This is a genomic window from Lacrimispora brassicae (genome assembly GCF_054772055.1).
Window position 1 is genome coordinate 1 of record NZ_BRYH01000013.1, and the last position, 45634, is coordinate 45634.

39 protein-coding genes and 1 other annotated feature are annotated in these 45634 nt (G+C 47.1%); of the genes, 36 read left to right on the forward strand and 3 right to left on the reverse strand.

The features are described from left to right. Positions 1–282 precede the first annotated feature (282 nt). Together ACYVD3_RS08235 and ACYVD3_RS08240 are read left to right on the forward strand one after the other, a co-directional pair. Positions 283–777 carry a low molecular weight protein-tyrosine-phosphatase gene (locus ACYVD3_RS08235; RefSeq protein WP_460642032.1) on the forward strand — a complete coding sequence of 165 codons (495 nt, stop codon included), beginning with the start codon at positions 283–285 and terminating at the stop codon, positions 775–777. 13 nt (positions 778–790) lie between these two features. Further along, positions 791–1861, forward strand: a complete 1071-nt coding sequence (locus ACYVD3_RS08240; RefSeq protein WP_460642033.1) for a Gfo/Idh/MocA family protein — start codon at positions 791–793, stop codon at positions 1859–1861. 67 nt (positions 1862–1928) lie between these two features. Here the strand turns inward: ACYVD3_RS08240 and ACYVD3_RS08245 are convergent, their stop codons facing one another. Next, positions 1929–2966 carry an HD-GYP domain-containing protein gene (locus ACYVD3_RS08245; protein ID WP_460642034.1) on the reverse strand — a complete coding sequence of 346 codons (1038 nt, stop codon included), beginning with the start codon at positions 2964–2966 and terminating at the stop codon, positions 1929–1931. A gap of 345 nt (positions 2967–3311) precedes the next feature. On the opposite strand from ACYVD3_RS08245, the gene ACYVD3_RS08250 reads away from it, so the two are divergent. From ACYVD3_RS08250 to ACYVD3_RS08310, 13 genes are all read left to right on the forward strand, one after another. Next, on the forward strand, positions 3312–4193 hold the full coding sequence (locus tag ACYVD3_RS08250; protein WP_460642035.1) for a helix-turn-helix domain-containing protein: 882 nt from the start codon (positions 3312–3314) through the stop codon (positions 4191–4193). Between the two features lie 256 nt (positions 4194–4449). Next, positions 4450–6609 (forward strand): glycoside hydrolase family 3 C-terminal domain-containing protein, encoded by a 2160-nt coding sequence (locus ACYVD3_RS08255; RefSeq protein WP_460642036.1) that lies wholly within the window; start codon positions 4450–4452, stop codon positions 6607–6609. 184 nt (positions 6610–6793) lie between these two features. Then, complete coding sequence (gene spoIIID, locus ACYVD3_RS08260) at positions 6794–7066, forward strand: sporulation transcriptional regulator SpoIIID (RefSeq protein WP_013271108.1); 273 nt, start codon at positions 6794–6796, stop codon at positions 7064–7066. A gap of 537 nt (positions 7067–7603) precedes the next feature. Beyond that, positions 7604–9076 carry an aminotransferase class I/II-fold pyridoxal phosphate-dependent enzyme gene (locus ACYVD3_RS08265; RefSeq protein ID WP_460642037.1) on the forward strand — a complete coding sequence of 491 codons (1473 nt, stop codon included), beginning with the start codon at positions 7604–7606 and terminating at the stop codon, positions 9074–9076. 6 nt (positions 9077–9082) lie between these two features. Then, positions 9083–9940 (forward strand): polyamine aminopropyltransferase, encoded by an 858-nt coding sequence (gene speE / locus ACYVD3_RS08270; protein ID WP_460642038.1) that lies wholly within the window; start codon positions 9083–9085, stop codon positions 9938–9940. Then, positions 9937–11205, forward strand: a complete 1269-nt coding sequence (locus ACYVD3_RS08275; protein ID WP_460642039.1) for a saccharopine dehydrogenase family protein — start codon at positions 9937–9939, stop codon at positions 11203–11205. The genes speE and ACYVD3_RS08275 overlap by 4 nt, the downstream gene beginning before the upstream one ends. 7 nt (positions 11206–11212) lie before the next feature. Continuing rightward, the gene (gene nspC, locus ACYVD3_RS08280; protein ID WP_460642040.1) at positions 11213–12337 is read left to right on the forward strand and encodes a carboxynorspermidine decarboxylase; all 1125 of its coding nucleotides are present in this window, start codon (positions 11213–11215) and stop codon (positions 12335–12337) included. Positions 12338–12369: 32 nt separating this feature from the next. Then, positions 12370–13464 carry an agmatine deiminase gene (aguA, locus tag ACYVD3_RS08285; RefSeq protein WP_460642041.1) on the forward strand — a complete coding sequence of 365 codons (1095 nt, stop codon included), beginning with the start codon at positions 12370–12372 and terminating at the stop codon, positions 13462–13464. Between the two features lie 119 nt (positions 13465–13583). After that, positions 13584–14465 carry an N-carbamoylputrescine amidase gene (aguB, locus tag ACYVD3_RS08290; RefSeq protein ID WP_460642042.1) on the forward strand — a complete coding sequence of 294 codons (882 nt, stop codon included), beginning with the start codon at positions 13584–13586 and terminating at the stop codon, positions 14463–14465. Between the two features lie 177 nt (positions 14466–14642). Further along, complete coding sequence (locus ACYVD3_RS08295) at positions 14643–15047, forward strand: protease complex subunit PrcB family protein (RefSeq protein WP_460642068.1); 405 nt, start codon at positions 14643–14645, stop codon at positions 15045–15047. 172 nt (positions 15048–15219) lie between these two features. Next, entirely contained in the window at positions 15220–15933 is a 714-nt protein-coding gene (gene cysE, locus ACYVD3_RS08300; RefSeq protein WP_460642043.1) for a serine O-acetyltransferase, read from the forward strand. A gap of 120 nt (positions 15934–16053) precedes the next feature. Continuing rightward, positions 16054–17625 (forward strand): DUF3794 and LysM peptidoglycan-binding domain-containing protein, encoded by a 1572-nt coding sequence (locus tag ACYVD3_RS08305; RefSeq protein WP_460642044.1) that lies wholly within the window; start codon positions 16054–16056, stop codon positions 17623–17625. Positions 17626–17955: 330 nt separating this feature from the next. Beyond that, the gene (locus ACYVD3_RS08310; RefSeq protein WP_460642045.1) at positions 17956–18201 is read left to right on the forward strand and encodes a GIY-YIG nuclease family protein; all 246 of its coding nucleotides are present in this window, start codon (positions 17956–17958) and stop codon (positions 18199–18201) included. A 47-nt stretch (positions 18202–18248) separates the two neighbouring features. Here ACYVD3_RS08310 and trhA read toward each other — a convergent pair whose 3' ends face one another. Next, positions 18249–18896, reverse strand: coding sequence for a PAQR family membrane homeostasis protein TrhA (gene trhA, locus ACYVD3_RS08315; protein ID WP_460642046.1), 648 nt, complete (start codon positions 18894–18896; stop codon positions 18249–18251). Positions 18897–19098: 202 nt separating this feature from the next. On the opposite strand from trhA, the gene ACYVD3_RS08320 reads away from it, so the two are divergent. From ACYVD3_RS08320 to ACYVD3_RS08350, 7 genes are all read left to right on the forward strand, one after another. Beyond that, positions 19099–19836, forward strand: coding sequence for a nitroreductase family protein (locus tag ACYVD3_RS08320; RefSeq protein WP_460642047.1), 738 nt, complete (start codon positions 19099–19101; stop codon positions 19834–19836). A gap of 9 nt (positions 19837–19845) precedes the next feature. Continuing rightward, on the forward strand, positions 19846–20547 hold the full coding sequence (locus tag ACYVD3_RS08325; protein WP_460642048.1) for an RluA family pseudouridine synthase: 702 nt from the start codon (positions 19846–19848) through the stop codon (positions 20545–20547). 100 nt (positions 20548–20647) lie between these two features. Continuing rightward, positions 20648–21751, forward strand: coding sequence for an AI-2E family transporter (locus ACYVD3_RS08330; protein ID WP_460642049.1), 1104 nt, complete (start codon positions 20648–20650; stop codon positions 21749–21751). Between the two features lie 127 nt (positions 21752–21878). Continuing rightward, positions 21879–22088, forward strand: a binding site (T-box leader). Between the two features lie 137 nt (positions 22089–22225). Continuing rightward, positions 22226–23659 (forward strand): proline--tRNA ligase, encoded by a 1434-nt coding sequence (gene proS / locus ACYVD3_RS08335; RefSeq protein WP_460642050.1) that lies wholly within the window; start codon positions 22226–22228, stop codon positions 23657–23659. Positions 23660–23695: 36 nt separating this feature from the next. Further along, positions 23696–24913, forward strand: a complete 1218-nt coding sequence (locus tag ACYVD3_RS08340; RefSeq protein WP_460642069.1) for a CCA tRNA nucleotidyltransferase — start codon at positions 23696–23698, stop codon at positions 24911–24913. Positions 24914–25006: 93 nt separating this feature from the next. After that, positions 25007–25984, forward strand: a complete 978-nt coding sequence (locus ACYVD3_RS08345; RefSeq protein WP_460642051.1) for a spore coat protein CotS — start codon at positions 25007–25009, stop codon at positions 25982–25984. A 78-nt stretch (positions 25985–26062) separates the two neighbouring features. Then, entirely contained in the window at positions 26063–27799 is a 1737-nt protein-coding gene (locus ACYVD3_RS08350; protein ID WP_460642052.1) for a phospho-sugar mutase, read from the forward strand. 61 nt (positions 27800–27860) lie between these two features. Here ACYVD3_RS08350 and ACYVD3_RS08355 read toward each other — a convergent pair whose 3' ends face one another. Next, positions 27861–28748, reverse strand: coding sequence for a putative ABC transporter permease (locus ACYVD3_RS08355; RefSeq protein ID WP_460642053.1), 888 nt, complete (start codon positions 28746–28748; stop codon positions 27861–27863). A 205-nt stretch (positions 28749–28953) separates the two neighbouring features. Here ACYVD3_RS08355 and ACYVD3_RS08360 point away from each other — a divergent pair, with 205 nt between their 5' ends. The 14 genes from ACYVD3_RS08360 to ACYVD3_RS08425 all read left to right on the forward strand — a co-directional run bounded on the left by ACYVD3_RS08360 (position 28954) and on the right by ACYVD3_RS08425 (position 45562). After that, complete coding sequence (locus ACYVD3_RS08360; protein ID WP_460642054.1) at positions 28954–30510, forward strand: ABC-F family ATP-binding cassette domain-containing protein; 1557 nt, start codon at positions 28954–28956, stop codon at positions 30508–30510. 426 nt (positions 30511–30936) lie between these two features. Continuing rightward, on the forward strand, positions 30937–31941 hold the full coding sequence (gene mreB, locus ACYVD3_RS08365) for a rod shape-determining protein MreB (protein WP_460642055.1): 1005 nt from the start codon (positions 30937–30939) through the stop codon (positions 31939–31941). 231 nt (positions 31942–32172) lie between these two features. Then, positions 32173–34398 carry an SF1B family DNA helicase RecD2 gene (gene recD2 / locus ACYVD3_RS08370; protein ID WP_460642056.1) on the forward strand — a complete coding sequence of 742 codons (2226 nt, stop codon included), beginning with the start codon at positions 32173–32175 and terminating at the stop codon, positions 34396–34398. 179 nt (positions 34399–34577) lie between these two features. Next, positions 34578–35288, forward strand: coding sequence for a ComF family protein (locus ACYVD3_RS08375; protein WP_460642057.1), 711 nt, complete (start codon positions 34578–34580; stop codon positions 35286–35288). A gap of 52 nt (positions 35289–35340) precedes the next feature. Beyond that, positions 35341–35832 (forward strand): GNAT family N-acetyltransferase, encoded by a 492-nt coding sequence (locus ACYVD3_RS08380; RefSeq protein ID WP_460642058.1) that lies wholly within the window; start codon positions 35341–35343, stop codon positions 35830–35832. Positions 35833–35860: 28 nt separating this feature from the next. Next, positions 35861–37048: a MerR family transcriptional regulator gene (locus ACYVD3_RS08385; RefSeq protein ID WP_460642059.1), complete on the forward strand. Its 1188-nt coding sequence runs from the start codon at positions 35861–35863 to the stop codon at positions 37046–37048. A gap of 84 nt (positions 37049–37132) precedes the next feature. Then, positions 37133–38023: a glucose-1-phosphate thymidylyltransferase RfbA gene (gene rfbA / locus ACYVD3_RS08390; protein WP_460642060.1), complete on the forward strand. Its 891-nt coding sequence runs from the start codon at positions 37133–37135 to the stop codon at positions 38021–38023. A 53-nt stretch (positions 38024–38076) separates the two neighbouring features. Further along, a complete protein-coding gene (rfbB, locus tag ACYVD3_RS08395; protein WP_460642061.1) occupies positions 38077–39099 on the forward strand; it encodes a dTDP-glucose 4,6-dehydratase in 1023 nt (340 codons plus the stop codon). 38 nt (positions 39100–39137) lie between these two features. Beyond that, positions 39138–39986, forward strand: a complete 849-nt coding sequence (gene rfbD, locus ACYVD3_RS08400) for a dTDP-4-dehydrorhamnose reductase (RefSeq protein WP_460642062.1) — start codon at positions 39138–39140, stop codon at positions 39984–39986. Between the two features lie 18 nt (positions 39987–40004). Further along, positions 40005–40910 carry a helix-turn-helix transcriptional regulator gene (locus tag ACYVD3_RS08405; protein WP_460642063.1) on the forward strand — a complete coding sequence of 302 codons (906 nt, stop codon included), beginning with the start codon at positions 40005–40007 and terminating at the stop codon, positions 40908–40910. A 252-nt stretch (positions 40911–41162) separates the two neighbouring features. Continuing rightward, entirely contained in the window at positions 41163–42527 is a 1365-nt protein-coding gene (locus tag ACYVD3_RS08410; RefSeq protein WP_460642064.1) for an ABC transporter substrate-binding protein, read from the forward strand. A 54-nt stretch (positions 42528–42581) separates the two neighbouring features. After that, entirely contained in the window at positions 42582–43481 is a 900-nt protein-coding gene (locus ACYVD3_RS08415; protein WP_460642065.1) for a carbohydrate ABC transporter permease, read from the forward strand. Then, positions 43474–44313 carry a carbohydrate ABC transporter permease gene (locus ACYVD3_RS08420; RefSeq protein ID WP_460642066.1) on the forward strand — a complete coding sequence of 280 codons (840 nt, stop codon included), beginning with the start codon at positions 43474–43476 and terminating at the stop codon, positions 44311–44313. Before ACYVD3_RS08415 ends, ACYVD3_RS08420 begins: the two co-directional genes overlap by 8 nt. A 34-nt stretch (positions 44314–44347) precedes the next feature. Next, positions 44348–45562, forward strand: a complete 1215-nt coding sequence (locus tag ACYVD3_RS08425; RefSeq protein ID WP_460642067.1) for an enolase C-terminal domain-like protein — start codon at positions 44348–44350, stop codon at positions 45560–45562. The last annotated feature ends 72 nt before the right edge of the window (positions 45563–45634 follow it).

The following is a 45634-nucleotide window of genomic DNA, read 5'->3' on the forward strand; positions in this document are numbered from 1 at the left end:
AGAACGGATGAAGATAGATATATAGCAATGTGTGGTTTTGAGGGTATATGCAGTAAGTTATAGTGCATAATACGGAATTTTAATGCGTAAATCCAGGTGTGGGTTTGCGCTTTTTTTAATTTATATTTAAGAAATTCCTTGTTCTTTTTGAAATTTGTTTTCTTTGAAATATAGAAGATGTATTGCATTGAAAAGGATTTCAGGGTAAATTAAGAGAGATGAGTTATGCTTTATAAACGTTTTAAAGAATAAGCCTTTTTTAGAATTAAGGAGATGTATGAGATGAAGAGAGAACAGGATGTCACCCGGATATTAATGGTTTGCCTTGGAAATATATGCAGGTCTCCCATGGCAGAGTTTGTCATGAAGGATATGATAGAAAAGGAGCAGTTAGGCAATCATTTCTATGTTGCATCAGCGGCTACAAGCACGGAAGAGATCGGGAATCCGGTGCACCATGGGACAAGAGAAAAGCTTAAAAAACATGGAATTTCCACAGACGGAAAATATGCGGTACAGTTATCCAGGAAGGATTATGATAAATACGATTACCTCATTGCCATGGAACAGAGAAATATGACAAACATGCTTAAGATCCTGGGCGGGGACCCGGAAGGAAAGGTAAGACGGCTTTTGGACTTTTCTGCGGCTCCAAGGGATATTGCGGACCCATGGTATACCGGGGACTTTGACCGTACCTATGATGATGTCTATAAAGGATGCCAGGCGCTTCTGGCGTATATGCTGGATCAGGAATCAGCAAAGAATTACAGATAGCAGGGGGATTTTTATGAAAAGACTTAATTTTGTTGTAGTGGGCTCCGGATGGAGATCCCTGTTCTATGCCAGGATCGCCAAAGCTTATCCGGATTGTTTTAATCTGGCAGCATTTCTTTGCCGGACAAAAGAAAAGGCGGCATGGATAGAGGAGGAAACCGGAATCAGGGGGGTAACAAGCCCAGAGGAATGTCTCTTAGAAAAACCGGATTTCATTGTTGTAGCTGTAAATAAGGATTCTATTTTTCAGGTGACAAGGGAATGGGCGCTGAAAGGATATCCTGTGCTCTGCGAGACTCCTGCAGCCATGGAATCAGGAGATCTGGAGGAGCTTTGGCGCATTCATACTCAGGAAGGCGCAAGGATTCAGGTGGCAGAGCAGTATTTTAAATATCCGATTTTTGATGCGGCCATTGAGATTGTAAAGCGGGGATATCTTGGAGATCCGTATATGGTCAATCTATCGGCAGTCCATGACTACCATGGAGCCAGTCTGATCAGGCGGTTTTTAGGGACCGGCTTTGAGAATATGAAGCTCTACGGAAAGAAATTCCTGTATCCGGTGGTGGAAACGGATTCCAGATACGGGGTAATTGAAGACGGCAGGATGAGTGAGAGGGAACGGGTCAGGCTGACATTTGAATTTGAAGGGGGAAAAACAGCTTTTTATGATTTTAACGGCATACAATACCATTCCAGAATCAGGAGCCGCCATTTAAATGTTCAGGGAGCCAGAGGAGAACTGGATGACTGGACGCTGCGTTATGTAGGAGAAGATAACTGCTCCAGGGAGTATCAGATCATAAGAGAACCCTTTGAAACAGGGAGGGGAGTTAAGGGAATCTGCATGGGGCAGGAACAGCTTTACCGGAATCCGTTTTTTGAGCTGGGGAAAGCCAATGGGCTTCCTCAGGATGAAACGGCCATAGGAACCCTTATGCTTGGGATGAGACGGTTTATTGAGGAAGGCGTGGAGGTTTATCCTCTTGCAGAGGGATTGCAGGATGCTTATGTAAGGATCCTTATGGAGCAGGCTCTTAAAAGTGGTCAGACTGTGGAATCAAAAACACAGGTCTGGGGCTGATGGAAAAGAGGCAGGCTTTTTCCGTAAGGTTAAAAGGCCCGCCCCATTCTGTTGTCATAAAGGACTGTCATATATTATCATCGTCAATGATGGTGAGATTAAAGGATTCACAGGACAAATCCACATCCCTGCCTGCCTTTTTAGGAGGATTAATGAAACGGATGATGGGACGCAGAGAAAATCCCGGTGTGTTATCTTTGACAACCGCTGAGCTTCCGTCACTGAGATGAACGATGGTACCGATGGGGTATGCGGAAACACAATGAAGGAAGGCAGTCAGCAGCTCCGGATCAAAATGGGAATTGGAACAGCTTGTGAGATAGTCAAAAATTTGTCTGGGAGACCATGCTTTCCGGTAGGGTCTGGTGGAATTGAGAGCGTCATATACATCTGCAATGGCCAGGATCCGGGCATAAAGGGGAATATCCTTACCTGAAAGACCAAAGGGATATCCGGTTCCGTCAAATTTTTCATGATGGGTCTGGACTCCCTGCAATACCGCCTGGGATATCACCATGTGTTCACTCAGCTTTTTATAGGATAAGCTGGGGTGCTGCTTCATGATTTCAAATTCACCGCTGGTTAAGGGCCCTGTCTTGTTGGTAATATCAATTGGAATATCCGTTTTTCCAATGTCATGAAGAAGACCGCAAAGAGCCAGGTCATTTAAATTGGAAATGGAAAGTCCGATGTATTTTCCTAATAAAACGCTTAAAATGCCTACATAAAGGCTATGAGAATAGGTATAACCGTCATAATCCCTGATATCAATCATCTGAAAGAGATACTTGTCTTTATTCAGGACGTTCATAACAACGGATTCGGCCACTTTGGTAATCTCCGCATATACCTGTCTGCTGGATTGAAAGGTAAATTTTTTCAAACTTTGGTCAAAGACATCACGGATGCTTGTCAGTATTTTTGCTTTTAATTCCGGCTCGACGAAGTCTTCAGGCTCAATGCCTTCCGTAAGCGCCGTGCGGATATAAGCTCCTTGAATTCCGATTATTTTCATGCGGTTGATCATACGTTCACTTAATTTGCAGCCAGTTACTGCAAAAGGAAGCATTGGGTTTATTCCCGGGATGTTTCGGGCTAATTCCATACCTTCAGTCACTTTCTCAATAGGAAGATAAATCAATTCTTTCACCTCAACAGACCAAAACGCAGTCTCTTCTTTCTGTTCCTTAAATTCCTTTTTTATGCTGTCAGTAAATTCCTTTTTTTGTTAAAGTTGGAAATATATGCACAATGACACATTAAATTATAGTTGGAATTGACAAATGCGTCAATGGAAATTTGCATTTTAGACACTAGTATGGCAGAGAAAAATCAAGGAATATTTCGTGCAAAATATTTATTTAATCTTTAAAATCTATCAATAATTGGATTGACTCAGAGAGGGTCATAGAGTAGTCTTTTAAGTAGAAAATCAAAGAAGGGGGATCTTATGATTGAAATCTTAAACGGTATCCATGAGACCATCCATTATGAGTGTTCATTGGGGCTTCGCCTGTACCATAACGTGAATTATGAGGATTATCCGGACCACTGGCATGGGGGAATTGAAGTGATTATGCCAGTTATAGGCGGATATGAGGTCATAGTAGGTGAGGAAAATTATGCCCTTGAAAAGGAAGACATTATCCTGATCCATTCCGGCGTGATCCATTCTTTAAAGGCACCTCCTGTGGGAGAGCGTTACATCCTGCAGTTTGATACAGCCCTTCTTTACCATTTAAAAGAGATGGAGACCTTGCTTCACATGATTCCTCCGGTAATATTTATGAGGAAGAAGGACAAGGGATCCCTTCATGGGTTTGTAAAGGAAAAGCTTGATAAAATCATTGAAGAATACCAGGGAACCAGCGGTTTTAAGGAAGCCTCCATCTATGCGGCCCTCATTGAGATCTACGTGGAACTGGGGAGAAATAAGGTCTGGCTGGATGGGGGCGGCAGGCAGATCCACGGCGTGAAGCAGCAGGAATATTTTGAAGCGGTCATGAGCGCCTGCACCTATATCAATCATCACTTCACGGAGAATCTGACCCTGGGGGAAGTGGCCCGGATAGGCGGATTTTCCAAGTATCACTTTACCAGGATCTTTAAACAGTATATGAATATGACTTTTTATGAATATTTAAACTCCATGCGGATAAAAAAGGCTGAGGAGCTTTTATATAACCAAAGGGAAATGAGCATCACTGAGGTTGCCATGGGTTCCGGCTTTTCATCCATGAGCGCATTTAACCGTACCTTTAAGACGTTAAAGCACTGTTCTCCAAGGGACTACAGAAAGATCAGACGGCAGACATATAAGACAGAAGGATAAAAACCAATAAAAGCATTTACAGCTCCTCTTACAGGAAGGCCGGATTTCCGGCGTATTTCTGTATGAGGAGTTTTTGTTTTATGGTAAATTGCGGGATCGTCTGCTTTGCAGGTCCGTTGTTCCGGAAAAAGCAATATCTGCACGGTTGGAAGCAAGAATTGAGATGCCTGATCCGCCATGGAATGCTATGATGAAATCACGAGGAAAAGAACAGCCGGATGGCAACGTATAAGATGAAAAGGAGAGGGTGAATTTCATGAATCAGGATAAGCAGAAGGAATACAGGAAAAGGGCAAAAGAACTGGTGGCGGAAATGACACTGGAGGAAAAGGTTTCACAGACCGTGCACAGTGCAGCGGCGATTCCCAGACTGGGAATCAAAGGCTATAACTGGTGGAACGAGGGGCTTCACGGCGTGGCCAGGGCAGGGGTGGCGACGGTGTTTCCTCAGGCCATTGGCCTGGCGGCAAGTTTTGATGAGGAGCTGCTTCTGGAGGTGGCTGATGCGGTTTCCACAGAGGCCAGGGCAAAGTTTCATATGCAGCAGAAATTCGGAGACAGGGACATTTACAAAGGCCTTACGTTCTGGGCGCCTAATGTGAATATTTTCAGGGATCCGCGATGGGGGAGGGGACATGAGACTTTTGGAGAGGATCCTTATTTGACCTCACGAATGGGGGTCAGCTTTATTAAAGGGCTTCAGGGAGATGATGAGGATTATATGAAAGCTGCGGCCTGTGCCAAACATTTTGCAGTCCACTCAGGCCCGGAGGATGAGCGCCATTCCTTTGATGCGGTGGTGTCAAAGCAGGATATGTTTGAAACCTATTTACCTGCTTTTGAGGCCTGTGTAAAAGAGGGGAAGGTGGAGGCGGTCATGGGTGCCTATAACAGGACCAATGGGGAACCCTGCTGTGGAAGCAAAACCTTGCTTAAGGACATTTTAAGGACTGCCTGGGGATTTGAAGGGCATGTAACTTCCGACTGCTGGGCTGTCAAGGATTTTCATGAACACCATGGGGTCACAGGCTCTGCCCTGGAGTCTGCCGCCCTGGCAATGGAAAACGGCTGTGATTTAAACTGCGGAAGCCTGTTTTTATATCTTACGGAAGGGGTGAACCGGGGGCTGGTGTCTGAGGAACGGCTAAATGAGGCAGTTGAACATCTGATGATGACCAGGCTGAAGCTTGGGATGCTTGAGGAGCCGGAACGTACCGGGTACAGTAAAATCACTTATGAGGACAATGATACAAGGACCCATAAGGAGCTGAATTTCAAAGCTTCCAGAAAGTCTTTTGTGCTGCTGAAAAATGAGGGGCATATGCTTCCTCTTGATAAAACCAGAATAAAGACCATTGGTATCATCGGACCAAACAGCAACAACCGAAAGGCACTCATAGGAAATTATGAAGGCACTGCTTCCAGGTATTATACCATTTCCGAGGGAATTCAGGATTATGTGGGAGAGGATGTCCGCGTTATGGTTTCAGAGGGCTGTCATTTATGTAAACCAAGAGTCAGCGGCCTGGGACAGGAAAATGACCGCTTATCAGAGGTCCGGGGAGTATGTGAGGCCAGCGATGTGATCATTGCCTGCATGGGCCTGGATTCCAGCCTGGAAGGGGAAGAGGGGGATGAGGGAAATGAGTTTGCCAGCGGGGACAAACCCAATCTATTCCTTCCGGGATTGCAGCAGCAGGTACTGGAAGAGATCCATAAGAGCGGCAAGCCTGTGGTTCTGGTTCTGCTGTCCGGAAGCGCCCTGGCGGTACCCTGGGCCGATGAACACATTCCCGCCATCATGGAATGCTGGTATCCTGGGGCTCAGGGAGGCCGTGCCCTGGCCGCCGTACTGTTTGGGGATTATGCACCGGAGGGGAAGCTTCCCGTCACCTTTTACCGGAGCACAGAGGAGCTTCCCGCCTTTACGGATTATTCCATGAAGGGCAGGACCTACCGTTACATGGAGCAGGAGGCCCTTTACCCCTTTGGTTACGGGCTTTCCTACACGGATTTTTCCGTAAGGGATGGGGCTTTAAGCCTGGACCGGATAGGGAAAGGGGATACTCTGACCGTAAAAGCGGTGCTAAAGAATGAAGGCCTCAGGAAGGGAGCGGAAACCTTGCAGGTATATGTTAAATCCTGTAGATCCCAAACGCCCAATGCCCAGCTTAAGGCATTTATAAAGGCAGAGCTGGAGCCGGGGGAGGAACGAGAATTACAGGTGACCATTTCGGACAAAGCCTTTGCCCTGAGGGATGAACATGGAGACCTGGTGATGGAGGCCGGCACGTACAAGGTATATGCAGGGACGCAGCAGCCGGATAAACGAAGCCAGGCACTTACTGGGAAGACGCCGGAATGGCTGACAATATCCGTGGATCAGCGTACCGTCCTGGAAAAATGCTGCATTTGAAAACCATAGGCTTGTCCTCCCGTTTCCTGTGCCTTCCCCACCCCCATGGATGAGTGCCCCTGGAGGAAGAGGAAGCCCTGTTGTTTCGGAAAAGTGATTCATCAAAAAAACAGTGAGGATAACCATTCATACTTGCCACACCTCCTGCATAAGTATGTAAAAACGTCCTAGCAGGGGGATTTTCTTGAAGGAATATATTGAAGAACGCGCGGTTGCGATCGCCAACTACATCATAGACTATCATGCGACCGTGAGGCAGACCGCGAAGAAGTTTGGGATATCCAAATCTACGGTACATAAAGATGTGACGGACCGACTGGAACACATCAATCCGTCCCTGGCTGCCCGGGCCAGGGTGATCCTGGATATTAACAAATCCGAGCGCCATATACGGGGCGGTCTGGCTACCAAAGAGAAATACCAGCACCGTCTTCAGATGTGCAGCAAAAAGAATTAATATGACAAATGAGTGAAAAACAGCTTCTGATGGGTATGAAACAGCTTCCCATCAGAGGCTGTTTTTTAATTCAGAAAAAATTTTTGTTGACATGAGGCGGTAAAATATGTTATTCTTTACCCCGGTATGAAGAGACATTATCGTTTTCATGCAAATATTGACCACTTCGTAAGAAGTTAAGCCCAGACGGACAGGCGGGTCAGCTGCCGAGCGTGGGAAACCACATTATTGATTGAGTTAAAAGCTCAAATTTTATAAGTTGATTACTTTATAATCCGTGCAATAGCACATCACTTGTGAAACGATCAATAATAGCAGGGACAACATATTTGCTATGTAGACTCGAAACGATAATTATCATGAATAAAAGAAGGGCAAAATACCCTTATTGGAAATACGGTTCATGAAATTGCAGGCAGGTGATGATTTATCACCTGCCTTTTTGCTGTGAAAAAGCCTGCGCCCATGAGGCGCCACTTACGTTTCAGTGACAAAAGAGGGTGTAATATTCCCGTGACAAGGAAAGGTAAAATCCATATGAACAAAAAAGATCAGATGAGGGCACCGATTTATGAAGCTCTTGAAACATTCCAAAAAAAGAGGGTGGTTCCCTTTGATGTGCCGGGCCATAAAAGGGGAAGAGGAAATCCGGAGCTTGCCCGGCTGTTGGGGGAGCGGTGTGTGGGACTTGATGTGAATTCCATGAAGCCACTTGATAATTTGTGTCATCCCGTGTCCGTGATCCGGGATGCGGAACGGCTGGCAGCAGATGCTTTTGGGGCAGCAGATGCTTTTTTGATGGTAGGAGGGACCACATCGGCGGTACAGAGCATGATTCTGTCCGTATGCAAGGCAGGGGATAAGATCATCCTGCCAAGAAATGTTCACAGAAGCGCCCTCAATGCCCTGGTATTGTGCGGGGCGATCCCGATTTATGTGAATCCGGAAGTGAACAGCATGCTTGGGATCTCCCTTGGCATGGAAATCGGCCAGGTGGAAAAGGCGATTGAGGAAAATCCTGACGCAGCGGCAGTATTTGTTAACAATCCAACCTATTACGGCATCTGCTCTGACATCCGATCCATTGTCAGGCTGGCCCATGCCAATGGAATGAAGGTCCTTACCGATGAAGCTCATGGGACCCATCTCTATTTTGGAAAGGACCTTCCGGTTTCCGCCATGGAAGCAGGGGCGGATATGGCGGCGGTGTCCATGCACAAGTCAGGAGGAAGCTTAACACAAAGCTCCCTGCTCCTTTTAAACAAGGGAGTCAACGGGGATTATGTGCGCCAGATTATAAACTTAACCCAGACCACCAGCGCCTCCTATCTGCTTTTGTCAAGCCTTGACATATCCAGAAGGAACCTGGCCCTGCGGGGGGAAGAGTCCTTTGCCAAGGTAGTGGAGATGGCGGAATATGCCAGGGGAGAGATCAATTCCATCGGCGGGTACTATGCCTATGGAAGAGATTTAATCAATGGAACCAGTATTTTTGATTACGATGTGACAAAGCTTTCTGTCTATACCCTGGGGAATGGGCTGGCAGGAATTGAGGTGTATGACCTCCTTCGGGATGAATATGATATCCAGATCGAATTCGGGGATATCTGCAACCTCCTTGCTTATATCTCCATCGGCGACAGGATCCAGGACATTGAACGTCTGGTGGGAGCCCTGGCGGATATTGAACGCCTTTATAAGAAGGACGGGACAGGAATGCTGTCAGGAGAATACATACCCCCCAAGGTGGTGGTATCCCCCCAGAAGGCCTTTTATTCCCAAAAGGTATCCCTTCCCGTCAGGGAAGCCGCAGGAAGGATCAGCGGGGAGTTTGTCATGTGCTATCCTCCCGGGATCCCTATTCTGGCGCCGGGAGAGATGATTAGGTCAGAGATCGTGGAATATATCATTTATGCCAGGGAAATTGGCTGCTCCTTGCAGGGAACCGAGGACCCGGCAGTGGAACGGCTGATGGTATTAAAGGAGCAGGTCCGGGAAGGGGAAAGGTAGGAACAGATGGAGATATGGTTTTCGAAATTTCACACTTCCAATGTAAAGCTTTCGGTGCGGATTGACAAACAGCTTTTTTCCGGCGAAAGTGAATACCAGAGGATCGACGTGTTCGAATCTCAGGAATTTGGAAAGTTTGTGTCCTTGGATGGAGACATTGTTTTTTCTGAAAAGGATGAATTTATTTACGATGAAATGGTGACCCATGTTCCCATGGCGGTCCATCCCAATGTAAAGAATGTACTGATCATTGGAGGAGGCGACGGTGGGGTGGCAAAGGAGCTTTTGCAGTATCCACTGATCAGGTCCATTGATGTGGTTGAGACGGATAAGCTGTTTGTGGATGTATGCCGGGATATTTTTCCAGAGGTATCCTGTGGCCTTTCCGATCCCCGGGTCAGGGTCTATTACGATGACGGGCTCCGTTTCTTAAGAAACAAAAAAGAGGAGTATGACCTGATCATCAATGATTCCACGGACCCCTTCGGGCATACAGAGGGGCTGTTTACCAAAGAGTTTTACGGAAGCTGCTATAAGGCGCTTCGAAGCGACGGCATTATGGTCTACCAGCATGGAAGTCCGTTTTATGATGAGGATGAGGCGGCCTGCAGGAGCATGCACCGGAAGGTATACCGGTCCTTCCCCATAAGCCGGGTTTATCAGGCCCATATTCCCACCTGCCCGTCGGGCTACTGGCTGTTTGGATTTGCTTCAAAAAAATATCATCCCATCAATGATTTTAAGCGGGAGGCCTGGAATCAGTTAAAAATTGAAACCTGGTACTATACAACCAATCTTCATATGGGCGCTTTCATGCTGCCTAAATACGTGGAAGATTTACTGGAAGAGGAGGAAAAAGAATGAGCAGATTATTAGTTATCGGATGCGGAGGAGTTGCCGCTGTGGCAATCCGCAAATGCTGTCAGAACAGTGAGGTGTTTACAGACATCTGTATTGCAAGCAGGACAAAGGAAAAATGTGATGCCTTAAAGGATAAGCTTGCAGCTACAACGGAAACCAGGATCGAGACTGCGAAAGTGGATGCAGACCAGACGGAAGAGGTTATTGCCCTTATAAAGGATTATAAGCCGGATGCTGTGTTAAATGTGGCTCTTCCCTATCAGGATTTGACCATCATGGATGCATGTCTGGCAACAGGGGTGGATTACATTGATACCGCCAATTTTGAGCCTGAGAATACCGATGATCCGGAATGGAAGGCAATCTATGAGAAGCGCTGTAAGGAGCTTGGGTTTGCCGCCCTTTTTGATTATTCCTGGCAGTGGAATTACAGGGAGCGCTTTGAAAAGGCTAATATTACCGCCCTCCTTGGAACCGGGTTCGACCCGGGGGTTACCAGCGTATTTTCTGCCTATGCCTTAAAGCATTATTTTGATGAGATCCATACCATTGACATCCTGGACTGCAACGGAGGGGATCATGGATATCCCTTTGCAACCAACTTTAACCCGGAAATCAACTTAAGGGAAGTGTCCTCTAATGGTTCCTATTGGGAGGAAGGCCGCTGGCTGGAGACAGAACCTATGGAAATTAAATCCAGATACAATTTCCCTGAAGTAGGGGAAAAGGACATGTACCTGCTTCACCATGAGGAGATCGAATCCCTGGCTAAGAACATTCCGGGGGTAAAGAGGATCCGCTTCTTTATGACCTTTGGACAGAGCTATTTAACCCACATGAAGTGCCTGGAAAACGTAGGCATGCTTTCCACCTCGCCAATGGAGTTTAACGGGCAGGAGATCGTGCCCATCCAGTTTTTAAAGGCCCTGCTTCCTGATCCGGCTTCTCTTGGCCCAAGGACCAAAGGAAAGACCAACATCGGCTGTATCTTTACGGGAGTAAAGGATGGAAAGGAAAAAACCATTTACATTTACAACGTATGCGACCATGAGGAATGCTATAAAGAGGTGGAATCTCAGGCTATTTCTTATACCACCGGGGTTCCGGCTATGATCGGGACCATGATGGTAGTGACCGGCCAGTGGAAGAAGCCGGGGGTATTCAATGTGGAAGAGTTTGACCCGGATCCCTATATGGAGGCTTTAAACAAATGGGGACTTCCATGGGTGGTATGTGAGGACCCGGAAACAGTTACGGTATGGAGATAGAAAAGGGATGAGAATCGAGGATTTAAAGACTCCCTGCTATGTGATCGATGAGGGCAGGCTTGAAAAAAACTTAGAAATCTTAAAGCAGGTGAAGGAAAATACCGGATGCCGGATCCTTCTGGCCCAGAAGGCCTTTTCCTGCTTTGCGGAGTATCCCCTCATCGGCAGATACCTTGACGGGACAACGGCCAGCGGGCTTTACGAAGCCAAACTTGGAAGGGAGGAGATGGGGCTTGAAAACCACGTCTTCGCCCCTGCGTATAAGGAAGAAGATTTTAAAGAACTGGTGAAGATCTGTGATCACATAGTGTTCAACTCCTTTTCCCAGCTTGAGAAGTATAAGGATTCCCTGGGCGGGGTGAAGGCCGGAATCAGGATCAACCCCCAGTGCTCCACCCAGGAGGAGGGTCATGAGATTTATGATCCCTGCGCTCAAGGCTCAAGGCTTGGGGTTCCTGGGGACCATTTTAAGGAGGAGTGGCTGCCCTTGCTTTCCGGGTTCCATTTTCATACCTTATGTGAACAGAATTCTGATGATTTAAAAAAGACCCTGGATGCGGTTGAGGAGAAATTCGGAAAGTATTTATCCGGGCTTTCCTGGCTGAACATGGGCGGAGGGCATCACATCACCAGGGAGGATTACGACCTGGGGCTGCTGGAGGCCTGCATTATGAGGATGAAGGAGAAATACGGCCTTCAGGTTTATTTAGAACCAGGGGAGGCGGTGGCTCTTAATGCAGGATATCTGGTGACAGAGGTCATGGATGTGGTGGAAAACGGAATAAGGACTCTGATCCTTGACGCTTCTGCGGCCTGCCATATGCCTGATGTGTTGGAAATGCCTTACAGGCCCCCCTTAAAGGACAGCGGGAAACCGGGAGAAAAAGCCTTTACCTACCGGCTGTCCTCCTGCACCTGCCTGGCAGGGGATGTGATCGGGGACTATTCCTTTGACAGGGAAATAAAGCCAGGGGATAAGCTGTATTTTATGGATATGGCCATTTATTCCATGGTAAAGAACAACACCTTTAACGGGATGCCCCTTCCTGCCATTGCCATTATGGATAAAGAAGGAGACTGCCGTGTTATAAAAAGGTTCGGCTATGAGGATTTTAAGAACCGGCTGGCCTAGGAGATCTGCTTCATTCATTTAGGAGACAATTTATGGAGAAATTAAAAACCCTCCCGGCGGAAGACGGGTTTTACATGCCGGGAGAATTTGAGCCTCATTGGGGCTGTATCATGATCTGGCCTAAACGGCCCGGATCCTGGCCCTTTGGAGCCAGGAAGGCCAGGGAGGCCTTTGTCAGGATCGCGGAGGCCATTGCGGACAGCGAGCAGGTGATCATGCTGGCAGAGGAGGATGTGAAGGAAAGCGCCAGAGAGATGCTTTCAGACCGGATCCAGGTGGTTGTCATGGAATCCGATGATGCATGGGCAAGGGATGTGGGGCCTACCTTTGTGGTGAATAAGGACCGCAGAGTCAGGGGAATCGACTGGCGGTTTAATGCCTGGGGCGGGACCTTTGACGGGCTGTATCCTGACTGGAAGAAGGATGACCTTCTTGCAGGACGTTTCTGTGAGGGTTTTGGATATCCGGTTTATGATGCAGGGCATTTTGTCCTGGAGGGAGGTTCCATTCATTCCGACGGGGAAGGCACGCTTTTGGTGACGGAAAGCTGCCTGTTAAGTGCCGGACGGAATCCGTCTCTGTCTAAGCTTCAGATCGAGGAACAATTGAAACGCTATCTGGGAGCAATCAAGGTCATCTGGCTGAAAGCGGGCATCTATGAAGATGAAACCAACGAGCACGTGGATAATGTCTGTGCCTTTGTCCGGCCGGGAGAAGTGGTTTTAGCCTGGACGGATGAGAGACAAGATCCTCAGTATGAAATGTCCCTGGCTGATTTAAAGATTCTTGAGAAGGAAACGGATGCAGCAGGAAGGCATTTTAAGATCCACAAGCTTCCCATACCCCAAAAGCCGGTCTGTATTACTAAGGAGGAGCTTTCCGGTTTTTCCTTTGAGCCTGGAGAGGATGAAAGGGATGCAGGAGAGCGCCTGGCCGCCAGTTATGTGAATTTTTACATATCAAACGGCGGGGTGATCGTCCCCCAGTTTGGAGATATCCAGGATACAGAGGCGGTGCGGATATTGGGGGGATGCTTCCCGGAGAGAAGGATTTATCCGGTGTATGCAAGAGATATCATTGTTGGAGGCGGTAATATTCACTGCATTACACAACAAATTCCGTTGTAGTTCAGCCATGGCATTCATAATCCGGCGGTGTTTTGTCCGCCGGATTATGAATGTGTGGGTCGCCCCATAAATGTTTCTGCATGGCTGAACTGGAACGCAGATACCGGAAGGAGGATTTCATGAGAGAGGTAAAAGCGGCAGCAGTTCAGATGAGGTGCTGCGATGACGTTAAGAAGAATATTGAGCATGGGGAAAGACTGGTAAGGCACGCAGCAAAGGAAGGGGCCAATGTGATCCTTCTTCCGGAGCTGTTTGAACGGCCGTATTTTTGCCAGGAACGGCGGTATGAATTCTATGAATATGCAAAACCCGTGGAGGAGAACCAGGCGGTGAAGCATTTTGCCGGGATTGCGGCTGAGCTTAAAGTGGTCCTTCCCATCAGCTTTTACGAGCAGTCAGGAAATACTATGTATAACTCGGTGGCGGTCCTGGACGGGGATGGGACAAATCTTGGGGTATACAGGAAAACCCATATTCCAGATGACCATTATTACCAGGAAAAATTTTATTTCACTCCCGGGGATACGGGCTTTCGGGTGTTTGATACCAGGTACGGGAAAATAGGTATAGGGATCTGCTGGGACCAGTGGTTTCCGGAGACTGCAAGGTGTTTGGCCTTACAGGGGGCGGAGCTGATCTTATATCCCACGGCCATCGGAAGCGAGCCGATTCTGGAATGTGACAGCATGGAGCACTGGAGGCGCTGCATGCAGGGACATTCTGCTTCCAATATCATCCCAGTGGTTGCGGCAAACCGGGTGGGAGTGGAAGCTGTGGCTCCATGTACAGAAAACGGGAATCAAAGCTCTTCTCTTAAATTTTATGGCTCCTCCTTTATAACGGATAATACCGGGGCTGTCATAGCATCTATGGGCAGAGAGGAGGAAGGCGTCATATTGGCTTCCTTTGATCTTGACCAGATGTGGGCTGACCGGAGGAACTGGGGGCTTTTCCGGGACCGCAGGCCAAGGATGTACGGGGAAATCACAGGAAACCTTTAAACTCACTTTTTTGTGCAGGGAAAGTTTCGATCATTAGAGCAATACCAGGGCGAAATCTTGATCCTGATCCGCAAAAAAGCGTAAATCTGTTCATAAAATCAGCACAATCCCCATATATATAGTAATAATCAATAAGTTGGGGAGTGTGCTATGAAGAGACTGTTTAGCAGAAAATGGATGATTTTTTTCGGCCTGGCCATGTGGGTATTGGTAGTACGTACCTTAAGCGGGTGCACTTTTAACAAGGATAATGGGGATAAAGTACGGGATCTGGAATTTACCGTGGTAGCTGATGCGGATATCCCTCAGGAACTTAGACAGATCATTGCGGAGAAGCAGCAGTCGCCCTTTAAGCTGACCTACAGCGATGATAATAATCTTTACATAGTAGTTGGTTATGGAAAACAGGCCAGCGGGGGTTATAGCATCGCAGTAAATGAACTGTATTTGACGGATAATTCCATTGTCCTGGACACGGAGCTGATCGGACCGGAAAAGGGGGATAATACGGGGGCGGAACCCTCCTATCCTTTCATCGTCATTAAAACAGAGATGTCGGAGCTTCCGGTGGTGTTCCAGTAGGGAAGATGGATGAAACAGCCGTTTCGCAGATGGTAAAAGCGGGACGGCTGTTTTTGTGGGGATATTATGGTTTTGATTCTGTGGAAAACTGTAAATTCCCCTTTTTTCTTAAGCTGTCATATGATATACTACTTCAAATAGGAGTAGGCAGTAAGGAAAAGAGGAAGATAATATGATATTAAAGGATATATGGCTTGATGTGTCGGCAGTAAAAGAGCGGGATCCGGCAGCCAGAAGCAAGCTGGAAGTGCTTTTGCTGTATCAGGGAGTCCATGCATTGATCTGGCATCGCTTTGCTCATTGGTTTTACCAGCGCAAGATGTTTTTTATTGCCAGGCTTATTTCCCAGTTGGCAAGATTTTTTACACAGATCGAGATCCATCCCGGGGCACAGATGGGGCACGGAATTTTAATTGACCACGGCAGCGGAGTGGTGATCGGAGAAACTACGGTGGTAGGTGATAACTGTACCATTTACCAGGGGGTAACTCTGGGAGGCGTGGGACTGAATAAGGGAAAACGCCATCCAACCCTTGGCAACAATGTGACCGTAGGAACAGGGGCCAAGATCTTAGGGTCCTTTGAGGTGGGGGATAATTGTACCATAGCGGCAAATGCCGTGCTTTTAAAGACTTTGGAGAGCAATGTAACAGCGGTAGGGATTCCCGCCCGCCCGGTTAAGATCGACGGCGTATCCCTTCCAAAGAAAGAAGATAATCTGGTGACAATGGAGCACTACTGTAAGATGGAAGAGCGGGTCAGGGAAATGGAAGAAACGCTTTTGAAGCTGCAGGAAGAGCTTTCGTCATACAGGGAAAAGGAAATACCGGCACAGACCGAGGCTTCTCCCGAAGAAAGACTTAAAGAAGAAAAAACCGAAGAATAGAAGCGTCTGAACCCCCTGTTTTTCCGGAAGTAAGGGAATGAGAACAAAAAAAGTATAATGAAACATGCACCTGCATAAACTTTCTTAAAGGAATAAAGAAGGTAAGGCAGGTGCTTTTTTATGTTGGAGCTGGTGAAGAAAAACATACATATGAATCGCTGGAAAGGATATGCTACGTCTCAAATTACTCTTGACGATGACTTCATCGTCCCGGACAGTATGGATGACGTGGATCAGATCATTTTAAGTTCCGGCGAAATTACCATTGATTCCGTAAAAAACCAGGCAGAGCGTGTGGCGGTCCGGGGCAAGCTGGACTTTATGATCCTCTACCGGGGGGCGGAAGGAGGGCTTCAGACCCTTTCAGGAAGCATTAACTTTGAGGAACCCATCAATGTGCCTGGACTGGAGGAAAAGGATTACGTCCAGTTGGCATGGGAGCTTGAGGATTTAAACGCGGGAATTATTAATTCCAGGAAGCTGAGTGTAAAGGCTATCGTAACACTTACGGTGAAGGTAGAGACCTCCTGCGATATAAATGCTGCCGTGGATGTGGACACGGGAAGCGCATCCTCTGATGTGCCCATGGTGGAAACCCTTCGCCGCAATCTTGATGTGGTTTCCATTGCGCTCCGCCACAAGGATACGTTCCGGATCAAGGATACCATTACCCTGTCTGGAAACAAGCCAAACATCGACCATATTCTGTGGACTGAAATGAAACTGAGAAGCGTATCCACTAGGCCCATGGATGGAAAAATGATGCTTGACGGGGAGCTGCTGGTCTTTGTTATTTACCAGGGAGAAGGGGAAGGCGCGCCGATCCAGTGGATCGAGGAAAGCATTCCATTTTCAGGGGAGCTGGATGTTCCCGATATGACTGAGGATATGGTCCCTGTGGTCGTGGTCCATCTGATCCATAAGGATATAGAAGCAAAGCCGGATTCTGACGGCGAAATGCGGGAAATGGATGCGGATGCGGTTCTTGAACTGGATATGAAGCTTTACAGGGAAGAGAATATGGAACTGCTCAATGATTTATATTCCACTAACCGGGAACTGACCCTGCAGACAGGAGAAGCCTGTTTTGATAAGATTCTGACGAAGAATATGAGCAAGTGCAAGATCGTGGAAAAGATCAGTCTGGACCAGGCGGACCGGATCCTTCAGATATGTCACAGTGAAGGAATTGTCAAAGTTGATGACACGGAGGTCAAGGAGGACGGACTTCATGTGGAAGGTGTTTTGGAGGTACGGATCCTTTATATGACCTCTGACGATACCCAGCCCATCCAGTCAACTGTGGAGGATATCCCCTTCCATTTCCTGATTGAGGCCCCGGGGATCAATGCAGACACCATCTGCCAGTTAAATCCCGGTTTAGAGCAGCTAAGCGCCGTTATGATGGGCGGAGGAACCATTGAAGTGAAATCGACCATTTCCCTTGACTTACTGGCGCTGCAGCCGGTTTGCCAGCAGATCATCACAAGTGCGTCGGAAGCTCCCATGGATTTAAACAATTTACAGAAGCTTCCGGGAATCGTAGGATACATCGTACAGCCTGGAGATTCCCTTTGGAAAATTGCCAAAAAATTCCATACCACCATTGATACCATCATAGCGACCAATGGTATGACGGATAAATCCGTAAAATCGGGAGACCGTCTGATACTTGTTAAAGAATTGTCTTAAATTAGTATGCCAGGCAGAAGGATTCCTTTTGCCTGGCATAATTTGTGCGGACAATGAACTGGGAAAAATCCCCAAAGCATGTTTTTCTTAGTTTTTAAATTGTATGATTTTTTAAAAAACGGGTAAGATAAAGATTGCTATTCACATATCAGCTTGCCCTGTTATATAATATACTATAGCTGAGCTATAGCTTCAACCATCGATGGCGCCAAAACGCATCCAGCTGGTGCTTAAGATAGATGACAGGTTATCCTGGACGGTAGTGACGTGATTGCAAGGCGTTATTACCGTTTACATATCCTTAATTTCCTATACCGGAGAATGAAGAACATGAATTATACTTATATTTTAAAATGCGCGGATGATACTCTGTACTGCGGATGGACAAACCATTTGGAAAAGCGCTTAACAGCCCACAACCAGGGAAAAGGAGCAAAATACACAAAGGCCCGCAGACCGGTGGCATTAGCCTACTGGGAAGAGTTTTCCACAAAGGAAGAGGCCATGCGCCGTGAAGCTGCCATTAAAAAGCTTTCCAGGAAAGATAAGCTAAAGCTCATGGGAGAGGTTGTATGAGAAAAACCGTCAGTCCGCGAGTGTGCGGACTGACGGTTTTTACCGTTCTATGCAACAAAATGGTACATCAAAATATAATGGCACAGGCTTCCTCCCATGACGAAAAGATGGAAAATCTCATGGGAGCCGAAATTTTTGTGTTTGGAGTTAAAGAGAGGAAGCTTCAGGGCGTAGATGATGCCTCCCAGGGTGTAGATGATTCCTCCGGCCAGCAGCCAGAGAAAGCCGGCAAAAGAGAGGGCATTCATGATCTTTGTAAATGCCAGGATACATACCCAGCCCATGGCAATGTAAAGACTGGACGAAAACCATTTGGGGCACATGATAAAGCAGGCCTTTATGAGAATCCCTGAGACGGCGATTCCCCACACAAGAGCCATCAGGCCCCAGCCGGTCTTATCTCCCAGAACGATCAGGCAAACCGGCGTGTAGGTTCCTGCGATCAGGATAAAGATCATCATATGATCTATTTTTTTTAACAGACGGTTGATTTTCGGCGAGATATCAAGAGTATGGTAAATTGTGCTGGCCGCGTAAAGAAAGACCATGCTGCTGATGAAGATTGTTAAGGCGGCCAGGTGAAGCTTTCCGTCGGAAGACGCCTTAATAAGCAGCGGGATTGCGGCAATGAGCGCCAGTAACATGGCGATGAAATGAGTGATGGCGCTGCCCGGATCTTTGATTTTAATTTCCATGAAAACCCTCCTTGTAGAAAATGAAAACTTATAACGTAGTAATAAATACTATGTATCATATTTTTATATACTATACACTTTAAATGGGGAAAATGCAACTGTTTTTTCAAATATAAAGTGAAAAGAGGTTTGCTATAATGGGAACAATAAAATATAATGAATAGATAATGTAAAATGAAAAAAAGAAAGGTATGACCACCCGATGAATCAGACGATAAAAGAACTTATGGAAAGAAAATCCGTCCGGGTATATGAAGACCGGGCCATTGAACCGGAGAAAAAGGCGGCTATTATAGAAGCAGCCTTACAGGCTCCCACTGCCGGGAACATGACCCTGTATTCCATTATTGACGTGACGGACCAGAAGCAGAAGGAGACCTTGTCAGTGACCTGCGACAACCAGCCATTTATTGCAAAAGCACCCTTAGTACTGGTTTTTGTGGCGGATTATCAAAGGTGGTACGAACTGTTCTGCCATTATGAGGAAGAAGTCCGAAAGCCCGGCCTTGGAGATCTTATGCTGGCCTGTGATGATGCTCTGATAGCCGCTCAGAATGCGGTTGTGGCGGCAGAATCCCTGGGCATAGGATCTTGTTACATTGGGGACATTATAGAGCAGTATGAGACACACAGGGATTTGTTCGGCCTTCCTAAGTATGCGGTCCCGGCAGCAATGGTGGTTTTTGGATATCCCACAAAGCAGCAGGCGGAGAGGAAAAAGCCGGAACGGCTCAGATCCGGAGCTGTGGTGTTTGAAAATGCCTACCGCCGTTTAAATCCTGAGGAGTTTTCTCAGGAGCTTAAAAATGTTCAGGGAAGGGAAGAGGATTTTGAACGCTGGGTAAAGGCATTTTGCAAGCGCAAATGGAATTCTGATTTTAGCGCTGAAATGAGCCGGTCCGTGGAGGCTATGATAGAGGCATGGAAGAAAGAGGAGTAAAGGGCAGGAATGGAGCTTAACATATTATACGAAGATGAAGAGATACTGGTGGTGGAAAAGCCGGTGGGAATGGAATCCCAATCGGCAAGATCCTTTGAGCCGGATATGGTCAGCGAGGTAAAGAAACATATCAACAGTTTATCCCCAAAGCCAGGGGAACCATATGTGGGAGTTATCCACAGGCTGGATAAGCCGGTGGGAGGCATCATGGTGTACGCAAAAACGAAAAGCGCCGCAGATTCTTTAAGCAGGCAGGTTTCCCAGCATCAAATGGAGAAAATCTATTACGCGGTGGTTTGTGGAAAACCTGTGGAGAACTTTGGACCCTACGTGGATTATTTGTGGAAAGACGGAAAAAACAATTGTTCTATAATTGTGGATAAGGGGATAAAAGGTGCAAAACTGGCAGAGCTTTCTTACCAGGTTGTGGATGAACGGAGCATAGAGAATGAAAAATACAGCCTGGCTAAGATCACTCTGGAAACCGGCCGTCATCATCAGATCCGAGTGCAGATGGCGGGCCACGGAACACCTCTTTGGGGAGACAGGAAGTATAATCCTCGTTTTCAGAAGGGAGCTGACAGCGGAAATGTGGCCTTGTTTGCTTACAGCCTGTCATTTTCCCATCCGGTCACTAAGAAACGGATGTCTTTTTCCGTAAAACCAAAGGGAGAGATCTTTGAGATGTTCTCATTGCCGGAAATGGCATAAAGAAGGAATTTTTTGCTAAACGAATTACGCATATTTTTATTCCAGGCGGCTCATAATAGAGATTGTACAAAAGAAGTACAAATCAGAAACAGGTGAGTCCATGGTGAAACCGAGCAGGAAACTGAAGAAAACATTATTAATATTGGGAGTTACAGGGGCAGTGTATTTAAGTTTTCGTTATCTGCTGCCTCTTGTGATTCCCTTTTTGATTGCGTATGTATTTGCTCTCTCCCTTCGGCCAAGTGCCCTTTGGATCGAGAGAAAGACCCGCTTCATGGTAAAAGGGAGGGTGATTTCCGTTCCCCTGGCAGTCATCGGAGGAATCGAAATCATTCTTTTTATGATTGTCTTTGGAATTATCTTTTATGTGGGGGGAAGAAAGTTATTCATGGAAGCCAGGCTTCTGCTTCAGAACCTGCCGTCTATTCTGGAAGGCATGGACCGGTGGATTATGGATAACTGTTCCTTTGCGGAGGGGTTTTTAAAGCTGCCTGACGGGTATATGGTAGAGGTGGTAAGAGATATTATTTCAGGGGGCCAGGCTGCCATAAAAAGCAGGATCATGCCGTTTCTCATGGTGAATTCCATGACCATCATGAAATGGATCGTCCAGGCAACTGTGATCATCATCATATTGCTTATTGCCACGGTTCTGTCCCTTCAGGAGATGGATGACATTCGGGAAAGGCGGGACAATTCCATTTTCTGCTTTGAATATGCCATGCTGGGGAGACGGCTTACGACAGTGGGAAGCGCCTGGTTAAAAACCCAGGGGGCTATCATGCTGTTTACCATGGTGGTGTGTTGGGCAGGGCTGTTCATCCTGGGAAATCCATATTTTATCTTATTCGGGATCGGGATCGGACTTCTGGATGCACTTCCGATCTTTGGCACCGGTACGGTATTCATTCCCTGGGCCCTTTTCTCCATGATCGATAAAAACTGGAAGTACGGGTTCGGACTGATCATCATTTACATTATCTGTTATTTTTTAAGAGAGATCATGGAAGCCAAGATTATGGGAGGACAGGTGGGACTTACCCCTTTGGAAACCCTTGCTTCCATGTACGTGGGCCTTCAGCTCTTCGGGCTTTTAGGATTTATTCTTGGTCCCATCGGCTTATTGATCGTAGAGGATATTGTAGAGGTGTATGAGGTCTCGTGCTGTCACGATGAAAAGAATGTAGCGGATCCGGAGGAATGATCAGATATTTGTTACAGTTTTGCATGGTCAAACCGTAACAAATACTTTCCCGGACAAGGCGGAACCCACTTGACAAACATTTGCAAATAACGTAAAATCAACCATACAATCTTTTTTATAGTGAAGAATCAAGACGTTGAAGAGGATCAGTAAGTGATGATGTATTCCAGAGAGAAGGCCGTACGCTGGAAGGCCTTTATACCCCTCATGACCCAACCTCCCTCGGAGTCCCGCAGCAAACTGCGGCGCAGTTCCTGCGTTATAGGATAGGAAAAGTGAGTCATGGAATTTCCCATGGCTAAATTGGGTGGCACCGCCGAGCTGTTCGGTCCCTTTTAAGGGAACGAATGGCTCTTTTTTGTTTTATGAAAGTGCCGCTCTGCAAGGATCCCCTGTGTCTTAAAACATGGGAGAGAAAAAGAATGCCATTATGTCCCAAAAGCTTGGGCGGAAAATAGGAGAGGTGAATTTGTTATGGCAAAGGACAAGAAATTAGTAGAGGCGATCACATCCATGGATGTGGATTTTGCCCAGTGGTACACCGATGTTGTAAAAAAGGCGGAATTAATTGATTATTCCAGCGTGAAAGGCTGCATGGCCATTAAGCCGACAGGGTATGCCATCTGGGAAAATATCCAGAGTGAGCTTGACAGAAGGTTTAAGGAAGTAGGGGTGGAAAATGTTTATATGCCCATGTTTATTCCAGAGAGTCTCCTTCAAAAGGAGAAGGACCATGTAGAGGGATTTGCTCCTGAGGTGGCCTGGGTGACCCATGGAGGTTTGGAGCCGCTGCAGGAAAGGCTCTGCGTCAGACCTACCTCTGAAACCCTGTTCTGTGATTTTTATTCCAGAGATATCCAGTCCTACCGGGACTTACCTAAGCTTTACAACCAGTGGTGTTCCGTGGTGCGCTGGGAAAAGACTACCAGACCGTTTTTACGTTCCAGAGAGTTTTTATGGCAGGAAGGCCACACAGCCCATGCCACGGCGGAAGGCGCGGAAGAACGGACAGAGCAGATGCTTCATTTATATGCAGACTTTTGTGAAGAGGTCCTTGCAATGCCTGTTGTCCGCGGCCAGAAGACCGATAAGGAGAAATTTGCAGGAGCAGAGGCAACCTATACCATCGAGGCTTTGATGCATGACGGCAAGGCACTTCAGTCGGGAACCAGCCATAACTTTGGAAGCGGATTTGCAAAGGCTTTTGATATTCAGTATTCCGATAAGGAAAATAAACTTCAGTATGTTCACCAGACTTCCTGGGGAATGACCACCAGGCTCATTGGTGCCATTATCATGGTCCATGGCGATGACAGCGGCCTTGTGCTTCCTCCAAGAATCGCTCCCACCCAGGTGGTCATCGTTCCGGTCCAGCAGCAGAAGGAGGGCGTTCTTAATAAGGCCTATGAATTAAAGCAGGTTCTTTCTAATTATAAGGTAAAGGTTGACGATTCCGATAAGAGCCCTGGCTGGAAGTTCAGTGAATCAGAGATGCGCGGCATTCCGGTCCGTGTAGAGATCGGGCCCAGAGATATTTCAGAAAACCAGGCGGTTTTGGTACGCCGTGACACCCATGAGAAGATCACCGTGTCCTTAGATGAGTTAAACGCCAAGGTAGGCGAGCTTTTGGAAGTCATTCAGAAAGATATGCTGGAACGGGCCAGAGCACACCGGGATGCCCACACCTATGAGGCGACGGACATGGATGCCTTTGTTAAGACCGTAGAGGAAAAGCCGGGTTTTGTAAAGGCTATGTGGTGCGGTTCCCAGGAATGCGAGGATAAGATCAAGGAGATTACAGGGGCAACATCCCGCTGTATGCCCTTTAAGCAGGAAAACCTGGCCGATACCTGCGTATGCTGTGGAAAGCCTGCAGTAAAAATGGTTTACTGGGGCAGGGCATATTAATACCGGCACATAGGAAAACCAGGAGGTAAAAAAGTGATAAAGATTCAGGTTCCGGAAGCGGCGAGGGGGATCATCGAACAACTGAATACCAACGGCTTTGAAGCTTACGTTGTGGGAGGCTGTGTGAGAGACAGCCTCCTGGGCCGGATGCCGGAAGACTGGGATATCACCACCTCAGCAAAGCCGGAACAAGTTAAGGAAATCTTTAAAAGAACGGTGGATACGGGGATCCAGCACGGCACAGTTACCGTACTGATTGAACATGAAGGATATGAGGTGACCACCTACCGCATAGACGGAGAGTATGAGGATGGACGTCATCCCAAATCCGTGGAATTTACGGGAAGCCTGCTTGAGGATTTAAAGCGCCGGGATTTTACTATCAATGCCATGGCTTACAGCGACCGGGAAGGGCTGGTAGATGCCTTTGACGGGGTGAAGGATTTAGAGAGCCGGACCATCCGCTGCGTGGGAAATGCTGTGGACCGGTTTACGGAGGATGCCTTAAGGATCTTAAGGGCAATCCGTTTTTCCGCCCAACTGGACTTTGCCCTGGAAGGGGAGACAAGGGCGGCGATTTCCGTTATCGCCCCCAATATGGCAAAGGTCAGTAAGGAACGGATACAGGTGGAGCTTACAAAACTCCTCCTTTCCAGTCACCCGGGGAGGGTAAAGGGTGTGTATGAAAATGGGATCGCCCCTTATATTTCCCGGTATTTTGAAGCTGCGGGAAGGCGGCTTCTGGAAGCAGAAAAAATTGGAGACCTTCCCCCTAAAAAACACATGCGCTGGTCTGGCTTTTTAAGACAGGAGGAACCTCAGGATGCAGTCTGTATCCTTAAGGAGCTTAAGCTGGACAATGATACGATTCATCAGACAAAAAACCTGGTCAGTTTGTGGAGAACAGAGCTCCCGGCCCATAAGCCGGCCATCCGGCAGGTCATGAGCGACCTTTCCCCAGAGTTTTTTCAAGATCTTCTGTGCTTTCAGAAGGTATTCTGCTCAGAACCTTATAAGAGCCGGGTAACACTTGTGGAGCAATATTCAGAGGAAATCTTAAGGGCCGGGGATTGTATCCGCTTAAAGGACATGGCCGTCACCGGCAGGGAACTGATGGATGCAGGCATGAAGCCCGGTCCTGAAATGGGGGCGGTGTTAAACCGTCTGTTCCAGATGGTCCTTAACCAGCCGGAATGCAATAATAAGGAATATCTGATGAAATCAGCAGAACATTTATTAGAGGAACAGGCCTAAGGCACGTATAACTTTCTGCCGTATTTTGCATATTTTTTTCCACCTCTTCATACCCTAGAAGTAGCTGATGAGCTAAGAGTTGGAGGGGTGGTTGTGAACGAGAAATACACAGAGGTGCTTTCGCAGTATGAGCTTGAAATTCTGGATGTGAAACGCGGCCGGGGCGCCTGGCTGTGTGAAACGAACCAGGGGCTTAAACTGCTTCGGGAATATAAAGGAACCTTAAAGCGCCTGGAATTTGAGGATCAGGTATTTTCACAGATGAAAGAAACCTGTCATTTAAACGTAGACCGTTACGTCAGGAATAAAGATGGTGAACTCCTCTCCAGTGCCGAGGATGGAACCCGGTGGATTGTAAAAGACTGGTATGCGGACCGGGAATGTAATTTGAAGGATAGCAAAGAGGTATTATGTGCCATCGAACAAATTGCTTCTTTACATAAAGTGCTGCGGAGGATCGAGTTTAAAGAGGAATGGAATCTGGGATCCATTTTGGTACAGCAGCCGGCTGAGGAAATGGAACGCCACAACAGGGAACTGGTGCGCGCCCGCACGTTTATCCGGAATAAAAGGAAAAAATCCGAGTTCGAACTGTGCGTCATGGGGAATTATGACATATTTTTCGAACAGGCCATGGAAGCCTGTAAAGGGATGGCAGGCTTTTATGAAAACAGGGAGAACAATGAGGAGTATTTGTGCCACGGGGACCTAAACCAGCACCACGTCCTCATGTGCTTTCACGATGTGGCCATCGTGGAGTTCAACCGCATGCACTTGGGACTGCAGATGGAGGATTTATACCATTTTATGCGTAAGGCCATGGAAAAGCATGAGTGGAATTTAAAGCTGGGCATGGCCATGCTGGAAACCTATACAAAGATTCTTCCTCTTTCAGATGGAGACAGGATATGCCTTTACTATTTGTTCCTGTATCCTGAAAAATACTGGAAGCAGATCAACTTTTATTATAACGCCAATAAGGCCTGGATTCCCGCACGGAATATTGAAAAGCTTAAGGATTTAGAGATTCAGCAGCCCATGCGGAATCTTTTCCTGTCACGAATAAAATAATGGAAATACGCTTTTCTTTTGCCCTGTTATGTTTTATAATAGCCATAACAGAAATGGTGAGAAAGGGGTATTATGCTTATGAAAGATTACAGGAGTATTTATGAGGAATGGCTTTTAAATCCATATTTTGATGAGGCGACGAAGGAAGAGCTCCGGGGGATCGCTGATGATGAAAATGAGATCAAAGAGCGTTTCTATCAGGATCTGGAATTTGGCACCGCCGGCCTAAGGGGCATCATTGGCGCCGGTATCAACCGGATGAATATTTATGTAGTTAGAAAAGCGACCCAGGGGCTTGCAAATTATATCATAAGCCAGGGCGGAGCAGATAAAGGTGTGGCCATTGCATACGATTCCAGGCATATGTCCCCGGAATTTGCAGAGGAAGCCGCCCTTACGCTGGCAGCCAATGGGATTAAGGCATATAAATTTGAATCTCTGCGCCCTACGCCGGAGCTTTCTTTTGCTGTAAGGGAATTAGGCTGCATTGCCGGAATTAATATCACAGCCAGCCACAACCCTCCGGAATACAACGGATACAAGGTATATTGGGAGGATGGCGCCCAGTTTACTCCGCCTCATGACAAAGGGGTGACCGCAGAAGTTTTAAATATCTCAGATATTTCCACAGTTAAGACCACTACTGTGGAAGCGGCAAAGGAATCAGACAAATATGAAATCATCGGAGCGGCTCTGGATGACAAATATATAGCTCACGTAAAGGCCCAGGTAGTGAATCAGGATGCCATTGATCAGATGCAGAATGATATTAAAATTGTCTATACTCCTCTCCATGGTACAGGCAATCTTCCTGCAAGAAGGGCATTAAAGGAAATCGGCTTTACCCATGTATATGTGGTTCCTGAGCAGGAACTGCCGGATGGTGAATTTCCAACGGTCAGCTATCCAAATCCTGAGGCCGAGGAAGCCTTTGAACTGGGCCTTGCCCTTGCAAAGGAAAAGGATGCGGACCTGGTTTTGGCAACGGACCCGGATGCTGACCGTCTTGGGGTGTATGTAAAGGATGAAAAATCCGGAGAATATATCCCCTTGACCGGCAACATGTCCGGTTCTCTTCTGTGCGAGTATGTGCTGAGCCAGAAAAAGGAAAGAGGAGCGATCCCAGCGGACGGACAGGTAGTCAAATCCATTGTCACCACCAATCTGGTGGATGCGGTGGCCAGGGCCTACGGCTGTGAGCTGATTGAGGTATTAACCGGCTTTAAATACATCGGACAGCAGATCTTAAAGGAAGAGGCCACCGGATACGGGACCTATATGTTTGGCCTGGAGGAAAGTTATGGCTGTCTGATCGGAACCTATGCCCGTGATAAGGATGCCATCTCTGCAACGGTGGCCTTGTGCGAGGCAGCAGCTTATTATAAGACAAAGGGCATGACCTTGTGGGATGCCATGACAGCCCTGTATGAGAAGTACGGCTATTATAAGGATGCGGTAAAAGCCATAGGTTTAAAGGGCATCGAGGGTCAGGAAAAGATCCGGGCCATCATGGAAACCATGCGAAAGGATACTCCGGCGGAAGTTGGCGGATATAAAGTTCTTTCTGCCAGGGACTATAAGCTGGATACTGTAAAAGATATGAGTACAGGAGAAGTAAATCCTACGGGGCTTCCCCAGTCTGACGTGCTTTATTATGAACTGACGGATGATGCGTGGCTGTGCGTAAGGCCTTCGGGAACGGAACCAAAGATCAAATTTTACTATGGCATTAAGGGCGCTTCCATGGCGGATGCAGATGAGAGATCTGCAAAGCTGGGAGATGGGGTCATGGCTATGGTAGATAAAATGATATAAGGAATTAAAAAAATAAGGCGGAGCTTGGTTTTTGACAAAGCTCCGTCTTTGCATTTGGCTGCTATGACTTTTTGTGTTTTTTGGAATATTCCTTTAAGTCTCTTAAAGCCTCTCCAAACAGCCGGGATGAAGCCGTAGGGTTCCGGCGGAGGATGCCCTTCCGGTAAAAGGTCAAACGCCCGGTCAGCCTGTCCCTGGTTTCCGTAAGGGACTGAAGGCGTTCCGCTAAAGTGGATTCTTTTAATGCGCTGGTGGTTTCGGCTTTCAGGGAAGAGATCTTTACCATTGTTTCGTCCTTTAAGTTGGTGGCCTTTTGAAGGGTCTCTGTTTTTATGTCCGACATCTTTTGGGCGGTTTCAGCCTTTAACAGGGAGAGCTGTACCTGTACCTCCTCCAGTTCTGACTTTAATTTTGTCATGGACTCCAGAATTCGGCCAAGGTCCAAAGCTTCCTTGATGGAGTGTACGGCATCGGTGACAAAAAGAATGCCGATCACCACCACAAGGACGATGGATACTGTCCCATCCAGGCCAAGGACCAGCCATTCTAAGGGGCGGTGAATAACCTCCGTCAGCAGCAGGGTGAGGAACCCCCATGCAATAGAGGTGCCAAGACAGACATATCCTTTTAGATTAAAAGGATTGTTGCTGTAGTCCCAGTATTTCATTTTAAATAGGCGCTCCATGAAGTAACCGGTGGCATATTCCAGGGCGGAGGCGCCTGCCATGCCGAAGAGAAATACCAGGAATATGTTGCCCTGGACGGGCAGGGACAGCCACAGCATGGTAATGGCGCCGCTTCCGTACAGAGGTAAAAGGGGAAGCCTTAAAAAACCACGGTTTACAAAATGAAAGCTTCTTACGGAAACGTAGGTGGATTCGATGATCCAGCCGATAAAGCAGTATATGAAAAAAAACAGCAGCCATTGATACCAAGTATACAAGTACATAAAATGTAAGCCTTTCTTTGAAAGATTTCTGTTGGGTTTATCATATACGTTTTTGTTGTTTTTTGCAACCTTTGCTTGCCTTAATCGCGTCTGTCATGTAGAATTATGATGTTTCATATTTAAAACGGTGAAAAAGCCGGCGAAAAGCCATGGATCACCGTAAGAATAAAAGAAGATTAAACCGCATTCATAAAGGAGTTTTTCAATGAGCATATTAAACGTAGAACATCTGACACATGGATTTGGGGACCGTGCCATCTTTCATGATGTATCCTTCCGCCTTTTAAAGGGAGAGCACATCGGCATGATCGGAGCCAACGGGGAAGGGAAATCCACATTTATGAATATCATAACCGGAACATTACAGCCGGATGAAGGAAAGGTGGAGTGGGCCAAACGGGTCCGTGTGGGTTATCTGGACCAGCATACGGTGCTGGAAAAGGGGATGACCATCCGGGATGTGTTAAAAGGTGCCTTTGGGTTCCTGTTTCAGATGGAAGAGCAGATGAATGGGATCTGTGACAAAATGGGAGAGGCCGATGAGGAGACCATGGCCTCCATGATGGAGGAACTTGGAACCATTCAGGACCTTCTCATGGCCCATGATTTTTATATTATTGATTCAAAGGTGGAGGAAGTGGCCAGAGCCCTGGGCTTAAGTGACATGGGCCTGGATAAGGATGTAACCGAGTTAAGCGGAGGCCAGAGGACCAAGATTCTTTTAGGAAAGCTTTTATTGGAAAAGCCGGATATCCTTCTCCTTGATGAGCCGACGAATTATCTGGATGTACAGCATATTGAGTGGCTGAAGCGTTATTTGCAGGAATATGAAAATGCATTTATCCTGATTTCCCATGATATCCCCTTCTTAAACAGTGTGGTCAATATCATTTACCATATGGAGAATCAGAACCTGGACCGCTATGTAGGAGACTATGAAAAGTTCCAGGAGGTGTATGCGGTGAAACGGGCGCAATTGGAGGCGGCTTATAAGCGGCAGCAGCAGGAGATTGCGGAGCTGGAGGATTTTGTGGCCCGGAACAAGGCCAGGGTTTCCACCAGAAACATGGCCATGTCCAGACAGAAGAAGCTGGATAAGATGGAGGTCATTGAGCTTTCAAAGGATAAGCCAAAACCGGAATTTCATTTTATGGAAGCCCGTACAGCCGGAAAATGCATCTTTGAAACCACGGACATGGTCATCGGCTATGAGGAACCTTTGTCAAGGCCATTGAATCTTTCCATGGAACGTGGGGAGAAGGTGGTTTTGGTAGGCGCAAACGGCATCGGCAAGACCACCCTGTTAAAGAGCATCCTGGGGCTGGTGCCATCCTTAAAGGGAAATGTGGAGCTTGGGGATTACCTTTCCATCGGATACTTTGAACAGGAGATGTCCCCCGGAAATACCACCACCTGCATCGAAGAGATCTGGAAGGAGTTTCCTTCCTATACCCAGTACCAGGTCCGGTCGGCTCTTGCCAAATGCGGCCTGACTACCAACCACATTGAGAGCCAGGTGCGGGTGCTCAGTGGAGGGGAGCAGGCAAAGGTGAGATTATGCAAGCTTCTTAACCGGGAAACCAATGTCCTTCTTCTGGACGAGCCAACCAATCACCTGGATGTAGAGGCAAAGGAAGAATTAAAGAGAGCTTTAAAGGAGTATAAGGGGAGCATTCTTCTGATCTGTCATGAACCGGAATTCTATGAAGGAATTGCTACCAGGGTGCTGGACTGCAAGGAATGGGCCCTTAGATTATCCTGATATGATTCTGATGAAGACATAAAAAATTGGGGCCTGACTCCTTTAAGGAACCGGACCCCAATTTAAATGCTGCGATTGGGAATAATAAGTATATAAAAATAAGAGAATGTTCTTTTAGGGGGGCCGGACGGCTTGCGCCGTCCGGTATGAGTATGAAAAAGCTTTGTGATTTCAAGTAAGTTACTTGAAACAAAAGGCCCGCTATCCTTTCGGATAACGTATTATTAGTATACGAAGAAATTGTGACTAAAATGTGTACCACATATTAAAAAAAAATAAACATAATAAAAATTAAAAAAAGCCTATGAATTCCCAGGGTTATTGTATATAATAAAATAGGAACTGTGACTTCATTTACCAATTAAACATAAGTTTGAAGATAAAGGAAACCCTGGGAACAGGATACAGCGAACAGGAGGAAGCAAGATGATGATGTCCAATGATATTGGAATCGATTTAGGTACAGCAAGCATACTGGTCTATATTAAGGGAAAGGGAGTTGTATTAAAGGAACCTTCCGTTGTAGCTATTGACCGTGATACTAATAAAATCAAAGCCATTGGAGAGGAAGCCAGGCTGATGATCGGAAGAACGCCGGGCAACATTGTGGCAGTAAGACCTCTTCGCCAGGGCGTTATTTCTGATTATACCGTGACGGAAAAAATGCTTAAGTATTTTATTAATAAGGCGGTTGGAAAAAAGACTCTGAGAAAGCCAAGGATCAGCGTCTGCATTCCCAGCGGTGCCACTGAAGTAGAGAAAAAAGCGGTAGAGGATGCTACTTACCAGGCTGGAGCCAGAGAGGTGGCGATCATTGAGGAGCCGGTGGCAGCAGCCATTGGAGCAGGGATCGACATTTCAAAGGCCTGCGGCAACATGATCGTTGATATTGGGGGAGGAACCTCTGATATTGCAGTTATTTCCCTTGGAGGCACGGTGGTGAGCACCTCCATCAAGGTGGCAGGAGACGATTTTGATGAGGCCCTTGTCCGTTACATGCGAAAGAAACATAACCTTTTGATCGGTGAGAGAACGGCTGAGGAAATTAAGATAAATATCGGTGCGGCCTACAGAAGGCCGGAGGTTCTGACCATGGAAGTCCGTGGGCGTAACCTGGTTACCGGTCTGCCAAAGACCATTGTGGTCACTTCCGATGAGACGTTAGATGCATTAAAAGAACCGGCCATGCAGATCGTAGATGCGGTTCACAACGTGCTGGAGCGTACTCCACCGGAGCTGGCGGCGGATATCTTTGACCGGGGGATCGTGCTTACGGGAGGCGGCTCTCTCTTAAGCGGCTTAGATGCCCTGATCGAAGAAAAGACGGGAATTACCACCATGATCGCAGAGGATCCACTGACTGCGGTAGCCATTGGAACAGGGAAATTCATTGAATTCATGCATGGCGGAGATAATAAAAGAGAATTTTAAACCAGGAAACAGGGCTGATAGGAATATCAGTCCTGTGAACGGTTGGCAGGACTGCTTTGGAGCGACCCTGACGGCATCTTAAGATTCCGGCGGGGCTGTTTTTGCGGCAGTCCGATTGTATTTATGCGTGCAACGAGCCCAATGAAGATGCTTACATCTTCATTGGGCGGATGCCGCGATAATGATTAAGAAACTGGCAAAGCGTGTTTCTTATCGTTTACGGGAGGAACTATGGCAACAGTCTGCGGATTTGTAGAGAAAATTAAATACAGGAACGAAGACAACGGCTACACCGTCTTAAGCCTTGTAGACGCCGGGGAGGAGTATACCCTTGTGGGGAGCTTTCACTACATAAGCGAGGGAGAAATGATCGAAGCGGTAGGGGCCATGACTGAGCACCCGGTTTATGGGGAGCAGATGACCGTAGAAAGCTATGAGATCAAGGCTCCGGAGGACATTGCGGCCATGGAACGGTACCTGGGATCAGGAGCCATTAAGGGGATCGGGGCGGCTTTGGCTTCCAGGATCGTCCGCCGCTTTAAAGCCGATACCTTCCGCATCATGGAGGAAGAGCCGGAACGGCTTTCCGAAGTGAAGGGAGTCAGCGAAAAGATGGCAATGTCCATTTCCCGGCAGGTAGAGGAGAAAAAGGAGATGCGCCAGGCCATGATGTTCCTTCAGGAATATGGGATCACCATGAATCTGGCGGTAAAGATCTACCAGGAGTACGGTCCCAGGCTTTATGGCGTATTAAAGGAGAACCCTTACCAGTTGGCTGATGATATTCCCGGCGTAGGATTTAAAATGGCGGATGAGATTGCCAGAAAAGCAGGAATTTTCACGGATTCGGATTTCCGCATTAAATGCGGGGTACTGTACATCCTTTTACAGGCTACGGCAAACGGGCATACCTATCTGCCCGAGGAAGAGCTTCTGTCTCAGGCTTCGGAGCTTCTTAGGATAGAAGTCTCCTTTATAGATAAGCATTTAATGGATATGCAGTTGGATAAGCGCCTTGTCATCCGGGAATCGGAAGGAAAGCGGATTGTTTACGCTTCCCAGTATTATTACATGGAACTGAATGTGGCAAAGATGCTCCATGACTTAAATATCAGGGGAAAGATGCCGGAGGAGGAGATCCGGGCCCAGCTTTTAAAGATTCAAAAGGAAGGGCAGATCGAACTGGATGAAAAGCAGGTCCAGGCGGTGGTGGAAGCGGTCAACAGCGGGCTTCTCATCGTCACCGGAGGTCCCGGTACAGGGAAGACCACCACCATCAACACCATCATACGGTTCTTTGAAAGCCAGGAGATGGAGATCCTTCTGGCGGCTCCCACAGGCAGAGCCACAAAGAGGATGACGGAGGCCACCGGGTACGAGGCCAGGACCATTCACCGGCTTTTGGAACTGACCGGAGTTCCGGGAGACGACCGTTCCGTTGGAATGCATTTTGAGCGGAATGAAGAAAATCCTTTGGATGCAGATGCGGTGATCATTGATGAGACCTCCATGGTGGATATTCATTTGATGCAGTCTCTTTTAAAGGCCATTAATCCGGGGACAAGGCTCATCCTGGTGGGGGACGTGAATCAGCTTCCCAGCGTTGGCCCTGGAAACGTGCTCCGGGACATGATTGATTCCGGCAGCTTTAATGTAGTCATGCTGACCAAGATTTTCCGGCAGGCAACCCAAAGCGACATTGTGGTCAATGCCCATAAGATCAATGGAGGCGAGCCGGTTCCTCTGGGGAAAAAGAGCAATGACTTTCTGTTCATCAAGCGAGAGGATCCCAATGCCATCATTAATGCCATGATCACTCTGGTTCAGGACAAGCTGCCCGGTTATGTCCATGCAAAGACCTATGACATCCAGATCATGACGCCCATGAGAAAAGGGGCCATTGGTGTGGAACGGCTTAATTCCATTTTGCAGGAATATTTGAATCCACCTGGGGAAGGAAAGGCTGAAAAGGAAACGGCCGGAGCCACTTACCGGGTAGGGGATAAGGTCATGCAGATCAAGAATAATTATAACATTGAGTGGGAGGTCCGCAACGGATACGGGATCCCCGTGGACAAGGGTACGGGCATTTACAATGGGGATATGGGGATTATCCGGGACATCAACTCCTTTGCCGAGCTGGTGACGGTGGAATTCGACGAAGGCCGCATGGTGGAGTACAGCTTTAAGCAGTTAGAGGAGCTGGAACTTGCCTATGCCATTACCATTCACAAATCCCAGGGAAGCGAATACCCGGCAGTTGTCATCCCTGTTTTCTCCGGTCCCAGGATGCTCATGACCAGAAATTTAATCTATACTGCGGTGACCCGTGCAAAATCCTGCGTTTGTCTTGTGGGAATGCCGGAGGTCTTCAAGGATATGGTAAACAATGAAATGGAACAGCGCAGATATTCCGGCTTAAAAGACCGGATCTGCGAAATCAGCAGATTATCTTAAATTAGAGAAACACACGCTGCGTGTTTCTCTAATTATGGCAGTGGCCGTCCCGTGAACATGCAAGTGTGTTCCTTCGGTTCGTCACTGGCGTAAATTCTTTGGGCAGACAGGCTTTGTATGGGTTTGCCTATCTTACAATTCTTTTGCATCTATTCATTCTTTAAGGAGAATTCTCTTATATGTACCCTTCTTTTTTAATTGATCTGTTATTTCCCAGACGGTGCCCTGTCTGTGACGGGATCGTTATGCCAAAGGGCAGGCTGATCTGCCTGTCATGCATGAAAAAGCTGTCATTTGTCAAGGATCCTGTCTGTAAAAAATGCGGTAAAGAGATCATAAGCCCTCATATGGAGTATTGCTTTGACTGTGTCAGGCACAGGCGCACCTTTGAATACGGCAGAGCCCTTATGAATTATGACGAAAACGCCGGAAGCTCCATAGGGAAAATCAAATATAAGAATAAACGGGAATACCTGGATTTTTATGGGGAAGCCATCTGTGCCAGGTATGAAAAACTGATCCTGCGCATGGATGCAGACGTCCTTGTTCCTGTTCCGGTCCATCCTTCCAGGAGAAGGGAAAGAGGGTTTAACCAGGCAGAGCTTTTGGCCCGCAGGATCGGAGAGCGTCTTGGAATCCCTGTCTGCTCCCAAATGCTGGTCAGAAATAAAAAAACCATGCCTCAGAAGGGGCTTGATCCGGCAGGAAGGCTTAAGAATCTGGAGGAGGCATTTACGGCGGGGGAAATATTAAAAGGAGTGGAAGGAGTCATTCTGGTGGATGACATTTATACCACGGGAAGCACCATAGAGGCCTGTACACGTGCCCTGAAAAAAGCAGGAATAAAAAGGGTTTATTTTCTTGCGATTTGTATTGGACGAGGACAGTAGATTGATGTATGATATCATTTGATAAGAACAATCATACCTGGGAGGAAAGAATATGGTGATCAGAACCGCAGTAGAAAAGGATATGCCGGAGCTTTTGGACATTTATAATTATGAGGTGGAGCATGGGCTGGCCACGTTTGATTTAAATCCTAAAACCATGGAGGAACGGCTGGTCTGGTTCCGGGATCATAACGTGGGAAACCACCCTTTGATTGTGGCAGAGGAAGATGGAAAAGCTGTGGGCTATGCAAGCCTTTCCACTTACCGTCCCAAGGAGGCTTATGGGGCTACTGTGGAACTGTCCGTATACATTGATAAGGATTACCGCCGCAGAGGAATTGCTGGGGAGCTGGCTTTTGCTATCCTTGAGATTGCAAAGGAACGGGACGACATCCACACGGTCATTTCTGTTATAACCGGAGGGAACGAGGCCAGCATCCGGCTCCATGAACGGCTGGGATTTGTCCACTGCGGGACCATAAGGGAAGTGGGAGTAAAGTTTGGGAAAATGCTGGATATTGAGAATTTTCAGATGATGGTTTAAGATGGTAATTCAGGAAAAAGGAGGTGACATGGCGGTGAACCAATACTATACTTCAGGCCAGTTCGCAAAAAAGGCCAATGTTTCCATACGCACTGTCCGGTATTACGATAAACAGGGACTGTTAAAACCTTCAGGAATGAGTGAGGGAGGATACCGGCTTTATACGGATTCTGATTTCGCAAAGCTTCAGAAAATTCTTTCCTTAAAATATCTGGGCTTTTCCTTAGATGAGATCCGTTCCATTACCATCAATGACAATGACAATGATTACGTGGAAGGATCTCTCCGCCTTCAATTAAATCTGATCAGAAAGAGGATTGAGCACTTAAAGCTGGTGGAGCAGACCCTTACGGAAACGTCAAAGCTGGTGACGGAAAATCAGTCTGTGGACTGGAATAAAATCCTCCACTTAATCCATATTACCAATATGGAACGGTCCCTTGTGGAGCAGTATAAGGATGCGGCCAACATAAGCATCCGGATCGGGCTTCACAAAAAGTATACAAAGAACCCTACGGGATGGTTTCAGTGGCTGTACGGCCTTATGGAACCTTTGGATGGAAAAAGCGTTCTGGAGCTGGGATGCGGCAACGGGGAACTTTGGCATGCAAACAAGGACAGGCTGCCGGCGGATGCAAAGATCTGCCTGTCTGACGTTTCAGAAGGAATGATCCGGGATGTGGAAGACAGTCTGAAAAGCGTTCCCGGTTCCTTTGCCTTTGAAGTGTTTGACTGCCGCCAGATCCCAAAGCCTGAGGAAAGCTTTCATATTGTGGCAGCCAATCATGTCCTGTTTTACTTGACGAATCTGGATGGGGCGCTGGAACAGGTGCAGAAGGTTCTAAAGCCTGAGGGCGTTTTTTACTGCAGCACCTACGGATTGGACCATATGAAGGAGATCAGCCAGTTGGTAAAGGAATTCGATTCCAGAATCGCTTTGTCCGAAGTGAATCTATATGATGTGTTTGGGCTTGAGAATGGAGAGGAGATCTTGAAAAGCCATTTTCATTCTGTGGAGAAGAGAGACTATAAGGATTACCTGGAAGTCAGTGACCCGGGCGCGCTAATGGAATACATACTTTCCTGCCATGGAAACCAACAGGAGTATTTAAGCGACCATTATGAGGAATTCCGGGAATTTCTGAAGAAAAAAATGGAAAAGAAGGGTTTTATCCATATTACGAAACGGGCCGGAGCATTTATCTGCAGAAAGTAAAGAAAAATTAATGGAAAAGGACTTGACAGTGACCTTACGTCACCCTGTATGATGGTATCACGAAATGATACGGAGGAAAAACAAATGAAGGGAATTATTCTTGCCGGAGGATCCGGCACCAGACTTTACCCGCTGACCATGGTAACTTCCAAACAGTTACTGCCTATTTATGACAAGCCGATGATTTATTATCCACTGTCCGTTTTAATGAATGCAGGGATACGGGATATTCTGATCATCTCCACGCCTGACGATACGCCCAGGTTTGAGGCACTTTTAGGAGACGGGAGCCAATTTGGGATGAGCCTGTCCTATGCGGTTCAGCCTTCCCCTGATGGTCTTGCCCAGGCATTTATCATTGGAGCGGAATTCATCGGAGACGACAGCGTGGCTATGATCCTTGGGGATAATATTTTTGCTGGTCACGGCCTTAACAAACGCCTGTTAAATGCAGCCAACAAAAAGGATGGAGCCACTGTATTCGGTTATTATGTGGATGATCCGGAGCGCTTTGGTATCGTGGAATTTGATTCGGACGGAAAGGCAGTATCCATTGAAGAAAAACCTGCAAAGCCAAAGAGCAATTACTGTGTGACCGGCCTTTATTTCTACGATAATAAGGTGGTGGAATATGCGAAGAATTTAAAACCATCCCCCAGAGGCGAGCTGGAGATTACGGATTTAAACCGCATTTATCTGGAAAAGGGAAAGCTTGATGTGGAGCTTTTGGGCCAGGGCTTTACCTGGCTTGATACAGGAACCCATGAGTCCCTGGTAGATGCCACCAATTTTGTCCGTACTATGGAGACACACCAACACAGGAAGGTCGCCTGTCTGGAAGAAATCGCTTTTTTAAATCACTGGATCACAAAGGATCAGTTGATGAAGAGCATTGAGCCTTTGAAAAAGAACCAGTACGGGCAATATCTGATGGATGTCCTTGCCGGAAAATACATTGACAAATTACACGGTTAAGGAAGTTTCCATTAAAAAAAGATTATGCCAATAAAAAGCAGGAGGAATATATCATGAAAATTATCGTTACCGGAGGAGCCGGTTTTATCGGCGGAAATTTCGTGCACCATATGGTGAATAAGTATCCGGATTACCAGATCATCAATCTGGACCTTTTGACCTATGCAGGAAACTTAGAGACATTAAAGCCTGTTGAGGATAAGCCTAATTATAGATTTGTAAAAGGAGATATTGCGGACAGAAGCTTTGTTTTCGACCTTTTTGAAAAGGAAAAACCCGATGTTGTGGTAAACTTTGCGGCAGAGAGCCATGTTGACCGCTCCATTACAGATCCTGAAAGCTTTGTAAGAACCAATGTTATGGGAACCACCACCCTTCTTGATGCCTGCCGTACTTACGGCATCAAGCGCTATCATCAGGTTTCTACCGATGAAGTATACGGCGACCTGCCTTTGGACCGCCTGGACTTGTTCTTCACAGAAGAAACACCCCTTCATACCTCAAGCCCCTATTCTTCTTCAAAGGCCAGTGCAGATCTTTTCGTACAGGCATACCAGAGAACGTTTGGGCTTCCGGTGACCATTTCCAGATGCTCCAATAATTACGGGCCGTATCATTTCCCGGAGAAGCTGATTCCTCTTATTATCAGCCGCGCCCTGGCAGATGAAGAGCTTCCGGTATACGGAACTGGGGAAAATGTGAGAGACTGGCTCCATGTTTCCGATCACTGTGAGGCCATTGACCTGATCATTCACAAGGGAAAAGTAGGCGAGGTCTACAATGTAGGCGGACATAACGAGCGCACCAACTTAGAAGTGGTTAAGACCATTCTTAAGGCCCTTGATAAACCGGAGAGCCTGATCAAATTTGTTACGGACCGCCCGGGCCATGACAGACGTTATGCCATTGACCCGAAGAAGCTGGAAACTGAACTTGGATGGAAGCCCAAATATAACTTTGATACGGGAATCCGTCAGACCATCCAGTGGTATCTGAACAATGAGGATTGGTGGAAGCATATTATCAACGGGGAATACCAGAATTATTTTGACAATATGTACGGTAACCGTTTATAAAATTCTCCGGCATGATTCCCTTAAGAAAAGAGGCATCTATGAAAGTATTTGTTACTGGTGTAAAGGGCCAGCTTGGATTTGATGTAGTAAATGAATTGAAAAAGCGGGGACATGAAGCAGTCGGCGTGGACATTGATGAGATGGACATCACCGACAGGGACAGTGTGAACCGGGTCATTAAGGCGGCCGCTCCCCAGGCAGTCATCCACTGTGCTGCCTATACGGCTGTGGATGCGGCAGAAGAGAATGAGGAAGTGTGCCGGAACGTGAACGCAAAGGGTACGGAGTACATTGCAAAGGTGTGCCGGGAACTGGATATCCGGATGATGTACATCAGCACGGATTATGTATTCGATGGACAGGGAACCCGTCCCTGGGAGCCTGATGATGAAAGAGAACCGTTAAATGTTTACGGTCAGACCAAATATGAGGGAGAACTGGCAGTGGAAGAAAACCTCACCAAGTATTTCATCGTCAGGATCGCCTGGGTATTTGGAGTGAACGGAAAGAACTTCATAAAGACCATGCTGAACCTGGGAAAGACTCATGATAAATTAACGGTAGTGGCCGACCAGACAGGATCTCCCACCTATACCTATGATCTTGCCCGCCTTCTGGTGGACATGATAGAAACTGAAAAATACGGGAGTTACCATGCCACCAACGAAGGCCTGTGCACCTGGTATGAGTTTGCCTGTGAAATCTTTAAACAGGCGGGCATGGATGTAAAGGTGGAGCCTGTCGGCTCAGATCAGTATCCGGCTAAAGCAAAACGGCCTGCCAACAGCCGCATGAACAAGGATAAGCTGGAGGAAAACGGTTTTCTTCGCCTGCCTTCCTGGCAGGATGCCTTAAAACGGTATCTGGAGGTCGTTTTTCCCGGTTAAGCATCAGCAGGAGGGGATATGGAAATCAAGATCAATGATTACTGGGAACCGGATCATTTCCGCGCCTTAAGTGAAGACAATTACAATGTCTCAAGATCCTGTGAGTACGAAAAGAATGGGATGCACCATATTCATACGGCCAGTGAGCTTTTGTTTGTGGAAGAGGGCTCTGCGGAATATTATGTAGTCGGAAAGAAATATCTTCTGGAAAAGGGAGATATTATGGTGATCGGAGGGCAGGAGCATCATCAGAGAAGGCTTTTGGGCCTTCCCTTCCTGCGGTACGGGCTTTCCGTCCGCCCCTCCTATTATGAGAGCTTAAATCTTGGGGAAGACTTGAAAAAGGTATTTGCCACGCCCACCCAGCAGGCGTTTCAGGAACATTATAAGCATGTGGATGAACAGGTATTCAACCGTGTGACAGGCCTTATAAAAGAATTGTATGAGGAGCAGGAGATCCATCAGCCGTTCCGGTCCATGATGGAGCGGTCGATCATCACGAAGATCACCGTATTGCTGTTCCGGGCATTTGGATTGGAACGGACGGAAAGTGAATTGTCCGAGATGAACTTACGAATGATAGCCATCAAGGAATATATTGACATACATTATCAGGAGAACCTGGATTTAAAGATTTTAAGTGAACTTTTTTATCTCCATCCGGCTACCATCAGTAAGGAATTTAACAAGTATTTTGGAAAAACCCTGATAAAGTACATCAACATTGTCAGGGTATGTGAGGCCGCAAAGCTGCTTGAAAACACCAATGAGAGCGTTACTGCGGTCTCCGCAAAATGCGGATATGACAGCGTGAACACATTTTTGAGGCAATTTAAATCGATAATGGAAACAACTCCCCTGCAGTACCGGAAAGCCATTAATGAGTTGTTTAAAAGGAGCAAGGAAGAAAACCAAAGGCCGTAAGAGATTATGGTCTTTTTTTAATTCATGGAAAATTATGCACGGTGAATTTCAGAAGAAACCCCGCTCCTGTGCAGAAGCCTGCAATGCAGGCCCTTTGCCTTTGAGAGAAAAGGGAGGCAGGAAAATATTTGAAAGTGTAATTAAAAAATGGTGATTATTGACTAAAATCTATACAGAATAAACAAAAGGAATAAGATATGATGATAGCAGATAAGAGAAACCGGTTAATAATCACTAATGGAGGAGTTTACTATGAAAAAAAGAGTTCTTGCATTATTCTTTTCTGCCCTTATGGCAATGTCCCTGATGACAGGCTGCGGAGGGAGCAGTCAGAAAGAAACAACAGCGGCAGCAGCAAAAGAGACTGAAAAGGCACAGACAAGTGCCGCAGAAAAAGGAGCAGAGGGGGAGAAGGTACTGCTCACGGTTTTTGACGGCTATGCGGGCGAGGATCCTCACGGAAAGTTCATCTACCAGTATGCGGAAGAGTATATGGCCCAAAATCCCAACGTGGTCATCGATGTACAGGCTGTCAGCACCAACGACATTTACACAAAGCTTTCAGCCATGGCTGCCACACCAAAGGATGTGCCCACCATTTTCTTCACATCGGCAGACGCAATTGCAACCCTTCGTGACCTGGGGCTGACAGCGGATATCAGCGGGCTTGTGCCGGAAGATTTAAAGGCCAAATTTGCCAATGGGGTTGTGGATTCCTGTATGCTGGAAGATGAGATGTCATATTTCCCGGTTGCGGTTCAGCCCCAGGCAGTGATCTACCGTGCGGACAGGTTCAAGGAAGCTGGTTTAGAGGCTCCAAAGTCATGGGAAGAGTTCGTAGCTGCTGCAAAGACCCTTACAAAGGATACCAACAATGACGGGCAGATGGATGAGTGGGGATTTGATATGGTTGGTTCCAATAACTCTTCCGGACAGAGCCGTTTCATGGCGTACTTATGGTCCAACGGGATTGATTGCGTGAAGGAAGAAAACGGCAAGTGGATCACTGATATTTCAGAAGACCAGAAATTCATGGATGCATTTTCAAGATGGACCAACATGAATGTAGACGGCATCGTTCCTACAGGAATCACAGAAGTGGATTATCCCACAGCCGCCAATTATTTTGCAATGGGATATACCAGCATGTTCCTTACGGGCCCCAATGCTCTTGGCGTGGCTTATGCCAATAACCCTGAATTAAAGGGAAAACTGGGATCCTTTAAAATGCCTGGAGATTATCCGGGAACCATGCTTGGGACCGAAGGCTATGCTGTCAGCGCCTATGCAACCGATGGGGAGAAGGCAGCAGCCATTGACTATCTGAAGTTTTTTGTAGAGCATGACAAGGACATGCAGTTTTGGCAGAGCAGCGGTAAGATTCCGGCAACAGCAGAAGGACAGAAGGCGGAATATATATCCGGAGATGATTATGCAGGCTTTTTACAGCAGATCGCAGACGGCTGCCGTCCCACCGTTAAGTTTGCAGGTGTCAGCGGCTTAAAGAGCGCTTTGGGAAATGCATATGCATCTGTGTTCTCCAATGAAAAAACAAACGAAGAGGCAGTTAAGACCCTGGTAAGCGATGTTGATGAATTGCTAGAGGATTATAACTAATAATAAAAATGAGGGAGGAATCATCCTCCCTCAAAAAATTGAGAAGGGAGTAAGATGAATTTCATGAACAAAAATGGAACTGCCCAAATAAAAGTGAAGTCCCAGAGGCAAGGCTATTACTTTACTCTGCCGATTGTCGTCATGTTGGCTGCCCTTATCATTTATCCTATGGTTTATGGGTTCTATATCAGTTTTTTTAACACGAATCTGGTGACGAAATGGAATTTTGTAGGCTTTAAATATTATGCAGCAGCATTTAAAGAAGCGGCCTTCTACCAGTCGGTCCTGCTGACCACCGTGTTTATGATTTTGGTAGTAGCAGGGCATTTTATTCTGGGATTTATCCTGGCGACCCTGCTTAACAGGGAATTTAAAGGAAGAACTATTTTCCGGGTCATATTCATGCTCCCCTGGTTTTTCCCTGAAGCTGTGGTGGCCCTTTTATTTACCTGGATCATGAACCCCATGTACGGGATTTTAAACAGCGCCTTAAAAGGGCTTGGGCTCATATCCACCAATATTTCCTGGCTGGGAAGCAAGGAGCTGGCTTTCCCGGCAGTGATATTTGTCTGCATCTGGAAGGGATTCCCCCTGGTCATGACCATGATTCTGGCAGGCTTACAGAGCATACCCAGGGACTATTATGAGGCGGCGGAAATTGACGGTGCCAGCAAATGGGCGGGGTTTCGGTACATCACTGTTCCGTCCTTAAGGCCCATCCTGACTACTGTCCTGATTCTGGACTGCGTCTGGTGGTTCAAGCAGTATACCCTGGTTTACACCATGACAGCAGGCGGACCGGGAACTGCCACGAATTTAATCAGCTTAAGCATCTATGGTACGGCATTTAATGATTTGAGATTCGGAAAGGCTTCGGCCTGGGGAATCCTGGTGTTCTTTATTTGCTATTTGATCAGTCTGGTGAGTAAGGTGGTGACAAAGGAAAATGAGTAGATCAAAAAAGAAAAGAAACAGTTTGGCTGCAACCTATGCTGCGTTGGTTTTCATGGCCTCTTTTATCGTGGTTCCGGTTCTGTGGATGATATCCACTGCGTTTAAAACAGAGCCGCAGACGTATTATCCTCAGCCCAAGTGGATCCCGGACCCGTTTTCCCTGGATTCCTTCCGGAAATTCTTTAATACCTATAATTTTGGACGTATGACCTTAAACAGTCTGGTGGTATGCCTTTCCGCCATGGTGATCTGCGTGGCCTTTGCCTGTCTGGCCGGATATGGGGTGACCAGATTCCGGTTTAAGGGAAGAAAACAGCTTATGAGCTTTCTTCTCATTACTCAGATGTTTCCGGGAGTCATGCTGGTGGTGCCGTTTTATGCGGTGCTTTCTAAGTATCATCTTGTCAACTCCCTGCTTGGCCTGGTCATCGTATATGCAGCCACAAATATTGCGTTCAGCACGTGGATGATCGTTTCTTATTTTAAGACCATTCCCCTGGAGCTTGATGAGGCGGCACGGGTGGATGGGGCTTCCAGCTTCCGTATTTTCTGGAATATCATTCTCCCCCTGATCGTTCCTGGAATTGCGGCGGTAGCTATGTTCGTGCTGTTTAACGGCTGGAATGAATATATGTTTTCTTCTGTCCTGGTATCCAAGGATGAATTAAAAACACTCACTGTTGGGATCATTTCCTTAAATTCTCAATATCAGATTAAGTGGAATGACTTAATGGCAGCATCCAGCATATCCAGTCTTCCTTTGGTAATCCTGTTTGTAAGTTTCCAGAAGTATTTTATTGCAGGAATGACCGGAGGGGCTGTAAAGAGCTGATTTGCAGAGAATATGACTTACGGAGGTAATTAAAATGGATCATATAAAAATCCATGACATTAAAGTTTTTGTAACAGCCCCAAGAAATATCAACCTGGTTGTGGTAAAGGTAGAAACAACGGAGCCGGAGCTGTACGGCTATGGCTGTGCCACATTTACATGGAGGCATAAGGCGGTGGTTACCGCCATTGAAGAGTACCTGCGCCCCATGCTCAAAGGAAAGCCTGTGGATGACATTGAAGGAATCTGGCAGACCATGATGGGAAGCTCCTACTGGAGAAACGGGCCGGTTTTAAACAATGCCATTTCCGGTGTTGATGAGGCATTGTGGGACATTAAGGCAAAACGGGCAGGAATGCCCCTGTACAGCCTTCTGGGCGGAAAATGCCGGGAAGGGATCGCGGTTTACCGCCATGCGGACGGAAGCTCCATCGAAGAGGTGGAAGAATGCATCCGCGGCTATATGGAGGAAGGATACCGTTACATCAGATGCCATATGGGCACCTACGGCGGAAACTTTGACGGAAAGATCCAGAGGATCGTAAAGCCTGAAAATGCCCCGGAGGGAGCATACTTCCATCCGAGAATGTACATGGAAAGTGTTTATAAGCTGTTTGACCGGGTCCGCAGGGATGTGGGCTGGGAGGTGGAGCTGATGCATGATGTCCACGAACGCTTAAGCTTTGCCGAAACGCTGGAATTTGCCCGGGAAATGGAGCAGTACAAGCTGTTTTTTCTGGAGGATTCTCTTGCGCCGGAGCACGTGGAGTTTTTCAAGACCCTGCGGCACCATACCATTCTTCCTTTGGCCATGGGGGAGCTGTTTACCAATCCTAATGAATGGAAGACCATGGTACAGAACCAGTGGATCGATTATATCAGGGTTCATTTAAGCGATATCGGAGGACTGACTCCTGCCAGAAAGCTGGCGCATTTTTGTGAGGCTTATGGGGTGCGGACAGCATGGCACGGACCAAATGACTTATCTCCTATTGGAATGGCAGTGCAGATGCATCTGGATTTAAACAGCCATAATTTCGGCATACAGGAATTTTCCGGTTTCAGTAAAGAGGAGCAGGAGGTATTCCCAGGCTGTCCGGTGATCAGGGAAGGGTATGCCTATGTAAACCGTGAGCCGGGAATCGGAGTCGGATTTGATGAAAAAGCGGCGGAAAAGTATCCGGCAGTGGATATGGATCATTGCTGGCTGTTTTCAAGGCTTCCTGATGGAACGCCGGTAAGGCCGTAACAAAAAAATACAGGATACATACGATTAAGCAAGAATGTCAGGCCGGGAAGGGCCAAAAAACCCCTTTTATTC

What these genes read in the sequence shown, in the direction of transcription:
- rfbB (WP_460642061.1), top strand. Translation starts at nt 38,077, where the DNA reads ATGAAAATTATCGTTACCGGAGGAGCCGGTTTTATCGGCGGAAATTTC.
- ACYVD3_RS08325 (WP_460642048.1), top strand. Translation starts at nt 19,846, where the DNA reads ATGGAGCTTAACATATTATACGAAGATGAAGAGATACTGGTGGTGGAA.
- cysE (WP_460642043.1), top strand. Translation starts at nt 15,220, where the DNA reads ATGATATTAAAGGATATATGGCTTGATGTGTCGGCAGTAAAAGAGCGG.
- ACYVD3_RS08425 (WP_460642067.1), top strand. Translation starts at nt 44,348, where the DNA reads ATGGATCATATAAAAATCCATGACATTAAAGTTTTTGTAACAGCCCCA.
- ACYVD3_RS08375 (WP_460642057.1), top strand. Translation starts at nt 34,578, where the DNA reads ATGTACCCTTCTTTTTTAATTGATCTGTTATTTCCCAGACGGTGCCCT.
- speE (WP_460642038.1), top strand. Translation starts at nt 9,083, where the DNA reads ATGGAGATATGGTTTTCGAAATTTCACACTTCCAATGTAAAGCTTTCG.
- ACYVD3_RS08415 (WP_460642065.1), top strand. Translation starts at nt 42,582, where the DNA reads ATGAATTTCATGAACAAAAATGGAACTGCCCAAATAAAAGTGAAGTCC.
- ACYVD3_RS08255 (WP_460642036.1), top strand. Translation starts at nt 4,450, where the DNA reads ATGAATCAGGATAAGCAGAAGGAATACAGGAAAAGGGCAAAAGAACTG.
- ACYVD3_RS08295 (WP_460642068.1), top strand. Translation starts at nt 14,643, where the DNA reads ATGATTTTTTTCGGCCTGGCCATGTGGGTATTGGTAGTACGTACCTTA.
- ACYVD3_RS08245 (WP_460642034.1), bottom strand. Translation starts at nt 2,966, where the DNA reads ATGGAATTAGCCCGAAACATCCCGGGAATAAACCCAATGCTTCCTTTT.
- aguA (WP_460642041.1), top strand. Translation starts at nt 12,370, where the DNA reads ATGGAGAAATTAAAAACCCTCCCGGCGGAAGACGGGTTTTACATGCCG.
- ACYVD3_RS08320 (WP_460642047.1), top strand. Translation starts at nt 19,099, where the DNA reads ATGAATCAGACGATAAAAGAACTTATGGAAAGAAAATCCGTCCGGGTA.
- ACYVD3_RS08385 (WP_460642059.1), top strand. Translation starts at nt 35,861, where the DNA reads ATGGCGGTGAACCAATACTATACTTCAGGCCAGTTCGCAAAAAAGGCC.
- ACYVD3_RS08250 (WP_460642035.1), top strand. Translation starts at nt 3,312, where the DNA reads ATGATTGAAATCTTAAACGGTATCCATGAGACCATCCATTATGAGTGT.
- nspC (WP_460642040.1), top strand. Translation starts at nt 11,213, where the DNA reads ATGAGAATCGAGGATTTAAAGACTCCCTGCTATGTGATCGATGAGGGC.
- rfbA (WP_460642060.1), top strand. Translation starts at nt 37,133, where the DNA reads ATGAAGGGAATTATTCTTGCCGGAGGATCCGGCACCAGACTTTACCCG.
- ACYVD3_RS08330 (WP_460642049.1), top strand. Translation starts at nt 20,648, where the DNA reads ATGGTGAAACCGAGCAGGAAACTGAAGAAAACATTATTAATATTGGGA.
- ACYVD3_RS08305 (WP_460642044.1), top strand. Translation starts at nt 16,054, where the DNA reads ATGTTGGAGCTGGTGAAGAAAAACATACATATGAATCGCTGGAAAGGA.
- ACYVD3_RS08420 (WP_460642066.1), top strand. Translation starts at nt 43,474, where the DNA reads ATGAGTAGATCAAAAAAGAAAAGAAACAGTTTGGCTGCAACCTATGCT.
- ACYVD3_RS08380 (WP_460642058.1), top strand. Translation starts at nt 35,341, where the DNA reads ATGGTGATCAGAACCGCAGTAGAAAAGGATATGCCGGAGCTTTTGGAC.
- proS (WP_460642050.1), top strand. Translation starts at nt 22,226, where the DNA reads ATGGCAAAGGACAAGAAATTAGTAGAGGCGATCACATCCATGGATGTG.
- ACYVD3_RS08355 (WP_460642053.1), bottom strand. Translation starts at nt 28,748, where the DNA reads ATGTACTTGTATACTTGGTATCAATGGCTGCTGTTTTTTTTCATATAC.
- ACYVD3_RS08235 (WP_460642032.1), top strand. Translation starts at nt 283, where the DNA reads ATGAAGAGAGAACAGGATGTCACCCGGATATTAATGGTTTGCCTTGGA.
- ACYVD3_RS08265 (WP_460642037.1), top strand. Translation starts at nt 7,604, where the DNA reads ATGAACAAAAAAGATCAGATGAGGGCACCGATTTATGAAGCTCTTGAA.
- rfbD (WP_460642062.1), top strand. Translation starts at nt 39,138, where the DNA reads ATGAAAGTATTTGTTACTGGTGTAAAGGGCCAGCTTGGATTTGATGTA.
- ACYVD3_RS08360 (WP_460642054.1), top strand. Translation starts at nt 28,954, where the DNA reads ATGAGCATATTAAACGTAGAACATCTGACACATGGATTTGGGGACCGT.
- ACYVD3_RS08240 (WP_460642033.1), top strand. Translation starts at nt 791, where the DNA reads ATGAAAAGACTTAATTTTGTTGTAGTGGGCTCCGGATGGAGATCCCTG.
- recD2 (WP_460642056.1), top strand. Translation starts at nt 32,173, where the DNA reads ATGGCAACAGTCTGCGGATTTGTAGAGAAAATTAAATACAGGAACGAA.
- aguB (WP_460642042.1), top strand. Translation starts at nt 13,584, where the DNA reads ATGAGAGAGGTAAAAGCGGCAGCAGTTCAGATGAGGTGCTGCGATGAC.
- mreB (WP_460642055.1), top strand. Translation starts at nt 30,937, where the DNA reads ATGATGATGTCCAATGATATTGGAATCGATTTAGGTACAGCAAGCATA.
- ACYVD3_RS08405 (WP_460642063.1), top strand. Translation starts at nt 40,005, where the DNA reads ATGGAAATCAAGATCAATGATTACTGGGAACCGGATCATTTCCGCGCC.
- ACYVD3_RS08275 (WP_460642039.1), top strand. Translation starts at nt 9,937, where the DNA reads ATGAGCAGATTATTAGTTATCGGATGCGGAGGAGTTGCCGCTGTGGCA.
- ACYVD3_RS08310 (WP_460642045.1), top strand. Translation starts at nt 17,956, where the DNA reads ATGAATTATACTTATATTTTAAAATGCGCGGATGATACTCTGTACTGC.
- ACYVD3_RS08410 (WP_460642064.1), top strand. Translation starts at nt 41,163, where the DNA reads ATGAAAAAAAGAGTTCTTGCATTATTCTTTTCTGCCCTTATGGCAATG.
- ACYVD3_RS08350 (WP_460642052.1), top strand. Translation starts at nt 26,063, where the DNA reads ATGAAAGATTACAGGAGTATTTATGAGGAATGGCTTTTAAATCCATAT.
- trhA (WP_460642046.1), bottom strand. Translation starts at nt 18,896, where the DNA reads ATGGAAATTAAAATCAAAGATCCGGGCAGCGCCATCACTCATTTCATC.